The following is a 57,671-nucleotide window of genomic DNA, read 5'->3' on the forward strand; positions in this document are numbered from 1 at the left end:
CCGAGCGCGAAGCCGCCCGACGCATCAACGCCGAACGACTTCTCACTGCGTAGCCGTCCAGTTACCCGACAGTCTCTGAGGGCGGTCGGCGTACCGAAAAGCAAGCCGCGACGGACGCGCGGTCAGCGGGGTGGTCGGGCGCTGTCCCGGACGACGAGTTCGGTGGCGAGTTCGATGCGTGGGCTCTCGGTCTTCTCGCCCCCGGCGAGCCGCAGTACCGTCCGGGCGGCCAGCATGCCCATCTCCGAGAGGGGCTGGCGGACGGTAGTCAGCGGCGGGGAGCACCAGCGGACCTCCGGCAGGTCGTCGAAGCCGATGACGCTGACGTCGTCGGGCACCCGCAGGCCACGTTTGCGGACGGCCTCGTAGACGCCCAGTGCCATCTGGTCGCTGGAGGCGAAGATGGCGGTGGGTGGGTCGGGCAGGGACAGGAGCTGTGTACCCGAGGTGAATCCGGACTCGTGGTAGAAGTTGCCGGGCCGGATGAGGGCTTCGTCGACGGCGATGCCGGCGGCGCCCAGCGCCGCGCGGTAGCCGTCCATCCGGGCCCGGCTGCACATCAGGTGTGGTGGCCCGGCGATGAAGCCGATGCGGCGGTGCCCGAGGCCGAGCAGGTACTGGTTGGCGCTCAGGCTGCCCGCCCAGTTGGTCGCGCCGATGGTGGGTGACTCCTGCGGGTCGACGCCGGCGGGGTCGATGATGACCACCGGCAGGTGCAGCCGACGCAGCTCCGCCTGCAGTGGAGGGTTCACCATCGAGGTCACGAAGATGACGCCCTCCGTGGATCGCGTACGCATGTTGTCGAGCCACTGTTTGGCCGAGGAGATGCGCCAGTGGATGGCGGAGACGACGGTGCCGACGCCACTGGCCCGGGCGACGTCCTCCACCCCGCGGATGATCTCCACCGCCCACGGGCTGTCCAGGTCGTTGAAGACCAGGTCGATCAGTGCGGCCTCGGTCCGCCTGGCCTGGGTGCGCCGGCGGTAGCCGTGATGGTTGAGCAGCGCCTCGACGCGCTCCCGGGTTTCGGGAGCGACGTCGGTGCGGCCGTTGATGACCCGCGAGACCGTGGGCACGGAGACACCGGCCAGTCGCGCGATCATCGCGATGGTGACGTTTCGGCCGTTGTCGGAGCCCACGGTCCGCTCCTTCGTCTGGCGGGATGCTTCAGGTTGGTCGGCGATCTGGTGTCGTCACCCCTTGACGCTGCCGGTCAGACCGCCGATCAGTTGGCGTTCGGCGACGGCGTAGAAGCCCAGGGCGGGGAGCATCGACAGGACGACGTAGGCGAGCACCCGGGCGGTGTCGTCGGCGTACTGCCCCTGGAACGCCTGGACCCCGACGGGCAGGGTCCACCAGCTCTGATCGCTGAAGACGACCAGCGGGAGCATGAAGTTGTTCCAGCTCGTGACAATGGCCAGGACCGAGACGGTGGCCAGCGCGGGGCGGGCCATCGGCAGCAGGACCCGCCAGAAGAAGCCGAAGGAGCTGCAGCCGTCCAGGACGGCGGCCTCCTCCACCTCGGCGGGGATCGTACGGAAGAACTGCCGCAGGATGATGATGGTGATCGGCAGCCCGAAGGCGGCCTGCGGCAGGATGACGCCCAGCGGGTTGTCCAGCAGGCCGATGGCGCGCAGCAGGACGAACAGCGGCAGGATCGCCACCGCGAACGGGAACATCAGGCCGATGGCGAACAGGGTCGCCAGGAACTCGCGCCCCCGGAAGGCGTAGCGCGCGAAGACGAACGCGGCCATGGCCGCCGCGGCGACGACGATGAACGTGCTGCTGACGGCGATGAGCAGGCTGTTGCCGAGCTGCCGCCAGAACACCCCGGAGACGAACAGGTCGGTGTAGTTCGACGGAACCCAGGGGTCGGGCAGGCCGAGCGGGTTGGTCGACAGCTGGCCGTTGTCCTTGAAGCCACCGATCACGCCGAACCAGTCCGGCACGACGATGAGCGCGCCGACACCGATGCAGACGAGGTGCAGCACGATGCTGCGGGTCCGCTGGGCGCTACTGGTCGTGACGCTCATCGCTGGCCTCCCTGGTTGGTGATCGCGCCCGCGGTGTCCCGACGCAGGACGACGCGCTGGTAGAACAGGGCGAAGACGAGGCTCAGCAGGAACATGACCATGCTGATCGCGCTGGCATAGCCGACCTCGAATCGGCGGAAGCCGAACTGGTACATCGTCACGGCCATGGTCTCCGAGGAGTGGATCGGACCGCCGCCGGTGAGCACCCAGACCATGTCGAACAGCTGGATGGTGCCGATGACCGACAGGAAGATGCTGATGCGGATCGTCGGCCCGAGCAGCGGCAGCGTGACGTGACGGAACGCCTGCCAGGCGGTCGCGCCGTCGGTGACCGCGGCCTCGGACAGCTCCTTCGGGATGCCCTGTCGGGCGGCCAGGAAGAGCATCATGTACAGGCCGAAGTACTTCCAGGACACCACCAGGAAGACGGCGTACAGCACCGTCGACGGGTCGGCGAAGACCGCTCCCGCGTCCGCTCCCAGGAACCGGGAGACCGACTCGCCCAGGCCCCGGTTGGGTGAGAACACCAGGGTGAACAGGACGGCCGTGGTGACCTCGGAGAGCACGTACGGGGCGAAGAAGATCAGCCGGTAGACGGCTCGACCGCGCAGCGGCTGGTTGAGCAGCATGGCCAGGGCCAACGCGACGGGCAGTTGCACGGTCAGCGACAGCAGCACCAGCACGAGGCCGCGCCACAGGTCACCGCGGAACGTCGGGTCGCCGAAGGCGCGGGTGTAGTTGTCCAGCCCAACGAAGTTCTCCGGCAGCCCGAAGCCGTTCCACTTGTAGAGGCTGGCGTAGGCGGCCACCACGATGGGCGTGATGACCAGCAGCACGAACAGCGCCAGGGCGGGCGTCAGGAACACTGCGAGGACGCCACCCCGCCCCGGCCGGGGCTGGCGGCCGCGCTGTCGCGCGGTGCCCGGCCCCGGTGCCGGCGGATCTGTCGCCGTGTCGCCGCGCCCTGTGTACGACACGGTCGATGGCCTGGTCATGCCTGCTCCACTCGATTTCTATCGCCGGCTACGGATGGGTGCGGGGTCACGGTCAGGCGGTCTTCGCCACCTGCGTGATGTCCTTGAGGATCGCCGCAGGCGCCTTCTTGCCAGCGATGATCTCAGCGACGCTGTCGTTGATCTGCTGCCCGAGCGCGGGCGCGTACGCCTGGTCGAGGTAGAGCTGGAAGCCGGTGTTCTTGGCCAGGGTCTCCGCAACGACCTTGCTGTTCGGGTCGCTGATGGCGTCGGTGGCGTCCTTCACCGTGGGCAGGACCGCGCCGGTCTTCGCGGACCGGCGCTGGTTGTCGATGCTGATCAGGAACTTCAGGAAGTCGATCGTGGCGGGCGGGGCGTCCTTGCCGACGGCGAAGCCGTTGCCGCCGCCGAAGACCTCGGTAGCGGTGCCCTTACCGCCGTCCACGGCGGGGAACGGGAAGAAGCCGAGCTTGTCGCCGATACCCTTCTTGCTGGTCGAGCTGGACGCCTGCACCGCCGGTGCCCACTGGCCCATCAGCTCCATGGCCGCGCCGCCGTTGCCCATGGTGGCGGCCTGCCCGTCCGGGGAGCCGTACTCGGCGCCGAGGAAGCCCTTCTGGAAGGGCTGCAGGTCGACGAGTTCCTTGAGCCGCTCACCCGCGGCGACCAGGTCCGGAGTGTCGAAGTTCTTGTCGTCGACGGCCTTCTGCAGCGCGCCGACGCCACCGATGCGCATCGCCAGGTACGACCAGTAGAAGTGGGCCGGCCACTTGTCCTTGCCGGCGATGGCGACCGGGGTGATGCCGGCGGTCTTGAGCTTGCGGACCGCGTCGAGCAGGCCGGCCCAGGTGGTGGGGGGCTCGGTGATGCCGGCGCGGGTGAAGAGGTCCTTGTTGTACCAGAACCCGACCATGCCGATGTCGAACGGGATGCCGTAGATCTTGCCGTCGATCGTGTACGGCCCCATCGCGGCGGGCAGGATGCCGCCGACCAGGTCCTTCACGTCGTCGGTGAGGTCCTTGACCAGACCCGCGTCGACCTGCTGCTTGAGCACGCCGCCGCCCCAGGACTGGAAGAGGTCCGGCGGGTCGCCGGCCTGCGTGGCGGTGGTGAGCTTGGCCTTGAACGCCTCGTTCTCCAGCGGCTGGATGGTGAACGTGACGTTGCTGTGCGCGGTCTTGTACTCGTTGGCCATCGCGGCCCAGACCGGCAGCATCGGCTCGGTGTTCTGGATGTGCCACCAGTTGATCGTCTGCGCCGCGTTCGGGTCGCTGGACTTGTCATCGCCACTGCAGGCGCTGAGCAGGTAGGCGCCGGCGCCGGCGCCGGCAAGGCCGAGCAGCGATCGGCGGGAGAGGTGCGCTGTCATGATCCATCCCTTCGGGGACTCACGGGTTGCTCGGACGCCGGCCGAGCCGGCAAGGGTGGAAACCTGGATCTCCGGAACTTTCATTGCTTCGTCGGTATTACCGATCGATGGCCGGGACGCTACGAGCAGTTCCCCCAGCGGTCAAGACCCCTGTCCTATCGCGATAAGACCGGCTACCGTACGAGGGGCTTCCAGTGATCTGGTACCCGCAAGTTTCCGGAAGTTTCACAGCCGCACCGCATAGAGGAGCCCCCGTGTCGACCGACACCGCTGACGTGGCGACCGCTGCCTGGTCGATCCGCAACCCCGTCCTCGCCGGGTTCCACCCGGATCCGTCGATCCTGCGTGTCGGCGATGACTTCTACCTGGCCACCTCGACCTTCGAGTGGTATCCGGGGGTACGCGTGCACCACTCGCGCGACCTCGTGAACTGGCGCCCACTGGGTGGCATCATCACCGACCGCCGTCTGCTCGACCTACGCGGGTGCGGCGACTCCAACGGCGTGTGGGCGCCCGACCTGACGTACCACGACGGGGAGTTCCACCTCGTCTACAGCGACGTGGCCAGCTTCGCCAGCGGCTACTGGGACCCGCAGAACTTCCTGGTCACCGCGCCCGACATCGCCGGCCCCTGGTCGGATCCGGTGAAACTGCACGGGCGCGGCTTCGACGCCGCCCTGTTCCACGACGACGACGGCACCAGTTGGCTGCTGAGCATGAGCGCGGACTGGCGTCCCGGGCGGGACCGCTTCGGCGGCATCGAAATCCAGCAGTACGACCGGGCGGCACGCCGTCTGGTCGGCCGGCCCCGCATCCTGTTCACCGGCACGCCGGTCGGGGTGACCGAGGGGCCGCACCTGTACCGCCACGACGGCTGGTACTGGCTGATCACCGCCGAGGGCGGCACCAGCTGGGAGCACCAGGTCACCGTGGCGCGCTCGCGGGAGCTGTTCGGCCCGTACGAGGTGGACCCGGACGGCCCCCTGCTGACCTCGGTGGGCCGGCCCGACCTGCCGTTGCAGAAGGCCGGTCACGGCAGCCTGGTCCAGACCCCCGACGGTGGCTGGTACCTGGCCCACCTGGTCGGTCGCCCCTACTCACCCCTGGGCAACTGTGTGCTCGGTCGGGAGACCGCGATCCAGCGGGTCGAGTGGCCGGACGGTGGCTGGCCCCGCATCCCGGGAGGGGTGCCGGCCGAGGAGGTCGTCGCTCCGGACCTGTCGCCGCATCCGTGGCCCGAGGAGCCCGCCACCGACGACTTCGACGCCGCCGAGCTGGCATCCTGCTGGTCGACGCTGCGCCGGCCGGCCAGCGCGGACTGGATCGACCTGCGCTCCCGGTCCTCGCACCTGCGGATCCACGGTGGACAGTCGCCGGTGGGTCGGCAGGCGCCGAGCCTGGTCGCGCGACGGGTCGGGGCGACGCACTGCTCGCTGGAGACGGTTGTCGAGTTCGACCCGATCGACCACCGGCAGCTCGCGGGAATCACCGCGTACTACAACACCCTCAACTGGCACCACCTCTACCTGACCCGCGCCGACGACGGACGTACGGTGTTGGAGCTGCTCAGCTCCGACAACGGCCGGCGCACCCCCTACCCCGAGCTGACCGTGGACGCCAGCGGTGTCGCCCAGGTCGGCCTGCGGGCGCTGTTCGACGGGCCCGTGGTGCGCTTCGACTACGACCTCGGGGCCGGTTGGCAGCGCCTGCCCGTCGACCTGGACGCGACGATCCTGTCCGACGAGCACGCCGCGCTGATCATCGACGGGGAGCCCGCGGCGTGGGGTTTCACCGGCTCCTTCCTCGGGCTGTGGGTGCAGGATCTCGGCGGCGACGGGGTGTACGCCGACTTCGACCGGGCCACCTACCGGGAACACTGAGCACGTGGACGCCTCAGGGGCGCTGGGCGACCGCGCGCAACTGGCCGAGGGTGGTGCGGAAGCCGTGACCCGACGCCGTCGCGTCCTCGGTGCGCAGGCCGGTGACGGCCATGGCCTGCGAGCGGCTGGACGCGACGGCATCGTCACCGGCCCCGGCCCCGGCCCCGGTCACGTCGAAGACGCCGAAGTCGCCGCTGAGCGTCCGGAACGTCGGCGTCGCGCCCCCCGCGTCCTGGGACAGGTAGAGGACCACTTTCTGACCCACGTCGAGGGTCGACATGTGGGCCATGTCCGCCACGCCGGCGTCGAGGCTGGCGAGTCTGATCGACGCTCCGGCGCGTACACCGGTGTCGGTCTTGGCGCGCAACACCTCGTCGACCCGGAAGCCGGCGGACGCGACCTCGCCGCGCACGACCAGGTCCGCGGTCTCGGTGAGCTGCCGCACCGTGCCGTACCCGCGCAGCTTCCCCGGCGGCGGCGCGGGCGGCGCGGTCGCCGTCGGCGCGACCGCACCGCCGGTGGTGGGCGCGGCGGCCGGTTCGGCGCGGTCGGCGTTGCCGCAGGCAGTCAGCGCCGCCGCGGCGAGCACGGCGGCCGCTGCGGCCCACCAGGGCAGGGTACGGCGGAGATCGACTGCCATGGAACGCTCCTCGCGGCTTGGTGGCACTGCTGACGCCATCGGTCTGTGCGCTCCCGGCACCTTCGGGGCCCTCGCGCGGGCTGACGATAGCCGCCGTCGCGCACGGCCGGGCGACGGGCCGATGAACAAATGGTCTTTCTCTCCGACGTGCCGCGTCGCGGGATCCTGGCCCGGCCGTCCGCCGCTCACCTCGGCTCGCTGGTCAACTCCTCCAGGCGTCGAAGCGCCCGCCGCGTCGCGTCCTGACTCGCGGGCAGCAGCGGCAGGCGCACCGACGGGGTCGGGATGCGTCCCCGCGCGTGCAGCACCGACTTGATGGCGCTCGGGTTGGGCTCGGCGAACAGCGCCGCCGACAGGCCCGCGAGTCGATGGCCCAGCGACCTCGCACGCGTGACGTCGCCCGCGTGCCAGTGCGCGACCAACCGGACGTACTCCACGGCAGCGACCTGGGCCGAGGCCGCTATGGCGCCGTGCGCGCCGAGGGCGAGCAGCGGGGACAGGAGCGGATCCTCGCCACCGAGTACGGGCTTCGCCCCGGCGGTGCGGCACCACGTCGACGACTTCACCGCGATGCTGGCCCTGGTCGCCGCGGGCGAGGGGGTCGCGCTCGTCCCGCAACTCGCCATCACGCGACCGTCCCCGCAGGTCCGCCTTCTTGCGCTGACCATCCGCCGCCGTACGTGGGTCGCCTACCGCAGGGGTGCGGGCGACCACCCCGCGGTGCTGGCGTGCGTCTCCGCGCTGCGCGCCGCCACCACCACCCCGCCCGGTTGAGCCCGGATTGACAGGTGATCGACATACTGCTATCTGTTAATACAGTTTCCTGATTCTCGCGGTGCCCGCCGGCGCCCAACGTCGCGCCGGGCACCGACCGGCCGGCGGCATGCCGCCCCTTCCCCGAGGAACACATGGTGCGCAAGAGGACAGTCGCCTACACCGTGGGCGGCCTGCTGATCGGCGTCGCGGCGGTCGGCTTCGGCCTACCGTCGGCCAGCGCCACGACCGCCGGCCCGATCAGCGGCCTGGGCGGCAAGTGCGTCGACGTGGCCGGCGCCAGCTCGGCCAACGGCACAGCCGTGCAGCTCTACGACTGCAACGGCACGGCGGCCCAGACGTGGACGGTGGGCAACAGCGACAGCTCGATCCGCGCGCTCGGCAAGTGCCTCGACGTCACCGCCGCCTCGACCACCAACGGCGCCAAGATCCAGCTGTACGACTGCAACAACACCGGCGCCCAGAAGTGGACCGCCGCCAGCGATGGCGCACTGGTCAACACCGCCTCGGGCAAGTGCCTCGACGTGACCGACCGGAGCACCGCGAACGGCGCCCGGCTGCAGATCTGGACCTGCGGCGGCACCACCAACCAGCAGTGGACCCTCCCCGGCGGCGGCACCCCCACCCCCACGCCGACCGCCAGCGGATCGACCGGCACCAACCTCGACGACCCGGCGAAGAAGGACGTCGCCATGCAGCTCGTCTCGGCGGCGGAGAACTCCTCGCTCGACTGGCGCGCCCAGTTCTCCTACATCGAGGACATCGGCGACGGGCGCGGCTACACCGCCGGCATCATCGGCTTCTGCTCCGGCACCGGCGACATGCTCGAACTGGTCCAGGCGTACACGAACACCAAGCCCGGCAACGTGCTGGCCGGCTACCTGCCGGCACTGCGCGCCGTCAACGGCACCGCGTCGCACTCGGGCCTCGACCCGAACTTCACCCGCAACTGGCGCACCGCCGCCACCGACTCGGTGTTCCGGGCCGCGCAGGAGGCCGAGCGGGACCGGGTCTACTTCAACCCGTCGGTCCGCGACGGCACGAACGACGGGGTCCGGGCACTCGGCCAGTTCGCCTACTACGACGCGGCGGTCATGCACGGGTACGAGGGCATGCGTCAGATCCGCAGCCGCGCCCTCGCCCGGGCAAAGCCTCCGGCGCAGGGCGGCGACGAGCGGACCTGGCTCAACGCGTTCCTCGACGAGCGGGTCATCGAGATGAAGAAGGAAGAGGCCCACTCGGACACCTCCCGCGTGGACACGGCCCAGCGGGTGTTCCTCAACAACGGCAACTTCAACCTGAACACGCCGTTGGCATTCGCCGTCTACGGCCAGCAGTTCCGCATCGGCTGACCCGCCGGCGGCGCATCGCGCGGTGACGACATTGATCGCGCCGCGTCCCCGCTTTCCTGACCTGCTCTCGGCTAGCCGCGCCGGTTGAGTTCCGCCTCCAGCCGCTGGACGAGGGTCTTGCGGTCCTTGCCGGCGTGCTCGTTGCGCAGGGCGGTCCGGAGCTGTCGCGTATCGAGGCCACGGACGAGCTTGCTGGCCTCGGCGACCGACATCTCCGACATCCGGCCGGCCGTGGTGGCATCCCGACGGGCCTTCTTCGCCGGGCCGGTGTTGGCGACGTACTGCCTGCCGGTCCGGGACGCCTCTCTTTTCTTGGTGTCGGTCGCGCGCTTCTGGCTCTCGGACATCTCATCCCAGGCCTTCTTGGGCAGGTACCGGCTCGTCGTGCCGTCCTTGCGGGCGCGCGTGTCGCCCTCCTTCGTCTGCCACTTCTCGTTGCTCCAGCGCTGCAACGCCTTCTGCCGGTCGTCCTTTTCGCCCAGGAATCCACCGCCGCGCCGCTTGTACTCCTGAGTCACGAGCTGCGACTTGCGCGCCGACCACTGCCCCGGCCTGCCGCCCTTGTCGGAAGCCTTGATCTCTTCCTTGATCTGCTCTCTGAGCTCGGGTTTCGTATACCGCGCCATAGGTGGCAGCTACCCGGCAGGACAGCGCCTATGCCTGGCGCAGCGGCGGCGGGCCGAGCCGCAGCAGCACCTGCGCCCCGCCCTGCGCGCCGGAGCGCAGCTCCAACCGCCCGCCGCCGGCCTGCGCGGCCACGATGACCGGGACCGAGCTGACCGCGGCGGTATCCGCAGCAGTTCGCGTCCGTCCAGGTCGGGCAGCCCCCAGGTCGGGCACCACCAGATCGGGCCGGTCGCCCAGCGCGTCACATAGGCCCGCCATCGCGGTCGAGACGGCGGCCATCGCGTGGCCGCGTTCGCGCAACCCCCGGAGCAGAGGGTACGGATCGTCAGGTCGTCCTCGATGAGCAGCAGGCGGGCCGCAGCAGGCAGGCTGACCGCTGTCGCTGCCGGCGCGGCCCGCGTTATTGGGCATTCGTCAAGCAGCCCACGCCGACGCCCAGTCGCTGACGGGCGTGGCCGGCACGCAGGACCGTGCCGGCCACGTCGTGGTGGTGGTTCAGCTCGTGTACGCCTCCACCTCCCAGAGCGAATGGCCGTGGCCGGTCCCCCGCGCCGTGCCGTAGATGCGCAGGTAGCGGCCGTTGGCACCGAGGTCGCTGTGCTCGTCCACGCCGCCGTCGCCGCCGGTCACCGTCTTCACGGTGCTCCAGGTGCTGCCGTCGTTCGAGGTCTGGATCCGGCGCAGGGCCGGCGCGAGCGCCACGAGCATGCACAGACCGCCGAGCGGCAGCAGGTCGAGCGTGACGGCCGGCAGGCCGATACCGACGAGCAGCAGGGCCACGCTCCACCACGGCAGCAGCCGGTGCGCCGCGAGCATGCCCGCGAGGACGAGCAGACCGAGGAAGAACAACTGCGGGACGACGTCGTAGAACACCACCTCGACGCCGGGTACGTCCTTGAAGTCCGCGCCGAGCGCCGACATCTCCGCCCGGTCGGCGGCCAACAGACCCTCGACGATGTCCGCGCCGAACTGCACCATCGTGGCGGCCAGCCCGACCAGCGTGACGGCCACGACCGACGTACGCCACGGGCCGGGGCGCAGCAGACCGGCCAGCGCCAGCACCACCGGTACGAACAACACCATGCCCGCGAGGCCGACCAGGTGCGCGGCCTGCCAGTCGAACCCCGGGCCGTACGTCCCGTCGGACCTACCCCACAGGCGTACGAGCCCGTAACCCACGATGCAGGCCGGCCCGGCGATCACGAAGAATGCAGTGCGTCTCATGGCAGCCATCGTCCGGTGGGCGACGCGCGGCTGACCTCCGGGCGCAGCCCCGGTACGGCCCCGGTTTCCGCCTCAGGTCTTTGACCGAGCGACCCTGAGCCTCGTGATCTCCTATAGTCGCGCGGTGGGCACCGAACAGGTACGGCAGGCGTACGGCGCAGTCGCGGATCTCTACATCGAACTGTTCGGCACGCGCGAACAGGTGGACCCCGACGACCTCGCCCTCATCGCCCGGCACCTGGGGGTCCGGTCCGGTCCGGTACTCGATTTGGGCTGCGGTCCCGGCCACCTCACCGACCACCTTCACTCGCTCGGCGTCGACGCCACGGGCATCGACGTGGTCCCCGAGTTCATCGCCCACGCGCGGGCGACCCACCCCGGCGGCAGCTACCGCCTCGGATCGCTGGACGACCTCGACGTGGCCGACCACTCCCTCGCCGGCATCCTGGCCTGGTATTCGCTGATCCACCTGCCCCCGGAACGCCTCGACGGCGTACTGACGACATTCCGACGGGCCCTGGCCCCGTCCGGAGCGTTGGTGCTGGGTCTCTTCTCGGGCGACCATGTCGACGCGTTCGACCACAAGGTCGTGACCGCCTACCGCTGGCCCGTCGACGAGATCTCCGAGCGCCTGACGCGCGCCGGATTCACCGAGCTCGAGCGCCTGGAACGCCCCGACGGTGGCGTCCATCGGCCGCACTACGCCATCGCGGCGACCACTCGGGAGTGAGCCTGGTCGGCCGCGCGCAGCGGACACCGCGAGGAACGCTCAGCCGACGCTAAGACCGCGCTCACGGCCCGTTCCTAGCGTGTGCGGGCATGGCGACACCACCCGCATCCCCGCCGACGACCGCCGCCCACGCCGCCTGGTTGAGCTGCGCCGCGCCCCGCCCGGCCGCCCGGCTGCGGCTCGTGTGCCTGCCGTACGCCGGGGCCGGCGGTTCCGCGTACCGGCCGTGGGCCGCGCTGCTGGGCGACGACGTGGAGGTGTGGACCGCGCAGTTGCCCGGCCGTGAACGTCGGTTGTCCGACCCGCCCCTGAGCACGATGGACGAGTTGGCACCGCCGCTTGTCGACGCGATCGTCGCGCGGGTGCCGCGGCCGTTCGCGATCTTCGGGCACAGCATGGGCGGCCTGATCGGGTACGAGGTGGCTGCCCGCCTGGTCGCGCGGGGTGGCCCACTGCCGCAGCGGTTGGTGGTCTCGGCGGCCCGTCCGCCACGCGGCGCCGCACCGCTCGGCTCAGCGCACCGCCTCGACGACGTGGCGCTGACCCGCTGGCTGCGCGACCTCGGCGGAATTCCCGACGAGGTGCTCGCCGACCCCGGCCTGCTGGAACTGATCCTGCCGATCGTGCGGGCCGACCTGAGCGTGGTCGCGTCGTACCGGCCGGCGACCGTGACGCCGCTGCCGCTGCCCGTGGACGCGGTGGCCGCCGCCGGCGATCCCCTGGTCAGCCCGGACGAGGTGGCCGGGTGGGCGGCCTGCACCACCGACGCCTTCTCGCTGACCGTCGTGCCGGGGGGTCACCTCTACCTGCACGACACGCCTCCCCCGCTGCCCCGCCTGCTCGGCGGCGGGCCGACAGCCGACCGCGCGTACGTCGAAGGGGCCACCCGATGACCCAGGACCTGCACCCGGACCTCGCCGACCTCACCCCCGAGCAGCGGGAGCTGCTGGCCCTGCGGCTGCGCCAGGGCCGTGCCAGCCAGGCCCGTGCCGACCAGGGCCGTGCCAGCCAGGGCCGTGCCAGCCAGGGCCGTGCCGACCAGGGCCGTGGCGACCAGGCCCGTGCCAGCCGTACCGATCCGACACCCACGCCCGCGGCGTCCGGCTACCCGCTCTCCTTCACCCAGGAGCAGCTCTGGTTTCTCGACCGGTTGGAGCCCGGTACGCCGGTCTACAACGTGCCCTTCGCCGAGCGGATCACCGGTCCCCTCGACGTCGCGGTGCTCCACCGGGCGGTCAACGCCGTGGTGGCCCGGCACGACGCCCTGCGGATCGTGTTCACCACCGCCGACGGCGTCGTCACCCAGCGGGTGTCGGACACCCTGGAGCTGCCGCTGCCGCTGCTCGACCTGACGGCGCTGCCGGAGTCGGAGCGGCAGGCGGCGGCCGAGCGGGAGAGCACGGCGCACGCGGCGGTCCGCTTCGACCTGACCAGTGGACCGCTGCTCGCGGTACGGCTGGTCGCCCTCGCCGCCGACGAGCACCTGCTGCTGGTGACCGCGCACCACATCGTCTTCGACGCCTGGTCGGCGGGTGTGTTCGTCGAGGAGCTGGTGCGCTGGTACGGCGAGTTCGCCGCCGACGTGCCGGCCGGGCTGCCCGCGCTGCCCACCCGGTTCGTCGCCCACGTCGCCGCCCGCCGCCAGCCGGAGGCCGAACGGGAGCTGGCCGGCCACCTGGCGCACTGGCGGGAACGGCTCGCCTCGGCCCCGGCCCGCTCCACGCTGCCACCGGACCGCCCCCGGCCGCCGGTGCAGACCCACCGTGGCCGGAGCCTGCCGTTCACCGTCGACGCCGAAGTGACCGACGCCCTCACCGGGCTGGCCCGGCGCGCCGGCGCCACCGTCAACGCGGTGGTCCTCGCCGGGCTGACCGCCCTGCTGCGCCAGGCCACCGGCCAGGAGGACCTGCTGCTCGGCATGCCCGCCGCCGGCCGGGCGAGCACCCATCTGGAGCCGCTGATCGGCTGCTTCGCCACCATGCTGGTGCTGCGGGTGGACATTGCCGACGACCCGAGCGTCCGTGACCTCGTCCGTCGGGTGCACCGCACGGTGAGCGAGGCGTACGCCCACCAGGAGGCCCCGTACGCGCGGGTGGTGGAGGAGGTCCGCCCGGTCCGGGACCCCAGCGTGAACCCGCTCTTCCAGGTGCTGGCGACCATGACCGACGGCGGCGTGCGGCAGCGGCAGGCCGCCGGGGTGACGTTCCGTCCGGTGCCGGCGGAGAGCGGCCTCACCGACTTCGACCTGTTCGTCAGCCTGACCGTCGACGGTGACCGGGTCGACGGCGCGGTCGACTTCAACACCGACCTGTACCTCGACGAGACGATCGCCGCGACCGTGGGCCGGCTGCCGGAGCTGCTGCGCGCCATGGTGGACGACCCGGACCGCCCGCTGTCCGAGGTGACCGGGCTGCGCCGCCACCGCGTCGCCCTGGCGGCTACCTTCACCGTGGACCCGCTGCGCGACCCGGTGGAGTTCTGGCTGCGCTTTCTGCGCGTACCGGCGTCGGTGGAGCTGGTCGGGTACGGCCAGTTGGTGGCCCACCTGCTGGCCGGGCCGACGGCCGACGCCACGGTCTGCCTGCTGCGGTTCCAGGACTGGCTGCGCCGCCAGGACCACACGGCCGGGGACGCGGCCCTCGACGCGGCGATGGACGACCTCGACGCGGCGGTGACGGCGTACCGACGGCGGACCGACGCACCGCTGCTGCTGGTGGTCTGTCCCGCGTCGCCGGGCGCCGCCGAGCGGCTCGACGGGCGGTCCGGGCGGCTCGACGGGCGGTCCGGGCGGCTCGACGGGCGGTCCGGGCGGCTCGACGGGCGGTCCGGGCGGCTCGACGACCGGCTGGCCGCGTTGGCGGCACGTACCCCGGGGGTCCACGCGGTCTGGGCCGCCGACCATGCCGGCGCCTACCCGGTGAGCGAGGTGAGCGACGAGCGCGCGGACGAGCTGGGCCACGTGCCGTACACGGGCGAGTACTTCGCGGCGCTGGGCACGATCGTCCTACGCGAGCTGCGGCGGCTCGCTGGCCAGCCGCGCCGCCTCGTGCTCGTCGACGGCGAGCGGTTGCCACTCGACCGGCTCACCGACGTGCTGCCCGGTCACGAGGTGCGGGCGCACACGGCGGCCGCGCTCGCCGCCGCAGACCCGGCCACCACTGTGGTGCTCGACACCGACCCGCAGGCCGTCGCGGCGCTACGCGAGGCGCACCCGGGCGTGCTGGCGCTTGCCGTGCCCGCCGGGTGGGACGAGCTGCGCCGGTTGCTCACCCACGTCTGGCCGCTGGACCCACCCGCGCCGGTGCCGGTCACCGACCCGAGCGGCCTGTGCACGGCGATCGGGTCGGAGCGGGCCGCGTACGTCGTCGAGGAACTGAGCACCGCCGCGGCGGTCGCCGAGCGGAGCCGGCCGGCCCCCGTTCGCGTCGCCGCCGACGGCGAGGTCGTCGCGCCGCGCACCCCCACCGAGGAGCGGCTCGCCAATCTCTGGGCGGCCGCGCTCGGCGTCGAACAGGTCGGTGTGACGAGCGACTTCTTCGGTCTCGGTGGACACTCGCTGCTCGCCACCGGCCTGCTGTCGCAGGTGCAGGCCGAGTTCGGCCGAGAGGTGTCGCTCTACACCCTGTTCACCCACCCCACCGTGGCCGGGCTCGCCGCCGTGCTCGACGCCGACCCGGACGCCACCGCGCTCGCCCCGCTCACCGCCGCCCCGGCGGGTACGCCGGCGGTGGCGTCGTCGGCGCAGGTGCGACTCTGGGCGCTCGACCAGCTCGGCGACGACGTGGTCCGGCACAACACCACTGCCGCCGTCGAGCTGCGCGGCGACCTCGACAAGACGTCGCTGCGCCGGGCGTTCGACGACGTGCTGGCCCGGCACGAGGTGCTGCGGACCACCTTCCGGGGGCGCGACGGTGAACCCGAACCCGTCGTGCACCCGCACGTCGACCCGTGGCTGGAGACGCTGGACCTGACCGGGCTGCCGGCCGCGAAGCACGCGCGGATGCTGCGCCGGGCGGCCGCCGAACTGGCCGCGCACCGGTACGACCTGGCGACCGGGCCGCTGGTACGGGCCCGCCTGCTGCGGCTGCCCGAGCAGCGCTGGCACCTGCTGCTCGGCATGCACCACATCGTCTGCGACAACACCTCGTGGAGCATCCTGCTCGACGAACTAGCCGCCCGGTACGCCCACCACGCCACCGGCGTCGACCGGCCGCTGCCGGTGCTGCCGGTGCTGCCGGTGCAGTTCACCGACTACGCCCGGCACCAGCGCGACTGGCTGGCGTCCACCGCCGTCGGGCCGCACCTGGCGTACTGGCGGGAGCGGCTGGCCGACGCGCCGCCGCTGCTGGACCTGCCCACCGACCACCCCCGTCCCGAGGAGCGCTCGGACGTCGCCGGCTACCAGGCCCAACGGCTGGGCACCGGGCTCGGCGCGGCCGTGCGGGAGCTGGCCCGGGCGGAGGGGGTCACCCCGTTCGCCGTCCTGCTGGCCGGCTTCACCGCCCTGCTGCACGCCGAGAGCGGTCAGCCGGACCTGGTGCTCGGCACACCCACCGCCGGCCGGGAACGCGCCGAACTCGCCCCGCTCATCGGCTGCTTCGCGGACCTGCTGCCGCTGCGCATGGACGTGGGCGGCCGGCCCACCTTCCGGCAGCTCGTGACCCGGGCCTACCGGACAGCGCGGGAGGCGTACCGGCACCAGGGGCTACCGTTCGCGACCATCGTGGAGGCGCTGCGGCTGCCCCGGCAGGCCGCGTACCACCCGCTGTTCCAGTGCGTGCTCAACGTCCTCGACGGCGCCGACGAGCTGCCGGAATTCGCCGGGCTGGCCGCCACGCCGGTCGAGGTGCCGAGCGTCGGTGTCGACTTCGACCTCTTCCTCAGCGTCACCTGGCAGGGCGACGACCTGCACGCCTACCTGGCGTACCGGGCGGATCTGTTCGGGCCGGAGCGGATGGTCCGGCTGCTCACCGGGCTCGGACGGATGCTCGACGACGGGGTGCGTCGGCCGGACGCCCCGATCAGCGCGGGTCGGCGTGCGCGGACGTCCCGTCGGTCCGCGCCGCCCGCGCCCCGGCTGGTGGTCGGCGGCACCGTCGAGGTGCCGCGGCTCGCGGAGACCGTCCGCTTCTGGGCCGGACTGCTCGGCCTGCCGCACACCCTCGAACAGCTCGCGTCCGGCGCGCTGCTGCGGCTGCTGCGGGACCCGGCCGCCGGCCTGGCGACCGGCCGGCGGGACCGCAACGCGCTGGTCCTGCGCTGGGAGGACCGGCTGACACCCGGTCCGCTCGGCGCGGGCATCGTCGGGCTGCGCGCCTTCCTCACCGAGCTGCTGGCGGCACTGGACGTGCACCGGGCGCACAGCGCGGCGGCGTTGACGATCGCGGTCTGCCCGCCGTCGCCGCCGTACCGGACGTCACCGTGGAACGCGGTCTTCGCCGAGCTGACCGCGCGGCTGGCCGAGGCCCGACCGGACGTCGACGTCGTCGCGGTCGAGGCATGGGCGCGGCGCTACCGGGTGCCGGAGCTGTTCGCCGGCGACGAGTGGTCGCCGGAGCTGGCGGCGGTCACCGCGACCCTGCTGGTACGGCGGGCGGTCCGGCATCCGGCTCTGCGCCGGCTGGTCGTACCGGCCGGCCCGGCGCACCGACAGGCGGAGCTGGCACGGCTGCTCGCGGCCCAGACCCGCGCCGGGCGCGAGGTGCTACTCACCACGACGCCGCAGGGCGCGGAGCTGTCCGCGCTGGTCACCGCCGGAATCATCGGGTACGCCCCGACACCTGCGACCGACGCGGCCACCCTGCTGCTGCATCCGGCCACCGAACCCGCGCCGCCCGATGCCCTGGCGCTGCCCGTCGACCCGGCGAACGGGCCGGTGGACGTGCTGCGGAGTCTCTGGTCGCTCGACGCCGGGACCACAGTGGATGTTGAAGCGCCGGTCGACCGGATTCCCGCTGGTCTGCTGGCCGAGGTGGCCACCGAGCTGGGCGACGCGACGGCGGTGCGTGGCGCGGTCACCGACGGGTACCGGCGCTCGGCCGACCGGGCCGCCGCCGCGCCGCGCACGGACCGGGAACGTCAGCTCGTGGTGATCTGGTCGGAGCTGCTGCGCACCAACCAGCTCGGCATCACCGACGACTTCTTCGCCTCCGGCGGTGACTCGCTGCTCGCGATGCAGCTCGTCGCCCGCTGCGCGGCGGCCGACATCCACATCACCCCCCGCCAGCTCGTCCGCCACCCCACGGTCGCCGAACTCGCCGCCAGCCTCGGGGAGGCGACGGCGTCGCCGCACGCCGAGCAGGGCGAGGTGCACGGCGACGCCCCGCTGACCGGCGCGCAGCGCTGGTTCACCGACGTCATCGCCCCCACCATGGGCCGGCCCGCCCTGTTCAACCACCCCTACTACCTCCGGCTGGGCCGGCCGCTCCCGGTCGACCTGCTGCGCGAGGCGGTCCGTCGGCTGGTGGCCCAGCACGACGCGCTGCGGCTGCGCCTGACCCGGCAGGCGGACGGGAGCTGGCGTCAGCACCACGCCGACCCGGCCGACGCCGTCCCGTTCGTCAGCCACGACCTGACCGGGCTCGGTGTGGACGAGCGGGAGGCGGCGGTCGAGGCACGCTGCGCCGAAGCACAGACCACCCTGGACCTCACGGCCGGACCGCTGGCCCGGGTGGCGCACTTCCGGCTCGGCCCGGAGCTGCCCGACCGGCTGCTGCTCGTCAACCACCACCTCGTCGTCGACGCGGTCTCCCGGGGTGTGCTCCTCGCCGACCTGGAGACGCTCTGCGGCCAGCTCGAACGCGGTGCCGCGCCGGCGCTGCCGGCCAAGACCACGTCGTACCGCGACTGGGCACGGCGACTGGCCGAGTACGCGGGCTCGCCGGAACTGCGCGAACAGGTGCCGTTCTGGCTGGCGCAGGCCGACGAGGGCGTGCTGCCCCGGCTGGCCGACGAGCCGGCCGCCGCGCCGTTCCGCCTCGGTGACCTGGGCCTGGCCAGCGTGACCCTGGACGAGGCGGCTACCCGGGGACTGCACGCCGCCGCCCGCCGGCTGCGCGCCAGCGTGCGGGACCTGCTGGTGTGGGCGGTGGTGGACACCGTCGGGGGTCGCACCGGCGGCGCGGTCACCGTCGCCACGACCGGCCACGGCCGGGAAGCGCTCTTCGACGACGTCGACGTCAGCCGTACGACGGGCTGGTTCCAGGTGCTCTATCCGCTGCGCCTGGAGCTGCCCGCCACCACCGACGCGACGCGCTCGGCCCGCTCGGTGATCCGCCAGCTCGGCCGCGTCCCGGACAACGGCATCGGGTACGCGCTGCTGCGCCACCTCTGCCCCGACGACGACGTTCGCGCCCGGCTCGCCGCGACGCCACCGCCGACGGTGGCGGTCAACTACATGGGCGGGTACGGCTTCGACGACGTCGCCCCGGCCAACCAGCTCCTCGACGTCTGCGCGGCGCCGTTCGGCCCGACCGAGGACCCCGACGGGCAGTGGCCCTTCGCCTTCGACGTGACGGGGTCGCTCACCGGCCCCGCGCTGCGCGTCGATCTGAGCTACGCCACTCCGGCCTTCCGGCCGGAGACCGCTGAGAACCTGCTCGACGGCATCCGGACCAGCCTCTTGCGCCTGGTCGGAAACCACGGGCAATCGCCACGGCAGTAGGAGGAGACCCCTATGGCGTTCCGACGCCCGTCCCGGTTCGCCGGGTTCACCACGATCTGGTTCGGCCAGCTGCTGTCGGCGCTCGGCACCCGGATGACGAACTTCGCCCTGAGCATCTGGGTGTGGGACGCCACCGGCCGGGCCTTCGACCTGACCATGCTGATGGCGTTCGCGTTCGGCGCGACCGTGATCTTCAGCCCGATCGCCGGCGCGCTCGTCGACCGGTGGGGACGACGACTGACCATCGTGCTCAGCGACGTCGGCTCGGCGCTCACCACCGCCGTCGTACTGCTGTTGTTCCTCAGCGGCTCGGTCGAGGTGTGGCACCTGTACCTGGTCAACCTGGTCACCGGCGCGTTCCTCGCGTTCCAGCTCCCGGCGTACCAGGCGACCATCACGGTGATGATGGAGAAGGGTCAGTACCCGAGGGCCAACGCGATGATGTTCGCGGTCCGGACCATCCCGGTGATCTTCGCCCCCGGCCTCGCCGCCGCGCTGCTCGGCCTGCTGGACATCAAGGTCATCCTGCTCGTCGACGCGCTGTCGTACGTGGTGGCGATCGGCGCGGTGTTGCTGGTGCAGCTCCCACCCCGGCCCCGCTCGACGCAGCCGGACGAGGGCGGCTTCTGGTACGACACGATCTACGGCTTCCGCTACATCCTGGCCAGCCGGGCGTTCACCGGGCTGGAGGCGATCATGTTCGCCATCAACGTGCTCGCCGCGGTCGGCTTCGCCCTGCTGGTGCCGCAGATTTTGGCCCGCACCGACAGCAGCACCAACGCGGTCGGTCTGGTGCAGACCATCGGCGCGGTGGGCGGTGTGGCCGGCGCGCTCCTGCTCGGACTGCTGCCCAACACCCGCCACAAGATCCGCCGGATGCTCATCGCCATCCTGGTCTTCAGCGTCCTCGGCCGGATCGTCTACGGCGTCGGGGACAGCATCATCGTCTGGTCGGTCGCCCTGCTCTTCCTGCACCTGTCCATCCCCTTCATCGACGGGTACGCCCAGTCGGTGTGGCAGGAGAAGGTCGAACCGTCGCACCAGGGCCGGGTCTTCGCCGCCCGCCAGTTCATCGAGGACCTGGCGTACCCCGGCGGCACCGCCCTGGCCGGTATCGCCGCGGACCGCTGGTTCGAGCCGATGATGCGCGAGGGCGGCCCGGGCGTGCCGTACTTCGGGTGGCTGGTTGGCAGCGGCCCGGGCGCCGGGATGGGCCTGATCTTCGTGATCGTCGGCCTGTTCGGCATCGGCGTCGCGGCTGCCGGGTTCGCCTCGCCGAGCATCCGCCGGATGGAGGTCGACCTGCCGGACTACGACGAGCCGACCGACCCGCCGGCCCCGCTGCCGTCGCCCTCGGGCACCGAGGAGTTGACCGACGACCGCGCGGTGGTGGCCAAGTGACGCTCACCGAGGTGGTGGCCGGGGTGCTGGACGTCGACCCGGCCGAGGTCACCGACGAGTCCGGACCGGAGACCATCGGTACCTGGACCAGCCTGCGCCACCTGCAACTGGTGGTGACCCTGGAGGAGGTCTACGGGCTCTCCTTCGCCTTCGAGGAGATCCGCGACGTGCGCAGCGTCGGCGAGCTGCGGAGCGTGCTGCGGGCCAAGGGCACGGAGACGCGATGAGCGATGTCCTGTTCACCCGACGCACCCGCTGGCAGGCGCTCACCCGCCAGCGGCCGGCTCCGACGCTGCGCGTCGCGCTGCTGGCCAGCTACACGGTGGACCCGTTGGTCCCGTACCTGGGCCTGGACCTGCACGAGCGCGGTCTGACCGCCACGCTCACCGTCGGCCCGTTCCAGCAGGTCGTGCAGCAGTGCCTGGCAACCGACGGCTTCCTCACCGAGGCACGCCCCGACGTGCTGCTGGTGGCGCAGCGGCTGGAGGAGGCCGGCGACCCCGGCGCGTCCGGCGACGCCTGGGCGGCGGAGCTGCTGGCCGGGGCCGAGGCGGCCGTCACCGCCGCGCGCCGGCACGGCGCCCTCCTGGTGTACGTCCTGCCGGCCGTCCCCGCCGCTCGCCCGTACGGACCGGCCGACGCGATGCACGCCGACGGGGTGGCCGCCAGCGCCACCGTCGTACGGCAGCGCCTGCGCGACCGGCTGGCCGGCGACCCGGGGGTGCTGCTCGTCGACGCCGACGAGGCGGTACGCGCCGTCGGCGACGAGCGGGCGTACCACCCGGTGCTGTTCCGCCTCGCGAAGGTGCCGTACACCGAGGAGGTCTTCGCCCGGCTCGGGGCGACCGCCGCCGCGCTGGTGGCGTCCTGGTTCGGCGCGAGCTGCCGGGCGCTGGTCGTCGACGGCGACGGGCTGACCGGCGCGGCGCACCTGCTGCCGGCGCTGCGCGAGCTGCGCGCCGCAGGCGTACGCGTGGCGCTGCGGGCCACCGGCGTCGGCTGGTGGTCGGACGGCGACGCCGCTGACCTGCTGAGCGTGCTCGACGGCTGGGTCACCGACGCGCGCCCGATCGACGAACAGCTCGCCGAGATCGCCGCCGAGCTGCACGTCGCCCCGGCCCAGATTGTCCTGGCCGGCGTCGGCGCGGCGCACCTCGTGCCGCCCGGCGAGGGGCGGCCGGCCGTCGAGGGGCCATCGCGACGCGTACCGTTCGGGGCCGATCCCGCGCTCTGGTCGGACGAGCTGCGGGCGGCCGGGCTGACCGACCGGCTGCCGGAGCGGCGGTGGAGCGGCGGTCCGGCCCGGTCGGCCGACGCGCCGCACGCCGCGCTGTCCCTGGACGATTTCGTGGCCGGCCTGGACGTCCAGGTGGACTACCGGCCGGTGGCCGCGGACGGCGTCGCCGAGGTGGCCGAGGTCGCCGCCCGCGCACACGACTTCGCCGTCGCCCCGGCCCCACCGGCCGCCGCGCTGGCCGAGCGGGCCGCCGACCTGCTGGCGATCCGCGTCCGCGACCGGCTGGGCGACTACGGCACGTCGGGCCTCGTCGCGCTGGACCGGACCGCCGACCGCTGGACGGTCGACGTCTTCTCGCTCTCCTGCCCGGTGCTGGGCAAGGGCGTCGAGGCGGCCGTGCTGCGGGAGGTAACCCGCCGGGCCGGCGCGGCGGGCGCCGGTGAGGTCGTCGTCCGCTGGACCGACACGGGCCGCAACGGCACCGCCCGGCGCTTCCTGTCCGAGGTGGATGGTGTCACGCCCGCCGACCCCCGGGTCCGGCTGCGCGCCGCCCACACGTCCGACGACGACCCGACGCCACCGGCGGCGGCGTCGACGCCGACAGCCACGGCGGTACGGCGATGAGCGCGCCGCTGGTCGGCGTCGGGGTGGCCGCCCTGGCCCACGTCCTCGGCGAGCCGGTCGACGTGGCGGCGGCCGCGGCCGCGTACACGAACGATCTGGACCGTCTGCGGTCCTGGGAGTACCGGACCTTCCACCGGGCCGGCCCCGCCGTCGGGGTGACCGACCTGGCGGTCGTGGCCGGCGGCACGGCCCTGGACCGGGCCGGGCTGACCGCCGCCGACGTGGACCTCGTGGTGCTGGCCATCCCCGACCTGGCCGAATACCTCTACTGGGACCCGGCCGCGCACACCCAGGCCCGCCTCGGCGCGCACCGGGCCGAGGCGGTGCTGCTCAACCAGGCGTGCGGCGGTGGAGTGGCCGCGTTCGACACGGTGGCCGGGCGGTTCGCCACCCACCCCGAGTACCGGACGGCGCTGCTGATCGGCGCGAACCGGGTGTGCGAGCCGTACTGGAACCGGATGGAGGTGAACACCAGTGTCTTCTCCGACGGCGCGGCGGCGGCGGTGCTGGTGCGCGACCACGACCGGTGCCGTTGGCTGGCCACCGAGACGATCACCGACGGCCGGTACGCGGGCTTCATGCGCATGCCCGTCGGCGGCGCGGCCCAGCCGTTCACGCCGGACGGCGACACCCCCCGCGTCGGTGACCCGGCGGACCGGCTCAACGAGTTCTTCGCCGGCGATGTCCGGCGGATGTTCCGGTTCGTCGCGACCATCCGGGAGCGCAACCGGCAGGTGGTGGAGACGGCCTGCGACCGGGCCGGCGTCACGCTGGCCGACGTCCGCCGGTTCGTGCACTTCCACGACAACGTCCGACAGTTCGCCGAACTGGCCAAGGACCTCGGCGTGGAGCTGGAACGGACGAACGTCGAGCTGGCCCTCGCGCACGGCCACATCGGCTGCGCCGACCAGCTCATCGGCCTGGAGCACCACCTCGACAACGGCGAGTTGACCGCCGGCGACCTGGTCGCCCTCACCAGCACCGGCAGCGGCATGCACTGGGTCTGCACCCTGCTGCGGGTCTGACCGGCCGCACCCCACCCACGGGAAGGAACACCGAACATGAGAGTCGAGGAGGTCCTGCACCGGATTCGCCGGCTGCGCCGACCCGACGCGGCCGCCGACCCGGAGCTGGCGCCCGGCCTGGTACACCTGGACGACGCGGCGGTCACCACCGTCGCGTCCGCCGGCCGGCTGCTCGCCGACGTACCCGTCGAGAAGCTGGCCAGCCCAGACTTCGCACTCCGCCCGCTGCGGGTCGCGGTCACCGGCACGTTCACGCCGGGCACGCTGGAACCGCTGCTGCGGGTGGCGCTGCTGCGGATCGGCATCGCCGCCGAGATCCACATCTCCGGCTTCGACCAGCTCGTGCTCGACCTCAGCGACCCGCGCTCGACGCTGGCCGAGTTTCGGCCGGACGTGACGCTCTGCCTGCTGCACGACGGCTGGTTCCTGCCCGCCGAGTGGGATCCCGGCGACCTGGCCGGCCTCGCCGACGTGCTGGGCGAACGGGCCGGCGTGCTCGCCGCCGCGCTGCGCGGGTACGCGACGCGCGACGACGGCGCGGTGCTGCTGCACACCGTGCCGCTGTCGCCGTTGGAGCACCGGGGCCTGGTCAGCTTCCGCGGCCGGGCCGAGCTGGGCCGGATCTGGCGGGAGCTGAACTCCCAGCTGCTGGAGCTGGGCGCGCGGGACACGACGTACACCCTGGATCTGGAGACGCTGCTGGTGGACCACGACGGCCCGGTGCGCGACGAGCGCCTGTACCGGTTCGCCAGCATGGCGTGGACGCCCACGGTGGAGCGGCGGTACGCCCACGAGGCGGCCACGTTCTGCCGCGCGGTCCTCGGGCGGACGGCGAAGGTGCTCGCACTGGACCTGGACAACACCCTCTGGGCGGGTGTGCTCGGCGACGACGGGCTCACCGGCATCCGGCTCGGCACCGACTACCCGGGCAACTGTCACCGGGACGTGCAACGTCGCGCCCTGGCGCTGCGCCGGCAGGGTGTGCTGCTCGCGGTGTGCAGCAAGAACGACCCCGATCTGGTGACCGAGGCGTTCGCACAGCATCCGGACCTGCTGCTGCGCGCCGACGACTTCGTCGCGCAGGCGGTGAACTGGGGGCGCAAGGACGAGAACCTGCGCCAGCTCGCGACCGGCCTCAACCTGGGCCTGGACGCCGTCGTGTTCGCCGACGACAGCCCGTTCGAGTGCGAGCTGGTACGCCACGAGCTGCCGAGCGTACGGGTGGTGGAGTTGGCCGGCGACCCGGCGGGCTTCTCCACCAGGCTGCTCACCGAGGGGCACTTCACCGTGCTGGCCACCGGCGTCACCGACCGGGAACGCACCGAGCTGTACCGGGCCCGCGCCGGGCGGGAGCGCTTCGCCGCGACCTTCGACTCGGCCGCCGATTACCTGCACGAGTTGAAGTTGCGCGTCAGCGTCCGGGAGGTCGACGCGCACAGCCTGCCCCGGGTCGCGCAGCTCGGGCTGCGCACCAACCAGTTCACGATGGCCGAACGGGCGCACACCGAGGCGCAGACGCGAGCGCGCGCCGACTCCCCCGACCACCTGGTGCTCACCGTCGAGGTGGCCGACCGGTTCGGCGCGGAGGGACTGGTGGGCGGCCTGTGGCTGGACCGGACCGACCCGGACGCGTGGGTGATCGAGAACTTCGTGCTGAGCTGCCGGGTCTTCTCCCGGGGCGTCGAACAGGCCGCGCTGCACCGGGTGGCGGAGCTGGCCCGAGCCGCCGGCGCGACCCGGCTGGAGGCGCTGTTCCGGCCCACCGCCCGCAACAAGCCCGGCGGGGCCGTGTGGCCGTCCGCCGGCTTCACCGTGGCCGCCGTCGAGGACGGCACCACCCGGCACGTGTTGCCGCTGCATCCCCCGCCCCGGCTGCTGCCGGCGTGGATCGCCTTGGAGGAGGGAGACATCCGTGCCTGACCTGTTCACCACCGTCGCGGGCCTCATCGAGCAGGTCGCGGACGTACCGGCCGAGGATATCTCACCCGATGTCCGGTTCACGTCGCTGTCCAACTGGACCAGCCTGGAGGCGCTGCGCCTGCTCTCCGCGCTGGAGGACGACCTCCGCGTACGGCTGGACCTGCGGGCGTACCTGGCGGTGACCGCGGTCGGCGAGCTGGTCGACCTGGTCGCCAGCGAGCTGGACGGGGCGACACGGTGACCGCCACCCGCACCGAGGCGCCCCCGATCGCGCCGACCCGGCTCACCGACGCCGACCTGGACCTGCTGCTGCTGATCCGGCACTTCGAGCTGGCGTTGCTGGACATGTTCGGGCGGGGCGAGCTGCACGGCACCACGCACACCTGCCTGGGGCAGGAGTACGTGCCGGTGGCCCTGCGCCCGCTGCTCACCGACGGCGACTTCGTGTTCAGCAACCACCGTGGTCACGGTCACTACCTGGCCCGGTTCGACGATCCGCACGGTCTGCTGGCCGAGGTGATGGGCCGCGAGGGCGCGGTGTGCCACGGCGTCGGCGGCAGCCAGCACATCCTGCGGGACCGTTACCTGTCGACAGGTGTGCAGGGCGAGAGCGCGCCGGTCGCCGCCGGGGTGGCACTGCACCTCAAGCGCACCGAGCCGGGCCGGTTGGCGCTGGTCTACCTGGGCGACGGCACGTGGGGCGAGGGCGCCGTCTACGAGGCGCTGAACATGGCCGCGCTCTGGGGCCTGCCGCTGGTGCTGGTGGTGGAGAACAACGGCATCGCCCAGTCCACGCCGACCGTCGCCCAGCTCGCCGGCAGCATCGGCGGTCGGGCCCGCGCCTTCGGGGTGGACCATCTCCGGATCACCTCCACCGACACCGAGGTCGTCCGGGCCGCGCTGACGCCGGCGCTGCGCCGGGTCCGCGAGCGGTCCACGCCGTACGTGGTCGAACTGCTCACCCACCGGGTGGGACCGCACAGCAAGGGCGACGACAGCCGCCGCCCGGAGGAGATCGCGCACGCGCGGGCGCACGACTGGTACGTCCGCTACGCGCAGGCGTACCCGGAGCATTTCGACGCGCACGACGAGCGGCAGCGGGCGTACGTGGCGCAGGTAGTCGCCGACGTCGCCGGCCGGCCGGCGAGCCGCTGGACGGAGGAGGGCCGTGGCTGATCGGGTGGTGGAGAACCTCAACCAGGCGCTGCACGCGCTGCTGGCCGAGGACCCCGCGCTGACCGTGCTCGGGGAGGACCTCGTCGACCCGTACGGCGGGGCGTTCAAGGTGACCCGGGGACTGTCGGAGCGCTGGCCGGAGCGGGTGCTGTCCACCCCGCTGAGCGAGGGCGGGATCGTCGGTGTGGCCGGCGGGCTGGCGCTGGCCGGGCAGAGCGCGATCGTCGAGATCATGTTCAGTGACTTCGTGGCGCTGGCGTTCGACCAGATCCTCAACTTCGCCAGCAAGTCCACCGCCATGTACGGCCGGCGGGTGCCGATGCGGCTGGTGGTGCGCTGCCCCAGCGGCGGCAACCGGGGGTACGGCCCGACGCACAGCCAGAGCCCTCTGAAGCACTTCATCGGCATCCCCGGCCTGAGCGTGCACGAGGTGTCCCCGTTCCACGACAACCGGACGGTGCTCGCCGGCATGCTCGCCACCGGCCGGCCGGGTCTACTCTTCGAGGACAAGGTCCTCTACACCAACCGCATGTACGCCGACGGCGTCGTGGACGAGCTGTTCCGCTACGACCTGATCGGCGCCGACGCCGACGTCGCCCGGGTCCGGGTGGACGAGGAGGAGCAGGCCGACTGCGTGCTTGTCGTACCCGGTGGGTTGGCCGCCCGGGCCGTGTCGGTCGCCCGGGAGCTGCTGTTGCGCGACGACATCGTCTGCCAGGTGCTGGTGCCGTCGCGGCTCTGGCCGCTGGACGTGGACACCCTGCTGCCGCCGATCGCGCGGGCCGGCCGGGTCGTGGTGGCCGAGGAGAGCACCGCCGGCGGCACCTGGGGCGCCGAACTGGCGCAGGTCGTGCACCGGCGGCTCTGGGGATCGCTGCGCGCGCCGGTACGCCTCGTGCACTCCGCCGACAGCGTCATCCCGACAGCCGCGCATCTCGAACGCACCGTGCTGGTGCAGGACACCGCCATCCACCAGGCCGTGAAGGAGGTCGTCAGTGGTGACTGACCTGGTCGTTCCCAAGCTCAACAACAACGACACGTCGTACGTCCTGCTCGACTGGCTGGCCGAGGACGGCGAGCAGGTGCGCGCCGGGGAGCCGATCGCCGAGGTGGAGACCTCCAAGGCGGCCGAGGAGCTGCTCAGCGACGGTGACGGAGTGCTGCACCGGCTCGTCGAGGTCAACCAGGAGTGCGCACCCGGTGACGTCATCGGTCGCGTCTTCGAGGACGAGCAGGCCCGGCAGCGGTTCCTTGCCGAGGCGGTTACGCCGGCCGCGTCGACGCCCGACGTGCGGCCCGGTGGGCCCGTCCTCACCGACTCGGCCCGGGAACTCGCGGCGGCGCACGGTCTCGGCGACGACGAGTTGCGGGGGCTCGGCAAGGCGGTCGTTCGTCGTACCGATGTGGAACGCCTCCTCGCCGACCGGTCGGCGGCGCCCCCGACCGCGACCGAGCCGGTGGTGCTGGCCGCGGCCGCGACCGAGCCGGTGGTGGTGGCCGCGGCCGCCGCGCTGGCGGCCGGTGACGGCCCGGAGCCGGACGACCCACGCCCGGTGCACGCGCTCTCCCGCGCCCAGCGCGCGGTGGCCGCCGTGGTCACCGAGTCCCACCGGGAGGTGCCTGCGGCGCTCGCCGTCGTCAAGGTCCGGGCCGACGCCGCCCTCGCGGTGGCCCGGCAGCTCACCCGTGCCACCCGCACCCTGGTCGGCCTGCCCGAGCTGCTGGTCAAGGTCATCGGTGGGTTGCGCGAGGACCACCCGTTGCTCTTCGCCGCACCCGGCGACGGCAGCAGCGTACGTCTGGCCGAGGCGGCGCACGTCGGCGTCACCATCGACGTCGGCACGGGCCTGTTCATCCCGGTGGTCCGCGACGTGGAGGAGCTGACCTGCGCGGAGATCGCCGAGACGCTGATGGACTTCCGCACCCGGGCCGGCGGTGAGGGCTTCCGGGCCGGCGAGCTGGCCGGCGGGACCATCGTCGTCTCCCTGCACACCGACCCCGACGTGGTACTCGCCGGGCCGATCGTCTTCCCCGGCCAGACCTGCGTGGTGGCGATCGGCGGCACCCAGGACGAGCTGGCGCTGGACGCCGACGGTCAGGTCGTGACGCGCCGGTTCGTCAACCTCAGCGCCGTCTACGACCACCGGGTGGTCAACGGCCGGGAGGCGGTCGCGTTCCTGCAAGCCGTGAAGGCGGCCCTGGAGTCCCCCGACCACCTCGCCGAGGAGTGACGCGACGGTCGGGTCGAGCGTCATCCGGTCGCGGACGTCCGTCTGTTGTGATCGTTGACGGCTGAGCAGTGGTGGAGCCGAGCGGGATCGCCAGGACCAGTGGACCGAACATCGCGGTGTTGGCAGTCGCGGCGAGCCGGCCCAGAAGCGCCGCCGGGGTGTGCGCTTGTACGGCGGTGACCGCCGCGACCAGGGTCCACGGCAGCCCGACGGCGGTGACCGCCGCGACCAGGGTCCACGGCAGCCCGACGCCGGCGATCACCGCGCCCGCTACCGTGCCCGGCCACCAGGGCAGGCAGCGCGCCAGGCAGCCCACGGCGAACAGCACCGTCCCGGCGACACCCACAGCGACGGGCCCTCGTCGGGCGAGGAGCCGACCGACGATCAGTCCGCCGACGATGGAGCCGGCGCCCTGGACGCTGACCAGCACGCCGAGAAACGTGGTCGGCAGCCGCAGCTCGGTCACGACGATCGCGTAGAGGGCTGCGGTCGCGTAGAGGGCTGCCGTCGCGTAGAGGGCTGCCGTCGCGAAGCCGGAGGCGGCTATCGACACGGCGGCGAGCAGGACCGGTACGCGGATCGCGGGCTGTCCGGACAGGATCCTGAGGCCTTCGCGCAGGCCTTGTCGTGGCCGGGCCGACCGCGCGGACGCGGGCCGGTGAAGCCGCACCGCCGGGTAGAGGGCGGCGATCACGACGGGCATCGCCGCGCTGAGGACGGCGACCACCGGACCGCCGTGCCACGCGTAGAGGCCCGCTCCGGCCAGCGGAGCGACGAGCTTCATGCCCTCCTGAGCGCTGGAGCGCCACCCGTTCACGTCGCCGAGCTCGGTCGCGGTCAGCGCGGACGGCAGCAGCGCCGTCTCGCCCGCGTCGAGGACGTCAATCTGTTGTTGACAGGGCGATGCGCACCGCCGCCGCCAGGGCACATACCGGCGGCGGCAGCCGGTCATCGGCGGTGTCGAGGTCGGCGACGACGTGCAGGGCCAACGCGTGCAGCGAGCCCGGAGCGGCGTCCAGGGCGGTCTCCACGGTGCTCCGGACCAGTGCCGCCCGACGGAACCGGGAGTCCCAGCGTCGGTCCGTCGCGATCCAGCGCTCCAGGTCGGCCACTGCGCCGCGCAGGACCACGATCCGTCGGTCGTACGCACGATCCAGGGCCTGCCGGCGAGCCCGTCGCACACTGGCCAGGCGCTGCCGGCGCTGCTCGGCGGCCTGCCGGCTGCCGAGGCCCAGCGCCGTCGCGATCTGCGCCCAGGTCGCACCGTCGTGGCGCGCCCGGTCGATCAGCTCGGCCTCCCGCTCGTCCAGGCGTGCACGAGTGGCATGCACCTCAGCCAAGCAGGTCAATGCCGTCGTCACCGTGTCAACATTACATTGACAGCTCGGCACTTCGGATGCCGACGGCTCGGGGTCCCGGATGCCGGGGTCCGACGCCCCGGATGCCGGGGTCCGACGTCCCGGATGCCGGGGTCCGACGTCCCGGATGCCCGGAGGTCTGATGCCCCGGATGCCCGGTGGTCTGACGCCCGGGTGCCTACGCCCCGGATACCCGGCGGACGGGTGGCCCCACTATCCGGCGACGCTGTCGAGCTGCCCCACTTCTGGGGCAGCAAGACGCTGTGGACATGCCCCATTTCTGGGGCAGCTCGACAGGCGGCACGGGACGCCTGCCACCCTCGGTTGGGCCACCGCCTGGCCCAGCGCCGGCGTCACTCGGCGGGGTGGTGACCGGCGGTTCAGCCGGCGGCGAGGTGTTCGCGGACGCGGCGGGGGCGCATGCGGGGTGGTGACCGGCGGTTCAGCCGGCGGCGAGGTGTTCGCGGACGCTGCGGGGGCGCATGTCGGTCCAGGTACGCGTGACGAAGTCCAGGCACTCCTGGCGGCTGCCGGCGCAGCCCGCGTCCCGCCAGCCGTCGGGCACCTCCTTGTGCCGGGGCCACAGGGCGTACTGCTCCTCGTCGTTGACCACCACGCGGTGCTCGTCAGCCATCTGTCTGTCCTTCCTCGTGTCGGGCCAGGTGCAGCTCGCGGGCGAGACTCTCCGGGGACATCGCCCGGATCTCCGCGAGCAGGTCGGAGAGGTCACCATCCGGTACGGCGGGAGTGGGCGACGCCAGCGCCGCGACGGTCCGCGCCAGCGCGGCGGGGGTGGGCGACTCGAAGACCGCCGCGGGTGGCAGGTCGACGCCGAACGCGTCGCGCAGTCGCGCCACCACGCGGGTGCCGAGCAGCGAGTGGCCGCCCAGCTCGAAGAAGTCGTCGTCGGGGCCGATCTCGTCTACCCCGAGCAGGTCCACCCAGATCCGCCGCACCACCTCGTACGGCTCGTCGGTCGGCCCGGTGGAGACGTCCGGTGCGGTGGGTGGCGGCGCGGCGGCGTCCGGCGCGGTCTCCTCGGCGGCCACCGGACCCGGCCGGTACGCGTCGACCCAGTGCCGCTCGCGGGCGAACGGGTACGTGGGCAGGGGCACCCGCCGTCGTCCGGCGGGCCAGTCGACGGGCGCCCCGGCGAGCCAGAGCCGGCCGACGGCCAACGCAACGGCATCGTCCTCGCCCGACGGGGTGCGGTCGGCGGGCAGGCTGGTCAGCACCGGCACGCCGCGTGCGGCCGGGTGCTGGCGGACGAGGGTGGCCAGGGTGCGGCCCGGGCCGGCCTCCAGCAGCGCGTACCGCTCGCCGAGCAGCAGGTCGGCGGCCGCGGTGAAGTTGACCGGGCGACGAAGCTGCCGCACCCAGTAGTCGGGATCGGTGGCCTCGTCGTCGGTGAGCCAGCGTCCGGTCACGTTCGACACGACCGGGACGGTGGGCGGGCGCAGCGGGATCTCGCGCAGGTGCGCGGCGAAGCCGGTCAGGGCGGGTTCCATCATGGCCGAGTGGAACGCGTGCGAGGTGCGGACCTCCCGGCAGGCCACCCCGCGCCCGCGCAGGTCGGTGGCGAACGCGGCGACGGCGGCTGTCGTTCCGGAGACGGTGACGAGGTGCGGCGCGTTGGCGGCGGCGATCTCCACCCCGTCGGGCAGCAGCGGCGTGATCTCGTCGACGCCGAGGGCCACCGAGAGCATCGAGCCGGGGGCCTGCGCCTGCATGAGCCGGCCGCGCACCGCGACGGTGGCGAGCGCGTCGGGCAGCGTGAAGACGCCGGCCAGGCAGGCGGCCACGTACTCGCCGAGGCTGTGCCCCGCCATCGCGGCCGGGCGTACGCCACGGTGGCGCAGCAGCTCGGCCAGGGCGTACTCGACGGCGAACAGGGCCGGCTGGGTGAGTCGGGTCTCGTCCAGCTCGGGTGCGGCGGGGACCGCCTCGCCGGATGGGCAGAGCAGCGTCCGCAGGTCCACGTCGAGGTGTGGGCGCAGCAGGTCGGCGCAGCGGTCGAAGGCCGCCCGGTAGACCGGTTCGGTGCGGTACAGGGTCCGGCCCATCCCCGCGTACTGTGCGCCCTGGCCGGGGAAGAGTAGCGCCACCCCGGCCGGCGTACCGGTGGCGACGCCGGTACGGACCGAGGTCGCGCCACGGTCGGCGAGCTGGGCGGCGGCGTTCTTGGCGTCCCGGGCGACGGTGACCAACCGGTGGCCGAACGCGCGTCGCGTGCGGGCCAGGGTGTACGCGACGTCGGCCAGCGGCACGTCCGGATTCGCGTCCAGGTGGGTGGCGAGCTGGGCGCGGGCCCGGTCGAGTGCGTCGGTGTCCCGGGCGGAGAGCACCAGCACGTGCGCGGAACGCTCGTCGCGCGGGGCGCGCTCCGCCGGTTCGGCGGCCTGGAGCACGACGTGGGCGTTGGTGCCCCCGATGCCGAAGGAGCTGACCGCCGCGCGGGGCGGCGCGCCCAGATCGGGCCAGGGCTGCGGCGTGGTGGGCACCCGGAACGGTCCACCGGCCAGCTCGGGGTGCGGCTCGGTGCAGTACGGGCTGGGCGGCACCACCCCGTGGTGCAGCGCCAGCGTGGCCTTGATCAGCCCGGTCACGCCGGCGGCGACGTCGAGGTGACCGACGATCGACTTGACCGAGCCGAGCGCACACCGTGCACTGTCAGCACCCCGACCCGCGTCAGCACCCCGACCCTCGGCGCTGTGGAACGCCTCGGTCAGGGCCCGCAGTTCGATCTGGTCACCCAGCTCGGTGCCGGTGCCGTGCGCCTCGACGTACCCGATGGTGGTGGGGTCGACCTCGGCCACCTCCTGGGCGGCCCGGATCGCGGCGACCTGACCGTCCACGCCGGGCGCGGTGAAGCCGACCTTCACCCGGCCGTCGTTGTTGATGGCGGAGCCCCGGATGACGGCGTACACCGTGTCTCCGTCGTCGCGGGCGTCCGCCAGCCGGCGCAGGACGACGGCGGCGGCGCCGTCGCCTCCCACGGTTCCGGTGGCGCGTACGTCGAACGGCCGGCAGTGCCCGTCGCGGGACATGATGCCGCCGGCCTCGTGGCGGTAGCCGGTGCCGCCGGGCAACAGGACGTGCGCCGCGCCGGCGAGCGCGACGTCACACTCGCGGGCGAGCAGCGCCTGCGCGGCGAGGTGCACGGCGACCAGCGACGACGAGCACGCCGTCTGCACCGCGACGGCGGGTCCGCGCAGGTCCAGGTGGTACGCGACCCGGGTGGGCAGCGAATCCTTGTCGTTGGCGAGCAGCAGCTCGTACTCGGAGACCGAGTCGAGTCGCGGGTTGCGGAACAGGTGGTGCAGCAGGTAGCCGCTGGCCGCCGCGGCGGCGTACACGCCGACCAGCCGGCCGGGGTCCCCGGCGAGGTGGCCGGCGCGTTCCAGGGCGGTCCAGGCGGTTTGCAGGAAGAGCCGCTGCTGCGGGTCGAGCAGCCGCGCGTCGCGGGGCGAGTAGCCGAAGAAGCCGGCGTCGAAGCGGTCGACCTCCGGCAGCGCGCCGTGCGCCGGCACATGGTCGGGGTGCCTCCGCTCCTGTTCGCTCAGCCCGGCGGCGGCCAGTTCCGCGTCCGTGAACCGGGTGATGGTCTCCTGCCCGGCGAGGATCCGCCGCCACAGTTCGTCGACGTCGGCCGCGCCGGGAAAGCGGCCAGCCATCCCGACGATGGCGATCTCGAGTCCGGTCTCCTGGTCGGTCACGCTCGTCCCTCCCCCGCCGTCACCGGGCGGGCCCGGCGGGCCCGTTCGGCCAGCGCCTGCTTGCGTTCGTCTCGTCGTCGACCGCCGCCCGCCGCCGCCGTCGGCGCGGATGCGCCGTCGAGGAAGCGCGCCAGCAGCGCGACGGTCGGGTAGCGGAACAGCTCCACCGCGGGCACCGGTCGACCCAACCGGTCGGCGAGTCGGGTCTGCACCCGCGCCAGCAGCAGGGATGTGCCGCCGAGGTCGAAGAAGTTGTCGTCCGCCCCGATGTCGTCGAGCCCGAGAACCTGTCGCCAGGTGTCGGCGATGGCCCGTTCGACCGCGCCGTCGGGCGCCACGTACGCGGCGCCGAGGTCGGCGCGGGCCACGGCGGGGGCGGGCAGGCGGGACGGGTCGAGTTTGCCGCTGGACGTGACCGGCAGGTCGGGCACCACCACGAAGGCGCTCGGCACGAGATAGCGGGGCAGGCGCCGCAGCAGGCTCTGACGCAGCTCGTCCACCGCCAACCCGTCGCCGACGAGGTAGCCGACGAGTCGCCGGCCGCCGGGCGAGTCGGTCCGCACCACGGCGGCGGCCCGGCGTACGCCCGGGCACTGACGCAGGTGGGCCTCCACCTCGCCCAGCTCGATCCGGTAACCGTTGATTTTGACTTGGTTGTCCGCCCGGCCGAGGAAGACCAGTTGCCCGTCGGCGCGCCAGCGGACCAGGTCACCGGTGGCGTACATCCGCGCCCCCGGCGTCGGCGCGTACGGGTCCGGGACGAAGCGGCCGGCAGTGAGCGCCGGGTCGCCGTGGTAGCCGCGGGCCACTCCGACGCCGCCGAGGTGCAGCTCGCCGGGCACCCCGGGGGGCACCGGCCGCAGCTCGGTGTCGAGGACGTAGGTGCGCACCCCGGTCAGCGGGCGGCCGATCGGCAACTCGGTGTCCACGGGTGCGCACTGGGCGGCGGTGGCGGTGACGGTGGCCTCGGTCGGGCCGTACCCGTTGATCAGGAGCCGGTCGCGCGACCAGGCAGCGGCGACGTCCGGCGCGCAGGGTTCCCCGCCCACGGTGAGTATCCGCAGGTCGGGCACGGCCGCGGGGTCCAGCGCGTCGAGGACCACCGGCGGCAGGTCGGCGACCGTGACGCGGTGCCGGGTGAGCGCGGCGGCCAGGTCGGGACCGGGCGTGCGCTCGTCCGGGCCGAGCAGGCGCAGGGTGGCCCCCGCGGTGAGCGCGGTGACCACATCGGAGAGCGCCACGTCGAAGCTGATCGAGTGGAACTGCAGGACCCGGTCGCCGGCCCGGACGCCGACCAGCCGGGCCTGCGCCTCGGCGAGGTTGGCCAGCCCCCGGTGGGTGCCGACGACGCCCTTGGGTAGCCCGGTCGAACCGGACGTGTAGATCAGGTAGGCGGCGGAGTCGGGATGAACGGCCACCGACGGCGGGGCCTGGTCGTGCGGCGCGGCGTCGTCGAGGTGGAGCAGCGGCACGGCGGTGGCGGGGAGCGCGAGCTGCGCGTCGGCCGTGGTCACCACCAGCGCGGCGGCGGAGTCCGCCAGCAGGTACGCCAGCCGGGCCGCCGGTAGCTGCGGGTCCAGGGGCAGATAGACCCCACCCGCCCGGAGTACGGCGAGGAAGGTGACCACCCAGTCCGGGCCGGCGGGCAGGCAGACGCCGACGGTCGTCTCGGCCCGCACGCCCCGGGCGGCGAGTGCCCGGGCCAGGCGGTCGGCCCGCGCGTCCAGGTCCCGGTAGGTCATGGCCTGATCGCGGTACGCCAGGGCCACGGCGTCCGGGGTCACCGCAGCCTGGCGGGCGACCAGCTCGCCCAGGCTCGGCTGGTCCGGTGACGCGGGCGCGGTGGCGGCCCAGCGGTCGACCAGGTCCCGACCGGCGGCCGGGTCCAGCAGCGGCAGTCGGTCCACCGGGGTATCCGGGGTGGCGAGCGCGGCCATGAGCAGGGTGTCGAGCTGGTCGGCGAGCGCGCGGGCGGTGGACTCGTCGAAGAGCCGGGTCCGGTACTCGATCCGCCCGTCGATCCGGCCCTCGTGGGCGGTGACGGTCAGCGTGAGGTCGAACATGGACGTGCCGGTGTGCGTCTCGCCGCTGGCCAGCACGGTCACCCCGGGCAGCGTCAGCCGCTCTTCCCAGCCGTCCTCGACGGCGAACATGACCTGGGCGAGGGGGCGGCGGCCGGGGTCGCGGGCCGGGCGCAGCTCCTGTACCAGGGCGTCGAACGGCACCGGGTCGGTCAGCGCGGTCAGCGCCGAGTCCCGCAGCCGGTCCAGCAGCGCGGCGAAGGTCAGTCCACCGTCGACCCGGCTGCGCAGCACCAGCGTGTTGACGAAGAAGCCGACGGCGGTCTCGCTGTCGAGCGTCTGCCGGTTCGCCACCGGTGTGGCGATGAGCAGGTCCGGCTGCTGGCTGCGACGGTGCAGCAACGCCGCCCAGGCTGCCGCGAAGATCATGTACGGGGTGGCGCCGGTACGTCGTTGCACCTCGGCGACCCGCTCGGCCAGCTCCGGCGGCCAGGAGAACTCGATCTCGTGTCCGGCATCCTCCAACTCCGCCGGGCGGGGCCGGTCGGTGGGCAGGTCGAGGCCGGGCGGCGCGCCGGTCAGCGCGTCGCGCCACCAGTCCAGTCGCCGGGCCAGTTCGGTCGGGCCGAGCATCCCGTCCTGAGCCAGCGCGGCCGGCACGTCCCGGGGAACCGCCGGCAACGCCACCGGACGTCCCTCCCGCAGGGCCGCGTACGCCGTCGACAGCTCCTCGAAGAGCAGACCCATGCTCCAGCCGTCGCAGACCACGTGGTGCAGGCTGAGCAGCAGCGAGAAGTCGGTCGGGCCGGTGCGGCACAGGGTGGCCCGCATCAGTGGCCCCCGGGCCAGGTCGAACGGGCGTACCGCCTCGGCGGCGGCGTACTCGTCGATCCGGTCCGGCGCGACGTCCTCGACCGTCAGCGGCAGGCCGGTCGGCGGCAGGACCATCTGGTACGACTGCCCGTCCAGCGGCACGAACACCGTACGCAGCGCCTCGTGCCGCGCCACGATCTCGTCGAGCGCGCCGCGCAACGCGGCCACGTCCAGGTCACCGCGCAGGTCCACCCGGTACGGCACGTGGTAGGCGGGGCTGTCCGGTCGGAGCTGGGCCAGCAGCAGCATCCCCTCCTGGGCGGCGGTGAGCGGGTGGATGCCGTAGCGGTCGCCGTCGGCGCGGATCGCGGCAAGGAACGCCTGCCGCCGCTCGGGCGGCAGCGCGTCCACGCGCTGGTGCAACTGCGCGGGAGTGAGGGCGCCGATCATCGGGCGATGCCCTGTTCGAGCTGGTCCAGAAGACCCGCGAGATCGGCGGGAGGCGAACCGCCCAGCGCGACCGGCGTGGCCGGCTCGGCGGGCGCGGCGGGCTCGGCCGGCTCGGCCGGCTCGGCCGGCTCGGCCGGCTCGGCGGGCGCGCCACCGATCTCGTCCAGCGCGGCGGCCAGCCCGGCCACCGTCGGGTGGTCGAAGATCAGCCGCAACGGCACCTCCGCGCCGAGCGCGGCGGCGAGCCGGGAGCGGACCCGGGTCGTCTTCAGGGACCGCCCGCCCAGGTCGAAGAAGTCGTCGACGCGGCGGCGCACCGGCACGCCGAGGACGTCCTGCCAGATCTCGGCCACCGTCCGCTCGGTGGGCGTACGCGGGGCGTCGTCGTCGGCTGTCGCGGCGGCGTCGGGGGCGGGCAGCGCCGCGACGTCCACCTTGCCGTTGCGGTTCAGCGGCAGCCGGGGCAGCTCCACGAACACGGCCGGCACCAGATGGTCGGGTAGCTGCTCGCGGGCCCGTTCCCGGACCTCCTCGGCGCGTACCCCCTCGTCGGGCACGACGTACGCGACGAGTCGGGCGTCTCCGGCGGCGTCGCGGTCGGCGCGCACGATCGCGTCGCGGAGCAGCCCGCCGCCGCGCAGCGCCTCGGTCACCTCGCCCGGCTCGACGCGGTACCCACGGATCTTGACCTGGTGGTCGGACCGGCCGACGAACTCGATCAACCCGTCGGGGCGCTGCCGGACGACGTCGCCGGTGCGGTAGAGCCGGCCCCCCGTGCGGGGCCCGAACGGGTCGGGCACGAACCTCTCGGCTGTCGCGTCGGGGCGGCCGAGGTAGCCGCGGGCCACCCCGTCCCCGCCGACGAACAGCTCACCGAGCACGCCGGGTGGTACCGGTTGCAGGAGCCGGTCCAGCACGTACACCCGGGTGTTGGCGACCGGACCGCCGATCGGCACGATCGGGTCCGCGGCGGTGAGCCGGGCGCAGTCGTACGTCGTGCTGTAGGTGGTGGCCTCGGTCGGGCCGTATCCGTTGACGAGCATCGTGCCCGGGCAGGCCGCGCGGAGCCGGTCCACGGCGACCCGGTCGGCCTGTTCGCCGCCGAAGGTCAGGTAGCGCAGCGCGGCCAGGGCGTCCGGCGCCTCGGTCGCCACCTGCCGGGCCACGGAGGTGGCCAGGAACATCATGGTCACGCCGGTGTCGCGCAGCCGGGTACGGAGTCGCTCCGGCACGATCACGTCGTTGATGTCCAGGTCCGCGAGGCAGGCGCCGTTGAGCAGCGCGCCCCAGACCTCCAGGGTGGCCGCGTCGAACGACATCGTGGCGGCCTGCCCCATCACGTCGTCCGGGCGTACGTCGAGGAAGTTGGTGTCGCGGACCAGCCGGACGATGTTGCGGTGGCTGACGCCGGTGCCCTTGGGGTGGCCGGTGGATCCCGACGTGTACATGACGTACGCGAGCTGGTCGGGGTGGACCGTCACCGCCGGGGGCGCCGCCGGGCCGTCGTCGGCGGGCAGCCGGTCCACGGCGATCCGGGGGGTGCCGTCGTCCGGAAGCCGATCGGCCAGCGCGGCGGCGTGCAGGATGACGCCGGGCTTGGCGTCGTGGCACATGAGCGTCAGCCGCTCCGGCGGGTAACCGGGGTCCAGTGGCAGGTATGCGGCCCCGACCTTGAGCGTCGCCAGAGCGGCGATCACCCAGGCGGTCGTGTCGGCGAGGCAGATCCCGACCAGCGTCTCGGCGCCGATCCCGAGCCGGAGCAGACGCCCGGCCAGGTGGTTGGCACGCCGGTCCACCTCGGCGTAGTCGAGGGTCTGGGCGCCGTCGCGCAGCGCGGGCGCCTCCGGGGTCTGCCGGGTCCACTCGGCGAACAGGGCGGGCACCGACGACTCACGTGGGTAGTCGGTGTCGGTGGCGTTCCAGTCGAGCACCACCCGCCGTTCGGCCGCCGGGTCGAGCAGTGGCAGGTCCGACAGGCGCGCCGTGGGACGTTCCCGCGCCCGGTCGAGCAGGACGGCGAGCGCCGCCGCGACCGAAGGCGCGTGTGGATGCTGGCCCACCGTTGCCGTCGACCGTTCGCCGGTGTCGTCGACAAGCAGCCGCAGGACGCCCCGATTACCGGACGGCATCCGATCGGGTCCAATCGACACTACCGGCCGATAGTCGGGAACCGTTTCGGGCAATTCCCCGTCATGCGCGCGGGCCTCGCGCAGCGCCGTTCGGACCAGGTCTCGCAGCTCGATCCACGTGGGATCCTCGGGCAACCGGACCCGCACCGGTAACCAGCGTCCGGCCCCGGTCGACTCGGCCGGCGTCTCGGCGAGCAGATCTCGACCGCCGGCCCAGCGGCGCAGCAGCGCGAACAGGCCCGCCAACGCGCTGACCTGCGGCTCGACGTCGTCACCCAGGTCGGTGCGGGCGTGGGCGGCCGGGTCGGTCGTCGGCGTGAAGGGCAGGTCCGGCGGCTCCGGGAGGGCGGCGAGCTGCCGTTCCCAGAAGGTGGAGAGGCCAGGGAAAATTGTCTGTTCGGTCATCGGATCTCAGCTCCGATCGGCGGGTGACACGCAATGACGGCGAGTGTGGCCCGCGCCCGTGCCGGTTGCTTGTACGGGCCGTTCGGGTGCCGTTGCGGCGGTCTGAGGGAAACCTGAGCGCGGCTTTATGCCGATAGCGCATTGCAGTCAGTAAGTACACCGACTCTTTTGGTTATGGCAATGCCGCTCGATGAAGGCAATGATCGTGCCGGGGGGAAGCCACGCCGGGCGGCGACTCGCAGGGCCCGGCTGTCTCTTCGCTCGCCTGAGCCTCCACGAGAGAACACAGGAGCGGTGAATGTCCGGAGACCTTGTCAACCATGCCTGGCGCGCGTCGACGCCGGCTCGCAGCGGAGGCGGGGGCGACGCATCGACAGCGGGGCGACAACCGACGAGCGGTGATCCAGGACGGGCGCTGCGCCACCTCGCCGCCGCCGGTGACCGTACAGCGGCGCACCTGTGGCTCGCCACTCAACCCGACCTGCTCGCCGCGACGCCCGACGAGGCCGACGCCCCGATCGCCCAGATCTGGCACGCGGCGTTGCGGCACCATCTCGCCGGGGAACCACACCTGGCGACAGCTCTCCTGGCGACCGCGCCGATCGGGGCCACCGGCCCGCACGCCGTGCAGGCGTACTGCCACGCAGCGGTGCACCACCTGCTCGACGACGACATCGAGCGAGCCAGCGCCGACGTCGAGGAAGCGGCCCGAGCCGTCCACGCATGCGGCGTCCCGACCACTTACCAGGCGTACACCCGGGTGGTCGTCCTGCTCGACGCGGCCACGGGCGACGCGGCGGCGACCCTCAGGCGGGCGGAGGCGACCGACGGGCTGCGCCGCGCCGACGCCGACCTGTTCCGCCTGATGGTCCATCTCGACCTGGCCAGCCACCTGCTGCGGGCCGGCGACGCCGCCGACGCGCTGCGGCACGCCGAGGCGGCCGTACGGCTGACCGAGGTGGCCGGCGACACCGGATACGAGCCGTACGCGCTGACCCTGGCAGCAGTGGCGAAGTGCCAGCTCGGCCGATTGGAGGAGGCGTTGGCCGACAGCGCCGCCGGGCAACGGCTGCGGGAGCTGGCGGGGATCGCCGCCGACGAGGCGTTCTCACTGGCCGCCCTCGGGATGGTGCACCGCCGTCGGCGAGAGCCGCGCCAGGCCCGGCAGGCGTTGGAGGGCGCCCTGGCCGCACTGGGCAACGGTCAGTCGCGCCCCGCCTCGCCGACCTGGGTGCTCGCCGAGCTGGCGCGCATCCGCGCCGCCGACGACCTGGTCGTCGCGCAGGACCTCGCGGACCGGGCGGTCACCATGGCGCGAGAGTCCGAGCGGCCGTACGCCCTGCTGGCGCGCGGATGGGTGGCGCTGCTGCGCGGTGACACCGCCGCCGCCCACTTCGACGCCGCCGAGGCCCGCACCGGCGCGACCGTCGGCCGACGACGCGCCACCCTCGTCGAGGCGCTCCAGCTCACCGTGCTCGCGGCGGACGACCCGCGCGCGTCCGCCGGCCTGCTCGACGACGCCGCAGCGCTCTGCCGGGAGTTGGGCGACCCGGCCGAGGAGGCCACCGTCCGGCTGATCGCCGCCCGGTTGCAGGGACGCCAGGCCCGTCGCGGCGCCGAGGGCGCCGCGCAGAAGCTACGCCGTTGCGGGGTACGCCTCGACCCGGGCGTAGCCGACGGGCTCACCGCGATCACGCTGCGCGTACCGGCGGTGGTCATCCACACCCTGGGCGACTTCCGGGTGTTCCGGGCCGGCGCGGTCGTCCCGTACGGCGAGTGGCAGTCCAAGAAGGCCCGGGACCTGTTGAAGATCCTCGTCGCGCACCGGGGCCGCGCCGTGCCCCGGGCCCGACTGATGGAGTTGCTCTGGCCGGACGAGTCGCCGACGCGCACCGCGAACCGGCTGTCGGTGCTGCTGTCCACGTTGCGCCGGGTGCTCGGCACCGGACACCGCACCAGCGGCCGGGGGGCGGTGCTGGCCGACCGGGGTTCGGTGGCGATCGACCTCGACGTGATCGACGTGGACGTCGAGACGTTCTTCACCGCGGCCGAGGAGGCGCAGGCGACCCTGCGGGCCGGGCACCCCGACACGGCCCGCGCGCTGGTCCGCGCCGACGAGTTGTACGGCGGGGACTTCCTCGCCGACGACCCGTACGAGGACTGGGCCCAGCCGCTGCGGGAGGAGGCGCAGGTCGCCCACACCAGCGTGCTGCGGGCCCTGGCCCAGCACGCCTCGGACACCGACCAGAAGCTGGTCTACCTGATGCGACTGGTGCACCGCGATCCGTACGACGAGGACGCCCACCTGGAGCTGGTGCAGGTGCTGCGCGCGGCCGGGCGGCACGGCGAGGCGCAGCGGCGTTACCGCACGTACGTCGAGCGGATGCGGGAGTTGGGCATCGCGCCGGCCGGTGGTCCGACGACCGGCGTCGACACCGGTCCCGCCGCTCCGCACGCGGATTTGCTGGCCGGGCCGGGGGCACGGGTGACCCGGTGGGGGCCGCCGGCCGCGCAGCCCGCGTGGACGGCGGAGGTGGACTCCACGCACCGTCCGCCCGGTCTCCCGGCGCAGCGGACGCCGAGACGGCTGATCGAGCACCCAGCCTGACCGAGCCGAGCGCCAGCTGCGACAGACTGACTCCATGACTGCGCCAGTCGAGAGCGTCACCGATCTGACCACCGCCATAGCCGGGGGACGTCGGTGCGCCGGGGCGTCGTGAGCGCTGGGCCGGTCCTGCCGGGGTTCGAGCCCGGATTGCCGGCCGCAGCCGGGCCGAGACCGGCCCCGCGAGCGTGCCTTCGCGGCTCACGGGGCCGGTTTCGGGTTCGGTCCGTGGGATCAGTGGCGGGGCTGGTAGCTCTTCGGCAGGCGCATGCCACGCTCGGCCATGATCGCCCGTACCCGGTTGGGGTAGTTGGTGATGATCCCGTCGACACCCATGTCCATCAGCGCGGACACGGTGGCCGGGTCGTCGCAGGTCCACGGGATGACCTTCAGACCGCGGGCGTGCGCCTCGGCGATCATGGTCGCGTCGGGGTAGAAGCGGAAGTTCGGGTCGCCGATGGTCCCGTTCTGCGGGAATCCGTAGTTGGGCGACAGGGCGGTGACGCCGGGGATGGCGGCGGCCGCCTTGACGAAGTCACCGTCGTAGTCGTCGGCGTCGATCCCACCCAGCCAGGGGGATGCGCCGGGCTTGCCGACCTGGAGGAAGTCGTAGTTCGTCAGCGCCACCAGCGGCCACTTCGGCGCGAGCCGGTGCATCTCCTTCAGCGCGCCCCAGTCGAAGGACTGGATGCTGACCTGCTCCTCGATGCCGGAGGCGCGGATTTCCTCGAAGACCCGCCGGACGAACAGCTCGCGGGGCGCGGTCTGCTCGGGCGCTCCCGCCTCGACCTTCGTCTCGATGTTGAGGGTGATCTGCTTGGCCTTGTAGCTCTTGACGAGGCCGAGGACGTCCTTCAACTCGACCATGCGGAAGCCCTTGACCTGCTCCTGCTCGGGGAAGCCCGGGAGCTGCTGGTAGCCGCAGTCCATGGTCTTGACCTGGGTGAGGGTGAGGTCCTTGAGGTACTTGCCGACGTACGGGTACATCGGGTCACCGGCGGTGACCGGCGCGGTGTCCGCGCACTTCTGCGCGCTGACCTGGCGGTCGTGGTTGACGACGACCTTGCGGTCCTTGGTGATCTGGGTGTCCAACTCCAGCGTGGTGACACCGAGGCGCATGGCCTTGGCGAAGCCCTCCAGCGACTCCTCGGTGGTCATGCCGATGCCACCGCGGTGCGCTTGGAGGTCGAAGTGGGTCTTCTGGGGGTGCAGGGCGCTGGCGCTGTCGACGGTCGACGCGTGCGCGGCTACCGGGGCGGCGAGCGCGGGCAGAACGGCGAGGCCCGCCAGAACGTGACGCAGGGACATGGTGCAAAACCTCAGTTCTTCAGGTGCAGATGCCCTGGTGAGGCTAGGTGGGAGACGGTCGACCACGATGACCTCGCCGCGAGCGGAGCGTGAACGCTCGCCGAACGTCAGAGGTGCCGGGGGCCGCCCGGGGTTCGCCGACGGCCCCCGCGTCGATGCGGTGGCCGTCGGCGAACGCGCCGGCTAACGCGCGGTACATCCGCGTGCCACGGGCGCAGGCGACGTAGAGGGCGGCGCGCACGATCGCGATGCCCGAGCAGGAACCCTCGGCGGTCGGATAGGTCCGCGCCGGCGCGATGTAACCCGCCGTGCCGCAGGTGCCGCTGGTGCCGCTTGCCGTCCGCACCGAAGCGCAACCGGCCACCGTTGTGGTGTCACAGTGAGCTGTGGCGGTATGGCGCGGCGGCCCAGCAACCGCCGCGCCACCGGCGCCTGTCGGCGCCGAAGCCGGACCGCCCGGTCCGCCGCTCCGGGCGGCCCGGCAGCGCAGTATCGGCCCCCGCCGGGCGGGCCTCCCGGCGGGCGGAGCACTGCGCGCACCGACGTCGTGCGACGCGATGGCGTCGACCGGCCGCCCCGCCATCGGCGGCCGGCGAACCGGGTCGCCGCGGGCGACCCGGATCGACATCCATCGAGGTCCGTCGGTGGCGAAAGTATTGGTACGACACGGATGCGCTGTCAACGTTTATCGGAAACTTTGCGAAAGGTCGGACGGGACAATCACACCGACGAGCACTGGTCATTCCTGGCCGGGGCGCCGGCCAGGCAATCGCACTCACTACCAACGTCCACTCCCCTCACCAATCGACCGCATCGATGCCGATAGTTCCGATGAATTTCCGGATCATGCCCCCTCCACATGCCGCCACCCGGCGTGAAGCTCATCCCCCGGCGGGCGCCCCGAGCCTCCGCTGCGAGCGGATCGCCACTGCTCCGCCCGGGGGCAGCACGTACGCGCCGACCCCTCCGGGCTTTCGGAGTACTTCCGGAACTTATTGACGTCCTCGAATTACCGCTGCAATACTCCGATCCACTGTGATCGATGCGACTCGGCATCCGTCAAGTTGCTTTCGATCTCCCCACCCACCACCCACACGTCCGGACCGTGCTGTCCTTCCACACCGGGACGGGCCCGGGCCGGTAGAAGGGGCACAGATGAGCACTGTCTCCGCTGGCACGCTCGTACGGTCCAGGCCACTACGGGCGGCGCTGGCCATCCTCGTAACCGCCACCGCGGCGTGCGGCGTCGTCGTCGTGGCCACCGCCACCCCGTCGAACGCCGCCACCTGCAACGGCTACGTCGGCCTCACCTTCGACGACGGCCCGACCGGCAGCACCAGCGCGCTGCTGAACGTGCTGCGCGCCAACGGCGTACGGGCCACCATGTTCAACGTCGGGCAGAACGTGCAGAACAACAGGTCGGCGGCGCAGGAGCAGGTGTCCGCCGGCATGTGGGTCGGTAACCACAGCTGGAACCACGCCCACATGACGTCGATGAGTCAATCCCAGATGCAGTCCGACCTTTCCCAGACGAGTTCGGCCATCCAGTCGGCGACCGGCACCCGTCCCCAGTTGTTCCGACCCCCGTACGGGGAGACCAACTCCACTCTCCAGTCGGTCGCCTCCTCGCTCGGGATGCGGCAGGTGATCTGGGACGTCGACTCCCAGGACTGGAACGGCGCCAGCGTCAGCCAGATCGTGTCGAACGCCAGTCGCCTCCAGGCCGGTCAGGTCATCCTCATGCACGACGGCATCCAGAACACCCGGGACGCCATCGGCCAGATCGTGGCGAACCTGACCAGCCGCAACCTCTGCCCCGGCATGATCTCGCCGTCCACCGGCCAGGCGGTCGCGCCCGACGGTGCGACCCCGCCGCCGAGCAGCACGACCCCGCCACCCGGCGCGACGACCCCGCCGCCCAGCGTTGGCTCCTGCACCGCCACCGCGTCCACCACCAACGTGTGGGGCGACCGGTACAACACCTCGGTGACGGTCAGCGGCAGCAGCGCCTGGACCGTGGTCGTGGCCCTCACCTCGCCGCAGCGGGTCTCCACCGTCTGGAACGGCAACGCCACCTGGGACAGCAGTGGCACCGTGATGACCGTGCGGTCCAACGGCAGCGGCAACACCTTCGGCTTCACCACGATGTTCAACGGCAACAGCAACGCCCGGCCACAGATCCGCTCCTGTAGCGCCGGCTGACAAACAGAATCGTCCCGCGTGACGCGCACGGCAGCGCCACGCGGGACGAACCCGACCACCCGGGCAGGTCCATTCCCGCACCCGGCTGGTCACCGGACCACGCCCGGTTCACGCGGTGCGGCGGCAGTCACTCGGCGACGACGAGGGCTTGCGGAGCCGCCTGCTTCATCCGGGTACGCAGCCACTTGAGCTGGATCGCCAGCAGCCGGACCCCGCGCTGCTGGCCGCCATCGAGCAGCACTCGTCCTCGGGCCAGACGCCGGCGGCATCGGCGGCGGCGCCCACCGGGTCGTCGGCCGCGCCCTCCGCGCCCCCAGCGGCCTCGAACGAGAAGGGTGGGTGCGGCGCGCTGCTCATGATCGGCGGCGCGGTCGCGGCCGACGGCACCTGGAGCGTTCCCCGGACGCTGGCACGGCCCGGCGGTTACCGCGTCTACGCCGACCTCTTCGTCAACGCACCCGACGGCCGAGCAGTACCCCTCGTGCTGGGCGTCGACCACCACGTGCCGGGCGTGTACGCGCCGGCCGCGTTGCCACCGGCCCGGGCGCAGGCGACGGCCGGACCGTTCACGGTGTCGATGACCGGCACGCCCACGGCCGGCGTCACGTCGCCGGTGCGCTTCCAGCTCACCCGCTCCGGTGCCGCCGCAGCGGTACCTGGGCACGTACGGGCACCTGGTCGTCGTCCGCGCGGGTGACCTCGGGTACGTGCACGTGCATCCGGAGCCGGATCTCGTCGACGGAACGGTCGCCTTCTGGCTGACCGTCCCCAGTGCCTGCCGGTACCGGGCCTTCTTCGACTTCCAGGTCGACGGGAAGGTCCAGACCGCCGAGTACACCATCAACCTGCCCTGACCGGCGGCTCGCGCCGCCGCGCCCCGATCCGATCCGGAAAGTGGCGGGAACCACACCGGCCCATGTCGCGACTACCTCACAGGGCCACACCACGCGACAGATCACGCCGGGCGACCTGCCAGCACGAGGAGTGCCCTCGGGCACCTCCCGACAATCCCGATCGGAAAAGCATGTCTCTGACCGAGCTGTCCGGCACGTCGACGCCGGAACCCCCCACCCCCGCGGAATCCCCCGCCCAGCCGGTCCGGCGTACCTCGCCGTTCGGCGCGCTGCTGCTCCGGCTGCACTTCTACGCCGGCATCCTCGTCGCGCCGTTCCTGGTCGTCGCCGCGTTGACCGGGCTCGCGTACACGGTCACGCCGCAACTGGACAGCGCGCTCTACGGAGACCAGTTGACCGTGGGTACCCGCGGTGACCGCACACTCCCCCTCGCCGACCAGATCGCCGCCGCCCGCTCCGCGCACCCCGCCGGCAGCATCGCCACCGTCCAACCCGGAGGCGGCGATCGGACCACCCGGGTGGCGTTCTCCCTGCCGGAACTCGGCGAGAAGGTGCACACCGTCTACGTCGATCCGTACACCGCCGAGGTCCGGGGCCAGCTGACCACGTGGTTCGGCTCCACGCCGGCCACCACCTGGCTGGACGACCTGCACCGCAACCTGCACCTGGGCGTGGTGGGCCGGCACTACTCGGAGCTGGCGGCGAGCTGGCTCTGGGTGCTCGCCCTCGGTGGGCTGGTCCTGTGGTGGCGGCGACGCAGCGCCTCCCGGTCGGCCGCCCGGCACCTGTTCGTGCCGAACCTGTCCACCGCCAGGGGTGTCCGCCGCACCCGTGGATGGCACGCCACGACCGGCGTCTGGCTGGTCGTCGGTCTGCTGTTCCTCTCGGTGACCGGGCTGACCTGGTCCCGGTACGCCGGAACGAACTTCGGCGCCGGCCTCGACGCCGTCGACGCGCGTTCCCCCGAGATCTCCACCAGCCTCACCGCCGCCCCTACCGAAACCGGCGGCGGTCACCACCACGGCGACGCCCCGGCGGACGGGGTCGTCGACCCCACGGCCTTCGACCGGGTCCTGGCGGCCGCCCGCGCGGCCGACCTCTCCGGGCCGGTCGAGATGACCCCGGCGCAGGAGCCGGGCACCGCGTGGGTCGTCACGCAGCTCGACAACACCTGGCCGGTCGCGAAGGACCGGGTCGCCGTCGACCCCACCGCCGCCACGATCACCGCCCGCAGCGACTTCGCGGACTGGCCCCTCCTGGCGAAACTGAGTGGCCTCGGCACCCAGGCCCACATGGGTGTGCTCTTCGGCCCGGTCAACCAGATCCTGCTCGCCGCGCTCGCCCTCGGGCTGCTCTGCGTCGTCGTCTGGGGCTACCGGATGTGGTGGCAGCGCCGGCCGACCCGGGCCGATCGGCGCGCGCCCGTCGGCACCCCGCCCGCCCGGGGCGGCGTCCGCCGGCTGCCGCTCTGGACGGTGCTGCTCGGCGTGCCGGTGATCGTGGCGGCGGGTGGGGCCGTACCCCTGTTCGGCCTCAGCCTGCTCACCTTCGGAGTCGTCGACGTCGTCGTGGGCGTGACGTCCCGACGTCGGCGTGCCGACCGGACGCCCGTCTCCCCCGCGCCGGCCGGGAGCTGACCAGTCCAGTCCGGCCCGATCCCGTACCGCTCGCGCGGGACGGGCCGGCCTCGGCCCCCGGTGGCACTCAGCCCTCGGTGTCGTACCCGCGCGGCGGGAGGCTCGCCACGCTACGGCGCAACGCGGCCCTGAACTCCTGGTACAGGTCGGGGCCGAGCGCATCGGAGAGCTTCTGCTCGATGACGGCCACGAAGCCGTCGGATGCCTCCATGAGCCGGAGTCCCCGCTCGGTCGGCATGATCAGCTTCGCCCGACGGTCGCCCGGGTCTGGCGTACGCCGGACGTAGCCCAGCCGATCCAGCTCGTCGAGGATCGCGCCCATCGTCTGCTTGTTCCGCCCGGCCAGGCACGCCAGCTCGCCGGGGCGCGTTCCCTCCGGATCGAGGTAGGCGAGCACGGCGCCGTGGCGCGGTCGACGCGCTCTTCGGCGACATCGCCGGAGAGCGCGTCGGGGGGCACGAGGCGTCAGTGTTGCGCGGAGCACATCATCGGTTCGGCGATTTGTCTGGTTCGGCCGCTCGATTCCCCAGGTTGGTGGAACGATGGCTGTCGTGGGAACCGCCGATACCGCCATGCCTGCCATCTCGCCTCTTGCCGGCGAGCCGATCAAGCGCGCCGACGCCGAGCGACTCGCTGGAGTACTGAAGGCGTTCGCCGATCCGGCCCGACTTCGACTGCTCAGCCTGATCCAGGCCGCCCCGGAGGGCGAGGCCTCGGTCACCGACCTCACCGCGCCGCTCAACCTCTCTCAGCCGACTGTGAGCCATCACTTGCGGATCCTCACCGAGGCCGGCCTGATCGAGCGTGAGAAGCGCGGTGTCTGGGCGTACTACCGCATCGTGCCGTCGGCGATCGCGGCGATAGCCGACCTGCTGACCCCGCCGCGCAAACGGCCGACGAAGAAGACCCGCTGAGCGACCGCCTCACCGGCGCGTCGGTGACGGCCGTCGTCGTCAGGGGACCCGGGCGACCGCGCCGTTGAACGACACGTCCCGCACGGACGGGCGCGGCTGTGGCGCGTCGTCGGCGTGCCACCGCGCCACGGAGACGATGCCCGGCTCGACGAGGTCCAGGCCCTTGAGGAGGGCCGCGAACTGCTCGGTGCTCCGGGCCTGGAAGCGGCCGTCGCGGTTGTTGGCATCCAACTCGGCGGTGACAGCGGGCGGCAGATATTCCCAGGTCACGTGCGAGGCGACCACGTAGCTGCCGGACGGCAGCGCGGCGACGAGTCGATCGAGGATGCCCTTGGGGTCCTCGTCGTCGCGGATGAAGTGCAGGATGGCCACCAGCATCAGCGCGACAGGCTGGGTCAGATCCAGCGTCGTACGCAGATCGGGATGGGCGAGGATCTCAGCCGGCTCACGCAGGTCGGCGTCGAGGTACGCCGTCCGACCCTCGGGGGTGCTGGACAACAGCGCGCGGGCGTGGGCGAGGACGATCGGGTCGTTGTCGACGTAGACGACACGGGCCGACGGGTCGACGGCCTGCGCGACCTCGTGGGTGTTGTCGGCGGTCGGGATGCCGGTCCCGATGTCCAGGAACTGCCGGACACCGTGCCGCGCCAGGAAACGCACCGCGCGTTGCAGGAACATCCGGTTCTCGACCGCGGCGAGCCGGATGGTGGGCATCGCCGCGGCGAGGGCGTCACCGGACGCCCGGTCGGCGGCGAAATTGTCCTTGCCGCCCAGCAGATAATTGTACCGGCGAGCTGGGTGCGCGACTGACGTGTCGATCCGGTCGGTGGCCGAAGGGTTCCCGCCGTGTGACGTCATCCGACCTCCCCGTCGCCGCGCGTCCTCCACAAGGTACACATCCCGGCGGCGAGGCGCGTACCGCCGACGCCGCTCAGGAGGCGCAGCCCTGGGCCGCCTCGGCCGCCTCCGCACCGCGTACACCGGCCAGGATGTCGGCGGTGGTGTGCGCCCGGATGCAGGACTGCGCGTCCTCGGCGAACCGGGCGACGACCGCCCGGACGTGCCGCTCGGCGGGTGCGGCGAGGCCGTCGTAGACGGTCTCGAAGAGCTCCCGCGCCGGCTGCCTCAGCCATCCGGCCGGCAGGAGGCGCAGGGGCAGTCGCGGGTCGAGGGTGGGAAAGCGACGGAAGGTGTCCATCACCTCGGTGCGCGTCCGCACCGCCGCCGCGCCGTCGACGCCTCCGGAACGCACCTGCGGCACCAGGGGTGCCCACCGTCGCAGGAACTCCTCGTAATGCCGACTGATCGCCTCGACGTCCCAGGCGTCGATCGGTGTGCGCTGGGCGATGGCGTCGAGGTCGGCCTGTCGCCCGCGGAACACCGTGACCGCGCCCGGAGTGAACCCGGCGAGTTGGGCCTTGCCCTGCGCGCTCAGCTCGTACGGCGAGATCCACAGCCCGTCGTACAGGGGCGCGTACCCGAGCCAGCGGAGCTGACCGCGCAGGGCCCGCCGCTGCGCACCGCGATCCTGCGGCAGGGAGAAGGCGACGATGGTCCAGCAGCCGTCCCACGCGGTCACCTCCGTGGTGGCGGCCAGGATCCAACTCCCGCCGCTGGACAGGTTCGCGGCGGCGGCGCGGCTGAGCCGGTAGGAGCTACGCCGTCCCTCCCGGCTGCCCTCCAGCACGGCGCGACGGGCCAGCCGGCTGATCGCGGCGCGCGCGCCTGCCGTGCTCACACCGGATTCGGCCAGCAGCGCGACGAGGGCCGCGGACGGAACCCGCGCACGGGTCCGCAACGTGTAGTCGGCCAGCAGGGTCACCGCGAGGTCCTGCGGGGAGCTGCCGGACTGCCGCCGCGGCAGTCGCGGAGGGTCGTCCCCGTCGTCGGGATAGATCTCCTCGATGGTGAAGGGGTCTGCCACGGGCACTCCCGGCTCGACTCAGGGACGGGTGCCCCGACTGTAGACGGAGCGCCGGGCAACGGTGTCGACGCCACTACACCTTGATCGAGATACATCGATTGACACTTCGGCGACCGCGAGGAACACTATCTGCTACGCGACGCCGTACGCAGCCGGGCACAGGGCGAGCACACGTAGTGGGCGAGGCGCGATCACCACGGGCAGTCGGGCGCACCCGTGACCGCACAGCGCGCGCGACCACACCCAACCCGCACAGGCGATCGAAGGAGTCATCCCCGTGAAAATTCGAAGGAAACTGCTGCTCGGCCTGGTCACGTCACTGGTGGCCGCCGGCCTGGTGGCCCCCGCGCTCCAACCCGCGTACGCCGCCTCGCTCACCGAGGTGACCGCCTTCGGCGACAACCCGGGCCGGATGCGCATGCACATCTACGTGCCGGACGCCCGCCCGGCCAAGCCGGCGATCGTGGTGGCCATGCACGGCTGTGGTGGGTCGGGCCCCGGCTTCTACTCCGGCAGCGAGTTCGCCGCCCAGGCCGACCGGTACGGGTTCGTCGTCATCTACCCGACGGCGACCCAGCAGGCCGGCTTCGGTAACTGCTTCGACACCTGGTCCGACGCCGCCAAGCGCCGCGGCGGTGGCAGCGACCCGGTGTCGATCATCTCGATGATCCGCTACGCGCAGCAGCAGTACGGCGGCGACCCCGACCGGGTGTACGCCACCGGCAGCTCGTCCGGCGGCATGATGACCAACCACATGCTGGCCCTGTACCCCGACGTGTTCAAGGCCGGCGCGGCGTTCATGGGAGTCCCCTACAACTGCTTCGCCAACGCGGCGGACTACCCACCCGGGAGCAGCCAGTGCACCGGCGGGAACATGAACCGGACGCCGCAGCAGTGGGGTGACGCCGTCCGGGGCGCCTACCCCGGCTACGCCGGTCCCCGCCCACGGATGCAGTTGTGGCACGGCACCAGCGACACGCTCGTGCCGTACTCGCTGCTCCAGGAGACGATCGAGCAGTGGACCAACGTGTTCGGGCTCAGCCAGACACCCACCTCCACCGACACGCCGCAGGCCAACTGGAACCGCCGCCGGTACGCCGACGCCAACGGAACCGTCCAGGTCGAGGCGTACAGCATCCAGGGCGCGGGCCATACCCTGCCGGCCGGCGGCATGGCCGCCGCCGCGGTCGCCTTCTTCGGCCTGACCACCCCGCCGAACCCGACCACGCCACCGCCCAACCCGACGACCCCGCCGCCGGACCCGACCACGCCACCGCCCAACCCGACGACCCCGCCGCCGGGCCCGACCACGCCACCGCCGAGTTCCGGCGCGTGCCGTGTGGGCGTCGCCATCAACGCGTGGAACACCGGCCTTACCGAGAACATCACCATCACCAACACCGGCACCAGTGCCGTCAACGGCTGGTCGCTCGTCTTCACCCTGCCCGGCGGACAGAGCATCACCTCGGGCTGGAACGCGACCTACTCCCCCACGTCTGGCCAGGTGACGGCCCGCAACGCCTCCTACAACGCCAGCATCCCGCCGAGCGGATCGGTGACCGTCGGCTTCCAGGCCACGCACACCGGCAACACCGCCCGGCCGAGTTCGTTCACCCTCAACGGCGCGACCTGCACGATCGCCTGACCAACGGCGACCAGGTCCGACGAGATCGGGCCGGCCCCGTCGCGGGCAGCGGCGGGGCCGGCCCGGATGCGGCCTGGCGCGGTCGAGGCCGGATACAACAGCGGTATCCGGCCTCGACCGTAACGCCGCCGGGCGTCGTCCGGACGCCGCCGCAGGCCGGCCAGTTCTTGTGAAACTTCCTGATCAAGGTCGGATCGCGGCCGGGCATCCCGGTGCACCTGGAGCCCACCGAGACGGAGATGCGCCTGGGCAACACCGACTTCCGCTGGACAATGGTGTGAGCCGCCCCGCCGGACCGCGCGGTGGCCACGACGACGCCGGCCTACTCGTCGGCGGCATCGCCGCCTTCGCCCTGGTCGCCGCCAGCGGGGTGTGGCTGCCGGTCGCGCTCACCCACCCGCCCGGCTACACCGGGGGCGGCCCGATCCGGGTGGCCGCCGCGGTGGTGCGCGGCGAGATCTCCTGGACCACCGCGTGCACGCTCGTCGCGGCCATCGAGGCCGGCGTCCTGGCGCTGCTCCTCACCGTGGGAGTCGTGGCCTGGCGGTGGGCTCGTCGGCGACGTACCCGCGTCGACTCCGCTGCCCGGCGGATGGCCAGCCGCGCCGATCTCGCCCACCTCAGCCCCAAGGGCGTCGCCGACAGCGGCCGGCGACTGCGGCCCAGCCTCGCCGACGTCGACCGGCCCGACCCCGACCAGCTCGGCGTGCTGATCGCCTACACCGTCGCCGGCGCGACGCCACTGCGCCAGTCCTGGGAGGACATGGCCGTCGACATCTGGGGCCCCCGCACCGGCAAGACCACCAGCCGGGCCATCCCCGCGATCGCCGCCGCCCCCGGGCCCACACTGGTCACCAGCGTCAAGGGCGACATCGTCGACGCCACCCGCGACCTGCGCGCCGAACGCGGCACCGTGTGGGCATTCGACCCCCAGCACATCCTCGGCACCGACCAGGGCGTGTGGTTCAACCCGCTGCGCGCCGTGGCCACCATCACCGACGCCCGCCGCCTCGGCGAGCACTTCGCCGCCGCCGGACGCGAACCCGGCGTCAGCCGCGACGCCTTCTTCGACCCCTCCAGCGAGGAACTGGTGGCCAACCTGCTCCTGGCCGCCGCCTGCTCCGGCCGGGACATCCTCGCCGCGTACCGATGGGCGGTCAGCCCCCGCGACGACGAACCGGCGATGCTGCTGCGCGAGCACGGCTTCGCACTGCCCGCCGACGCGGTCTCCGGCGTGGTCAACATGCCCGACAAGACCCGCGGCGGCATCTACGCCGGCGCCCAGAAGATGCTCATGTGCCTCACCGAGCCCGCCGTCACCGCCTGGGTCACCCCACCGACCCGTGGCAGAGTCCTCGAGTTCGACCCGGCCGCGTTCGTGGTGAGCACCGACGTGCTGTACCTGCTCTCCCAAGGCGGGCCCGGCTCCCCCGCCCCGCTGGTCGCCGCCCTCACCGACGCCGTCCTACGCGCCGGCAAGCTGCGCGCCCGCGCCTCAGCCGGCCGCCGCCTCGACCCACCGCTGCTGAGCATCCTCGACGAAGCCGCGAACATCTGCCGCCTGCGACAACTGCCCAACCTCTACTCCTACTACGGCTCCCACGGCCTGCCGATCATCACCATCCTGCAGTCCTACCCCCAAGGCGTCGACGTGTGGGGACGCGAGGGCATGCGCAAGCTCTGGTCCGCGGCGAACGTCCGCACCTACGGCGGCGGCGTCGCCGACCCCGACTGGCTCGAAGAACTGTCGAAGCTGATCGGCGAGCACGACGTCACCACCCGGTCGACCAGCAGCAGCGGATCCGGGTGGGGCCAGCGGTCGGTCTCCCACGCCACCCGCCGCCAGCGCATCCTCGACGTCTCCGACCTACACGCCCTGCCCCGCGGCCGGATGGTCGTCTACGCCTCCGGCGCCCCGCCCGCCCTCGCCCGCACCGCCCCCTGGCAAGACGGGCCCTACGCGGCCGCGATCCGCGCGTCGATCGCGCACTGGGACCCCACCGGCCGCACCGACTGGACCCTCACCCCCGACGTCCCACCGGAGCCGATCCCATGACTACGCCGACCGCCGGGCCGGCCGCCGACGCCGTCGCCGACCTCAGCGCGCTCCTTGGCCAGCTCGCCGGCGATCCGGGCGCAGCCCCGCCGGTCGCCGAGGCGCCGGCGGCGGAACCGGAAGGCACGGAGCCGGTGTACCGCAACGTGGAGGCGTTCGTCGGCGACTACCTCGCCCACGTCGTCGAGCGGCGCCTCGCCTCCGGGCCCACCAGCGGCATCAACTGGTGCCCGCGGTGGTGGGCGCACCCCGAGGCGATCTCCCGCCTGTACGCACTCTGGCGGGCCTGGGAGACGCTGCGGGTCAGCGACCCGCAGACCGGCATGAGCATCTGGTGGCGCGACCACCTCGACCCGCACCTCGCCGCGCTGGCCGCCGAGTACGGACCATTCAGCCGGTGCGGCCCGGACAAGCACACCGAGCCCCGCCCCCTGCCGGTCGAGCCAGCGCCACCGGACGTGCTGGCCCAGCTTCCCGACGCCGGCGCCCCTGATTCCCCGGCATCGCTCGCCGGTCAGGTCGCCGCCAGCACCGGTGGGTAGTAGGTCGTCGACGGGCATCGACGGCACGTCCATCTGTGGTGACCGCGGTGCGTGCCCGGTGGCGGGCAGGGGCAGGGCGTCCATCCCACCATCACCTCTCCCGGGACCAGGAAATGCCGATCAGGTCCGGAGCAGTGCGCGGGGGCGGGCGCGACAAACTGGCGCTTGCCAGACCTGTCGACCCGCACTTGGTGGGCCAGCGCGTCGCAGCGTGGACAGGCGGGAACGACGCCACCGGTGACCGGGCGGATGCGCCCGTGCGTGAGGCAGGTCCACTCCCCCGCCCGCAGCGTCGGCGTCAGCCGCCCCCAGTCCACGGTCACCCTCGGACGGTACGGCACCTCGCGCACTCTTCCCGGCGTAGCAAGAGGGCGCCGGCCGCCGGGCGGGCTGACAAAACTGAAATCCCTCTACACTGTGTCGCCATTAGATTACGAGTAGTGGCCATCTCCGTAGGCTCACTGTTGGTGCTGGCTGTCGCCGGATGCAGCACCGCACCGTACGACGAACGCATGCAGTTCCTCGACGGGATCTCCCAGCAAGGGATCGACTACCGGGGCGAGCTCTACAAGCAGAGAGCACCACGCCATCAAAGGACGCCTGCAAGATCGGATACGACCTACTCGCCCCAGGCGATCTCCCGCACGACACCCCTGGGGGCACCACTGAAAAGTGGCGCGGGCAGGTGGAAGAGGCCGACGTCAAGGGCTGCATGACCGGGGAGTTGAAGCCCAAGCCAGACGTCGACGGGGTCGACGCCGTCACCCCAGTTCCCGTCACCGCACCCCCGGCCGCCCCCAGCTCTCCGGCGGCGTCGCCGGCTCCCTGAGACCTCCGCGCGGTCGCGCTCACAGATCCTGACTCCGTGCTGGTCCCGGTCCCGGGCCAGCACGGAGACCTTTCGCAGGCCGCCCGCCACTTCTCTCACTTGAAGCCGCTCCTGTCGTTGCTGCTGGGTGCACTGATGATGCACGCCCGCGCGTAGGCGGCTCTCGAAACTCTCGAAACCCGTGAAATCGACGGTTTCATCCGTGGCCTAAAGACGCAGGCCACTTCCGGTGCAGCGAGTTTGTTCGTCGGTGATCGGTCCGGTGGTCCTGGTGGGCAGCTCGGTGTCGAGGTACAGCGAGACGCCGTCTGCGCAGCGTCGGGGAACACGGGGCGGCTGGTGTGGGTGCCCGTGAGCGCCTGGGCGATGGCGGCGGCTGCGGCGTGCAGTTCGTCAACGTCGTCGGCGACGAGCCGGATCCGGGTCACGCCGTCACCACCGCGGCGGTCAGCCTCTGCTGTGGTCAGCGCGGTGGTAAGCCAGGGGTAGCGGCGCGCTGGCCGTCGACGACGGAGCCGGGGGCCACGAGGTAGCCGCCGAGGCGTTGGGGGTGGACGGAGCTTTGGGTATGACCTCTGACACCACCAACTGGGGAACCTCTTCGGTGGCGATAGTCCCCGCGTGTACAGGCGAAACGCGATAGCTGGACCGATAGAAGCCGTATAACTGAGGTTGACGATTTCTAGTAGTCCGGTGACACTGGCGGGGCGCGAAAGCATCAACACAAGCATCCGGTACTCCCGTACCCGGATACAAGCAGCGGAGCCGGTGCGCGAACACCGACTCCGCCGCCGAGCAGACCTAGCGGATCCGCCACGTCTTGACCGCTAGATCGGTTGCCGCCACGAGGGCCTGCACCGTGAGGTGTAGGCCCTCGTCATGCAGGAACAGACCCACGAGCTGCAGTCCTGTTCGCGCATAGGGCCACACCCAGATCAGCCAGGGTGGCTTCTGTGGGACAGGATCGCCGGGCGTCGCCGCCTGGTCCTCCAGTCCGTTGTGGTGTTGCGGAGGCACCTTGCCGGTTCCCTTCGCCATCTGTCACGGCTTGCGCCGCGCGGAGCAGCAAGCCGCCACTCCGGCCGGTCGCGGCGGGTTGGCGTACTCCTACTGAGGCGCTTGGAACCGGGGATGAACCCCTGCCGCTGATCGAGGCGAGCCTCTGTGGAGGGCGACCTGATCAGCTGCAAGAGAAGCGTATCCAGCGGCGTACGACAGAGCCGAGTCGCCGGTGACGCGAACGGCCAGTTAGATTCCCATTCCCAGATAAGCAGCAGGCGTCTGACCAGCATGAATGTGCACCACCGACTGCGATGGACAGTGCCATCGCGTAACGGCTAGTCGTTTGCGGGGGCGCCCTCGCTACAGTCTGGGAATGCCCTC

Annotated in this window: 44 protein-coding genes and 1 pseudogene (1 of these 45 running past the window's edge); 25 read left to right on the plus strand and 20 right to left on the minus strand. The window is 72.7% G+C overall.

The features are described from left to right. Nucleotides 1-122: 122 nt before the first annotated feature. The 4 genes from ACLQ24_RS10065 to ACLQ24_RS10080 all read right to left on the minus strand — a co-directional run bounded on the left by ACLQ24_RS10065 (nt 123) and on the right by ACLQ24_RS10080 (nt 4,376). Complete coding sequence (locus ACLQ24_RS10065) at nt 123-1,103, minus strand: LacI family DNA-binding transcriptional regulator (protein WP_425890713.1); 981 nt, start codon at nt 1,101-1,103, stop codon at nt 123-125. 90 nt (nt 1,104-1,193) lie between these two features. Further along, complete coding sequence (locus ACLQ24_RS10070) at nt 1,194-2,033, minus strand: carbohydrate ABC transporter permease (RefSeq protein WP_425890638.1); 840 nt, start codon at nt 2,031-2,033, stop codon at nt 1,194-1,196. Next, entirely contained in the window at nt 2,030-3,028 is a 999-nt protein-coding gene (locus tag ACLQ24_RS10075; protein WP_425890640.1) for a carbohydrate ABC transporter permease, read from the minus strand. Before ACLQ24_RS10075 ends, ACLQ24_RS10070 begins: the two co-directional genes overlap by 4 nt. 52 nt (nt 3,029-3,080) lie before the next feature. Then, nucleotides 3,081-4,376 (minus strand): extracellular solute-binding protein, encoded by a 1,296-nt coding sequence (locus tag ACLQ24_RS10080; protein WP_425890642.1) that lies wholly within the window; start codon nt 4,374-4,376, stop codon nt 3,081-3,083. A 254-nt stretch (nt 4,377-4,630) separates the two neighbouring features. Here ACLQ24_RS10080 and ACLQ24_RS10085 point away from each other — a divergent pair, with 254 nt between their 5' ends. Further along, entirely contained in the window at nt 4,631-6,256 is a 1,626-nt protein-coding gene (locus ACLQ24_RS10085) for a glycoside hydrolase family 43 protein (protein WP_425890644.1), read from the plus strand. Nucleotides 6,257-6,269: 13 nt separating this feature from the next. On the opposite strand, the gene ACLQ24_RS10090 is transcribed toward ACLQ24_RS10085, so the two are convergent. Together ACLQ24_RS10090 and ACLQ24_RS10095 are read right to left on the minus strand one after the other, a co-directional pair. Then, the gene (locus ACLQ24_RS10090; RefSeq protein WP_425890646.1) at nt 6,270-6,896 is read right to left on the minus strand and encodes a hypothetical protein; all 627 of its coding nucleotides are present in this window, start codon (nt 6,894-6,896) and stop codon (nt 6,270-6,272) included. Between the two features lie 185 nt (nt 6,897-7,081). Then, nucleotides 7,082-7,522, minus strand: a complete 441-nt coding sequence (locus ACLQ24_RS10095) for a dihydrodipicolinate synthase family protein (RefSeq protein ID WP_425890648.1) — start codon at nt 7,520-7,522, stop codon at nt 7,082-7,084. Here ACLQ24_RS10095 and ACLQ24_RS10100 point away from each other — a divergent pair. Next, a pseudogene (locus ACLQ24_RS10100) lies at nt 7,422-7,670 on the plus strand (LysR substrate-binding domain-containing protein); the annotation flags it as partial. The gene ACLQ24_RS10095 and the pseudogene ACLQ24_RS10100 sit on opposite strands and share 101 nt — an antisense overlap. Nucleotides 7,671-7,804: 134 nt before the next feature. Beyond that, nucleotides 7,805-9,022, plus strand: coding sequence for a chitosanase (locus tag ACLQ24_RS10105; protein ID WP_425890650.1), 1,218 nt, complete (start codon nt 7,805-7,807; stop codon nt 9,020-9,022). 71 nt (nt 9,023-9,093) lie between these two features. On the opposite strand, the gene ACLQ24_RS10110 is transcribed toward ACLQ24_RS10105, so the two are convergent. The 3 genes from ACLQ24_RS10110 to ACLQ24_RS10120 form a co-directional block, all read right to left on the minus strand. Beyond that, complete coding sequence (locus ACLQ24_RS10110; RefSeq protein WP_425890652.1) at nt 9,094-9,648, minus strand: DUF5872 domain-containing protein; 555 nt, start codon at nt 9,646-9,648, stop codon at nt 9,094-9,096. Between the two features lie 28 nt (nt 9,649-9,676). Beyond that, the gene (locus tag ACLQ24_RS10115; protein ID WP_425890654.1) at nt 9,677-9,949 is read right to left on the minus strand and encodes a hypothetical protein; all 273 of its coding nucleotides are present in this window, start codon (nt 9,947-9,949) and stop codon (nt 9,677-9,679) included. A 195-nt stretch (nt 9,950-10,144) separates the two neighbouring features. After that, nucleotides 10,145-10,873, minus strand: a complete 729-nt coding sequence (locus ACLQ24_RS10120; protein ID WP_425890656.1) for a discoidin domain-containing protein — start codon at nt 10,871-10,873, stop codon at nt 10,145-10,147. 124 nt (nt 10,874-10,997) lie between these two features. Here ACLQ24_RS10120 and ACLQ24_RS10125 point away from each other — a divergent pair, with 124 nt between their 5' ends. The 12 genes from ACLQ24_RS10125 (at nt 10,998) to ACLQ24_RS10180 (ending at nt 28,880) form a co-directional block, all read left to right on the plus strand. Further along, nucleotides 10,998-11,603, plus strand: a complete 606-nt coding sequence (locus tag ACLQ24_RS10125; protein ID WP_425890658.1) for a class I SAM-dependent DNA methyltransferase — start codon at nt 10,998-11,000, stop codon at nt 11,601-11,603. A gap of 89 nt (nt 11,604-11,692) precedes the next feature. Then, on the plus strand, nt 11,693-12,496 hold the full coding sequence (locus ACLQ24_RS10130) for a thioesterase II family protein (RefSeq protein WP_425890660.1): 804 nt from the start codon (nt 11,693-11,695) through the stop codon (nt 12,494-12,496). Beyond that, a complete protein-coding gene (locus ACLQ24_RS10135; protein WP_425890661.1) occupies nt 12,493-19,266 on the plus strand; it encodes a condensation domain-containing protein in 6,774 nt (2,257 codons plus the stop codon). Before ACLQ24_RS10130 ends, ACLQ24_RS10135 begins: the two co-directional genes overlap by 4 nt. A gap of 12 nt (nt 19,267-19,278) precedes the next feature. After that, complete coding sequence (locus ACLQ24_RS10140) at nt 19,279-20,667, plus strand: MFS transporter (RefSeq protein ID WP_425890663.1); 1,389 nt, start codon at nt 19,279-19,281, stop codon at nt 20,665-20,667. Continuing rightward, complete coding sequence (locus ACLQ24_RS10145) at nt 20,664-20,894, plus strand: acyl carrier protein (RefSeq protein WP_425890665.1); 231 nt, start codon at nt 20,664-20,666, stop codon at nt 20,892-20,894. The genes ACLQ24_RS10140 and ACLQ24_RS10145 overlap by 4 nt, the downstream gene beginning before the upstream one ends. Next, complete coding sequence (locus tag ACLQ24_RS10150; protein WP_425890667.1) at nt 20,891-22,528, plus strand: hypothetical protein; 1,638 nt, start codon at nt 20,891-20,893, stop codon at nt 22,526-22,528. The genes ACLQ24_RS10145 and ACLQ24_RS10150 overlap by 4 nt, the downstream gene beginning before the upstream one ends. Further along, nucleotides 22,525-23,553: a 3-oxoacyl-ACP synthase III family protein gene (locus ACLQ24_RS10155; protein ID WP_425890669.1), complete on the plus strand. Its 1,029-nt coding sequence runs from the start codon at nt 22,525-22,527 to the stop codon at nt 23,551-23,553. Before ACLQ24_RS10150 ends, ACLQ24_RS10155 begins: the two co-directional genes overlap by 4 nt. 36 nt (nt 23,554-23,589) lie before the next feature. Next, nucleotides 23,590-25,473 carry an HAD-IIIC family phosphatase gene (locus tag ACLQ24_RS10160; RefSeq protein ID WP_425890671.1) on the plus strand — a complete coding sequence of 628 codons (1,884 nt, stop codon included), beginning with the start codon at nt 23,590-23,592 and terminating at the stop codon, nt 25,471-25,473. Beyond that, nucleotides 25,466-25,714 carry an acyl carrier protein gene (locus ACLQ24_RS10165; RefSeq protein ID WP_425890673.1) on the plus strand — a complete coding sequence of 83 codons (249 nt, stop codon included), beginning with the start codon at nt 25,466-25,468 and terminating at the stop codon, nt 25,712-25,714. The genes ACLQ24_RS10160 and ACLQ24_RS10165 overlap by 8 nt, the downstream gene beginning before the upstream one ends. Beyond that, a complete protein-coding gene (locus tag ACLQ24_RS10170; RefSeq protein ID WP_425890675.1) occupies nt 25,711-26,649 on the plus strand; it encodes a thiamine pyrophosphate-dependent dehydrogenase E1 component subunit alpha in 939 nt (312 codons plus the stop codon). The genes ACLQ24_RS10165 and ACLQ24_RS10170 overlap by 4 nt, the downstream gene beginning before the upstream one ends. After that, nucleotides 26,642-27,655, plus strand: a complete 1,014-nt coding sequence (locus tag ACLQ24_RS10175; RefSeq protein WP_425890677.1) for an alpha-ketoacid dehydrogenase subunit beta — start codon at nt 26,642-26,644, stop codon at nt 27,653-27,655. Before ACLQ24_RS10170 ends, ACLQ24_RS10175 begins: the two co-directional genes overlap by 8 nt. After that, nucleotides 27,648-28,880, plus strand: a complete 1,233-nt coding sequence (locus ACLQ24_RS10180) for a 2-oxo acid dehydrogenase subunit E2 (protein ID WP_425890679.1) — start codon at nt 27,648-27,650, stop codon at nt 28,878-28,880. Before ACLQ24_RS10175 ends, ACLQ24_RS10180 begins: the two co-directional genes overlap by 8 nt. Here ACLQ24_RS10180 and ACLQ24_RS10185 read toward each other — a convergent pair. The 6 genes from ACLQ24_RS10185 to ACLQ24_RS10210 all read right to left on the minus strand — a co-directional run bounded on the left by ACLQ24_RS10185 (nt 28,801) and on the right by ACLQ24_RS10210 (nt 39,772). Then, the gene (locus ACLQ24_RS10185; RefSeq protein WP_425890681.1) at nt 28,801-29,664 is read right to left on the minus strand and encodes a hypothetical protein; all 864 of its coding nucleotides are present in this window, start codon (nt 29,662-29,664) and stop codon (nt 28,801-28,803) included. The genes ACLQ24_RS10180 and ACLQ24_RS10185 overlap by 80 nt on opposite strands. Nucleotides 29,665-29,761: 97 nt before the next feature. Then, nucleotides 29,762-30,241 carry a hypothetical protein gene (locus tag ACLQ24_RS10190; RefSeq protein ID WP_425890683.1) on the minus strand — a complete coding sequence of 160 codons (480 nt, stop codon included), beginning with the start codon at nt 30,239-30,241 and terminating at the stop codon, nt 29,762-29,764. A 439-nt stretch (nt 30,242-30,680) separates the two neighbouring features. Further along, entirely contained in the window at nt 30,681-30,872 is a 192-nt protein-coding gene (locus ACLQ24_RS10195) for an MbtH family protein (RefSeq protein WP_007461660.1), read from the minus strand. Continuing rightward, complete coding sequence (locus ACLQ24_RS10200) at nt 30,865-33,954, minus strand: type I polyketide synthase (RefSeq protein WP_425890686.1); 3,090 nt, start codon at nt 33,952-33,954, stop codon at nt 30,865-30,867. Before ACLQ24_RS10200 ends, ACLQ24_RS10195 begins: the two co-directional genes overlap by 8 nt. Then, entirely contained in the window at nt 33,951-37,238 is a 3,288-nt protein-coding gene (locus tag ACLQ24_RS10205) for an amino acid adenylation domain-containing protein (RefSeq protein WP_425890688.1), read from the minus strand. Before ACLQ24_RS10205 ends, ACLQ24_RS10200 begins: the two co-directional genes overlap by 4 nt. Then, nucleotides 37,235-39,772: a non-ribosomal peptide synthetase gene (locus tag ACLQ24_RS10210; protein WP_425890690.1), complete on the minus strand. Its 2,538-nt coding sequence runs from the start codon at nt 39,770-39,772 to the stop codon at nt 37,235-37,237. The genes ACLQ24_RS10205 and ACLQ24_RS10210 overlap by 4 nt, the downstream gene beginning before the upstream one ends. 298 nt (nt 39,773-40,070) lie before the next feature. On the opposite strand from ACLQ24_RS10210, the gene ACLQ24_RS10215 reads away from it, so the two are divergent. Continuing rightward, entirely contained in the window at nt 40,071-42,380 is a 2,310-nt protein-coding gene (locus tag ACLQ24_RS10215; protein ID WP_425890692.1) for a BTAD domain-containing putative transcriptional regulator, read from the plus strand. A gap of 231 nt (nt 42,381-42,611) precedes the next feature. Here ACLQ24_RS10215 and ACLQ24_RS10220 read toward each other — a convergent pair whose 3' ends face one another. Then, nucleotides 42,612-43,685 carry a glycerophosphodiester phosphodiesterase family protein gene (locus ACLQ24_RS10220; protein ID WP_425890694.1) on the minus strand — a complete coding sequence of 358 codons (1,074 nt, stop codon included), beginning with the start codon at nt 43,683-43,685 and terminating at the stop codon, nt 42,612-42,614. A gap of 1,155 nt (nt 43,686-44,840) precedes the next feature. Between ACLQ24_RS10220 and ACLQ24_RS10225 the strand changes: the two genes are divergently transcribed. From ACLQ24_RS10225 to ACLQ24_RS10240, 4 genes are all read left to right on the plus strand, one after another. After that, on the plus strand, nt 44,841-45,887 hold the full coding sequence (locus ACLQ24_RS10225; protein ID WP_425890696.1) for a polysaccharide deacetylase family protein: 1,047 nt from the start codon (nt 44,841-44,843) through the stop codon (nt 45,885-45,887). Between the two features lie 115 nt (nt 45,888-46,002). Further along, a complete protein-coding gene (locus ACLQ24_RS10230) occupies nt 46,003-46,584 on the plus strand; it encodes a hypothetical protein (protein ID WP_425890698.1) in 582 nt (193 codons plus the stop codon). A gap of 10 nt (nt 46,585-46,594) precedes the next feature. Next, entirely contained in the window at nt 46,595-46,741 is a 147-nt protein-coding gene (locus ACLQ24_RS10235) for a hypothetical protein (protein WP_425890699.1), read from the plus strand. Nucleotides 46,742-46,911: 170 nt separating this feature from the next. Continuing rightward, nucleotides 46,912-48,378, plus strand: a complete 1,467-nt coding sequence (locus ACLQ24_RS10240; protein WP_425890701.1) for a PepSY-associated TM helix domain-containing protein — start codon at nt 46,912-46,914, stop codon at nt 48,376-48,378. 67 nt (nt 48,379-48,445) lie between these two features. Here the strand turns inward: ACLQ24_RS10240 and ACLQ24_RS10245 are convergent, their stop codons facing one another. Beyond that, complete coding sequence (locus ACLQ24_RS10245; protein ID WP_425890702.1) at nt 48,446-48,775, minus strand: MarR family winged helix-turn-helix transcriptional regulator; 330 nt, start codon at nt 48,773-48,775, stop codon at nt 48,446-48,448. Nucleotides 48,776-48,920: 145 nt separating this feature from the next. Between ACLQ24_RS10245 and ACLQ24_RS10250 the strand changes: the two genes are divergently transcribed. Next, nucleotides 48,921-49,292: an ArsR/SmtB family transcription factor gene (locus ACLQ24_RS10250; RefSeq protein WP_354855751.1), complete on the plus strand. Its 372-nt coding sequence runs from the start codon at nt 48,921-48,923 to the stop codon at nt 49,290-49,292. Between the two features lie 39 nt (nt 49,293-49,331). Here ACLQ24_RS10250 and ACLQ24_RS10255 read toward each other — a convergent pair whose 3' ends face one another. Next, entirely contained in the window at nt 49,332-50,150 is an 819-nt protein-coding gene (locus tag ACLQ24_RS10255) for an SAM-dependent methyltransferase (protein WP_425890703.1), read from the minus strand. 73 nt (nt 50,151-50,223) lie between these two features. Next, the gene (locus ACLQ24_RS10260; RefSeq protein WP_425890704.1) at nt 50,224-51,216 is read right to left on the minus strand and encodes a PaaX family transcriptional regulator C-terminal domain-containing protein; all 993 of its coding nucleotides are present in this window, start codon (nt 51,214-51,216) and stop codon (nt 50,224-50,226) included. Between the two features lie 277 nt (nt 51,217-51,493). On the opposite strand from ACLQ24_RS10260, the gene ACLQ24_RS10265 reads away from it, so the two are divergent. From ACLQ24_RS10265 to ACLQ24_RS10275, 3 genes are all read left to right on the plus strand, one after another. Further along, nucleotides 51,494-52,861 (plus strand): extracellular catalytic domain type 1 short-chain-length polyhydroxyalkanoate depolymerase, encoded by a 1,368-nt coding sequence (locus ACLQ24_RS10265; RefSeq protein ID WP_425890705.1) that lies wholly within the window; start codon nt 51,494-51,496, stop codon nt 52,859-52,861. 277 nt (nt 52,862-53,138) lie between these two features. After that, nucleotides 53,139-54,917: a type IV secretory system conjugative DNA transfer family protein gene (locus ACLQ24_RS10270; RefSeq protein WP_425890706.1), complete on the plus strand. Its 1,779-nt coding sequence runs from the start codon at nt 53,139-53,141 to the stop codon at nt 54,915-54,917. Beyond that, nucleotides 54,914-55,459, plus strand: a complete 546-nt coding sequence (locus tag ACLQ24_RS10275) for a DUF4913 domain-containing protein (protein WP_425890708.1) — start codon at nt 54,914-54,916, stop codon at nt 55,457-55,459. The genes ACLQ24_RS10270 and ACLQ24_RS10275 overlap by 4 nt, the downstream gene beginning before the upstream one ends. Before the next feature lie 1,630 nt (nt 55,460-57,089). Here ACLQ24_RS10275 and ACLQ24_RS10280 read toward each other — a convergent pair. Further along, nucleotides 57,090-57,326, minus strand: a complete 237-nt coding sequence (locus ACLQ24_RS10280; protein ID WP_425890710.1) for a hypothetical protein — start codon at nt 57,324-57,326, stop codon at nt 57,090-57,092. Between the two features lie 337 nt (nt 57,327-57,663). On the opposite strand from ACLQ24_RS10280, the gene ACLQ24_RS10285 reads away from it, so the two are divergent. Next, nucleotides 57,664-57,671, plus strand: the 5' portion of a protein-coding gene (locus tag ACLQ24_RS10285) for a hypothetical protein (protein WP_425890711.1). It continues 343 nt past the right edge of the window; 8 of the gene's 351 nt are visible here — the first part of the coding sequence; its start codon is at nt 57,664-57,666; the stop codon falls past the right edge of the window.

It is taken from the genome of Micromonospora sp. DT4 (assembly GCF_049841675.1).
Classification (GTDB): Bacteria; Actinomycetota; Actinomycetes; order Mycobacteriales; family Micromonosporaceae; genus Micromonospora.

What these genes read in the sequence shown, in the direction of transcription:
- ACLQ24_RS10210 (WP_425890690.1), bottom strand. Translation starts at nt 39,772, where the DNA reads ATGACCGAACAGACAATTTTCCCTGGCCTCTCCACCTTCTGGGAACGG.
- ACLQ24_RS10155 (WP_425890669.1), top strand. Translation starts at nt 22,525, where the DNA reads ATGAGCGCGCCGCTGGTCGGCGTCGGGGTGGCCGCCCTGGCCCACGTC.
- ACLQ24_RS10220 (WP_425890694.1), bottom strand. Translation starts at nt 43,685, where the DNA reads ATGTCCCTGCGTCACGTTCTGGCGGGCCTCGCCGTTCTGCCCGCGCTC.
- ACLQ24_RS10150 (WP_425890667.1), top strand. Translation starts at nt 20,891, where the DNA reads ATGAGCGATGTCCTGTTCACCCGACGCACCCGCTGGCAGGCGCTCACC.
- ACLQ24_RS10105 (WP_425890650.1), top strand. Translation starts at nt 7,805, where the DNA reads ATGGTGCGCAAGAGGACAGTCGCCTACACCGTGGGCGGCCTGCTGATC.
- ACLQ24_RS10255 (WP_425890703.1), bottom strand. Translation starts at nt 50,150, where the DNA reads ATGACGTCACACGGCGGGAACCCTTCGGCCACCGACCGGATCGACACG.
- ACLQ24_RS10205 (WP_425890688.1), bottom strand. Translation starts at nt 37,238, where the DNA reads ATGATCGGCGCCCTCACTCCCGCGCAGTTGCACCAGCGCGTGGACGCG.
- ACLQ24_RS10095 (WP_425890648.1), bottom strand. Translation starts at nt 7,522, where the DNA reads ATGGCGAGTTGCGGGACGAGCGCGACCCCCTCGCCCGCGGCGACCAGG.
- ACLQ24_RS10275 (WP_425890708.1), top strand. Translation starts at nt 54,914, where the DNA reads ATGACTACGCCGACCGCCGGGCCGGCCGCCGACGCCGTCGCCGACCTC.
- ACLQ24_RS10280 (WP_425890710.1), bottom strand. Translation starts at nt 57,326, where the DNA reads ATGGCGAAGGGAACCGGCAAGGTGCCTCCGCAACACCACAACGGACTG.
- ACLQ24_RS10130 (WP_425890660.1), top strand. Translation starts at nt 11,693, where the DNA reads ATGGCGACACCACCCGCATCCCCGCCGACGACCGCCGCCCACGCCGCC.
- ACLQ24_RS10110 (WP_425890652.1), bottom strand. Translation starts at nt 9,648, where the DNA reads ATGGCGCGGTATACGAAACCCGAGCTCAGAGAGCAGATCAAGGAAGAG.
- ACLQ24_RS10185 (WP_425890681.1), bottom strand. Translation starts at nt 29,664, where the DNA reads ATGAAGCTCGTCGCTCCGCTGGCCGGAGCGGGCCTCTACGCGTGGCAC.
- ACLQ24_RS10080 (WP_425890642.1), bottom strand. Translation starts at nt 4,376, where the DNA reads ATGACAGCGCACCTCTCCCGCCGATCGCTGCTCGGCCTTGCCGGCGCC.
- ACLQ24_RS10090 (WP_425890646.1), bottom strand. Translation starts at nt 6,896, where the DNA reads ATGGCAGTCGATCTCCGCCGTACCCTGCCCTGGTGGGCCGCAGCGGCC.
- ACLQ24_RS10120 (WP_425890656.1), bottom strand. Translation starts at nt 10,873, where the DNA reads ATGAGACGCACTGCATTCTTCGTGATCGCCGGGCCGGCCTGCATCGTG.
- ACLQ24_RS10240 (WP_425890701.1), top strand. Translation starts at nt 46,912, where the DNA reads ATGTCTCTGACCGAGCTGTCCGGCACGTCGACGCCGGAACCCCCCACC.
- ACLQ24_RS10215 (WP_425890692.1), top strand. Translation starts at nt 40,071, where the DNA reads ATGTCCGGAGACCTTGTCAACCATGCCTGGCGCGCGTCGACGCCGGCT.
- ACLQ24_RS10070 (WP_425890638.1), bottom strand. Translation starts at nt 2,033, where the DNA reads ATGAGCGTCACGACCAGTAGCGCCCAGCGGACCCGCAGCATCGTGCTG.
- ACLQ24_RS10225 (WP_425890696.1), top strand. Translation starts at nt 44,841, where the DNA reads ATGAGCACTGTCTCCGCTGGCACGCTCGTACGGTCCAGGCCACTACGG.
- ACLQ24_RS10160 (WP_425890671.1), top strand. Translation starts at nt 23,590, where the DNA reads ATGAGAGTCGAGGAGGTCCTGCACCGGATTCGCCGGCTGCGCCGACCC.
- ACLQ24_RS10195 (WP_007461660.1), bottom strand. Translation starts at nt 30,872, where the DNA reads ATGGCTGACGAGCACCGCGTGGTGGTCAACGACGAGGAGCAGTACGCC.
- ACLQ24_RS10250 (WP_354855751.1), top strand. Translation starts at nt 48,921, where the DNA reads ATGGCTGTCGTGGGAACCGCCGATACCGCCATGCCTGCCATCTCGCCT.
- ACLQ24_RS10075 (WP_425890640.1), bottom strand. Translation starts at nt 3,028, where the DNA reads ATGACCAGGCCATCGACCGTGTCGTACACAGGGCGCGGCGACACGGCG.
- ACLQ24_RS10140 (WP_425890663.1), top strand. Translation starts at nt 19,279, where the DNA reads ATGGCGTTCCGACGCCCGTCCCGGTTCGCCGGGTTCACCACGATCTGG.
- ACLQ24_RS10135 (WP_425890661.1), top strand. Translation starts at nt 12,493, where the DNA reads ATGACCCAGGACCTGCACCCGGACCTCGCCGACCTCACCCCCGAGCAG.
- ACLQ24_RS10065 (WP_425890713.1), bottom strand. Translation starts at nt 1,103, where the DNA reads ATGATCGCGCGACTGGCCGGTGTCTCCGTGCCCACGGTCTCGCGGGTC.